The sequence below is a fragment of the Streptomyces decoyicus genome (assembly GCF_019880305.1).
GTDB classification, from domain to species: domain Bacteria; phylum Actinomycetota; class Actinomycetes; order Streptomycetales; family Streptomycetaceae; genus Streptomyces; species Streptomyces decoyicus.
Genome location: NZ_CP082301.1, coordinates 4,867,664 through 4,923,947, shown reverse-complemented (window position 1 = coordinate 4,923,947; position 56,284 = coordinate 4,867,664). Strand labels below are relative to the sequence as shown.

Annotated in this window: 53 protein-coding genes (1 of these 53 only partly in view); 18 read left to right on the top strand and 35 right to left on the bottom strand. The window is 71.4% G+C overall.

The window, feature by feature from the left end; genetic code table 11:
- The 7 genes from K7C20_RS21720 to K7C20_RS21690 form a co-directional block, all read right to left on the bottom strand.
- On the bottom strand, positions 1–273 hold the beginning of the coding sequence (locus K7C20_RS21720; RefSeq protein WP_167352551.1) for a DoxX family protein. The gene continues 1,368 nt to the left of window position 1, outside the view; the window shows 273 of its 1,641 coding nt (coding positions 1–273); it begins with the start codon at positions 271–273; the stop codon falls past the left edge of the window.
- A gap of 157 nt (positions 274–430) precedes the next feature.
- Complete coding sequence (gene rlmB / locus K7C20_RS21715; RefSeq protein WP_030080885.1) at positions 431–1,387, bottom strand: 23S rRNA (guanosine(2251)-2'-O)-methyltransferase RlmB; 957 nt, start codon at positions 1,385–1,387, stop codon at positions 431–433.
- Between the two features lie 128 nt (positions 1,388–1,515).
- The gene (gene cysS, locus K7C20_RS21710; protein WP_030080887.1) at positions 1,516–2,910 is read right to left on the bottom strand and encodes a cysteine--tRNA ligase; all 1,395 of its coding nucleotides are present in this window, start codon (positions 2,908–2,910) and stop codon (positions 1,516–1,518) included.
- A gap of 122 nt (positions 2,911–3,032) precedes the next feature.
- Positions 3,033–3,437, bottom strand: coding sequence for a PPOX class F420-dependent oxidoreductase (locus K7C20_RS21705; protein ID WP_030080889.1), 405 nt, complete (start codon positions 3,435–3,437; stop codon positions 3,033–3,035).
- Positions 3,438–3,569: 132 nt separating this feature from the next.
- Positions 3,570–4,103, bottom strand: coding sequence for a 2-C-methyl-D-erythritol 2,4-cyclodiphosphate synthase (gene ispF, locus K7C20_RS21700; RefSeq protein WP_078953593.1), 534 nt, complete (start codon positions 4,101–4,103; stop codon positions 3,570–3,572).
- A complete protein-coding gene (gene ispD, locus K7C20_RS21695; protein WP_030080893.1) occupies positions 4,090–4,836 on the bottom strand; it encodes a 2-C-methyl-D-erythritol 4-phosphate cytidylyltransferase in 747 nt (248 codons plus the stop codon). The genes ispF and ispD overlap by 14 nt, the downstream gene beginning before the upstream one ends.
- A gap of 356 nt (positions 4,837–5,192) precedes the next feature.
- Positions 5,193–5,675: a CarD family transcriptional regulator gene (locus K7C20_RS21690; RefSeq protein WP_003953493.1), complete on the bottom strand. Its 483-nt coding sequence runs from the start codon at positions 5,673–5,675 to the stop codon at positions 5,193–5,195.
- A gap of 853 nt (positions 5,676–6,528) precedes the next feature.
- Here K7C20_RS21690 and K7C20_RS21685 point away from each other — a divergent pair.
- Positions 6,529–7,152, top strand: a complete 624-nt coding sequence (locus K7C20_RS21685; RefSeq protein ID WP_030080895.1) for a hypothetical protein — start codon at positions 6,529–6,531, stop codon at positions 7,150–7,152.
- 180 nt (positions 7,153–7,332) lie between these two features.
- Here K7C20_RS21685 and K7C20_RS21680 read toward each other — a convergent pair whose 3' ends face one another.
- A complete protein-coding gene (locus tag K7C20_RS21680) occupies positions 7,333–8,013 on the bottom strand; it encodes a response regulator transcription factor (protein ID WP_006603892.1) in 681 nt (226 codons plus the stop codon).
- The gene (locus tag K7C20_RS21675; protein WP_030080897.1) at positions 8,010–9,278 is read right to left on the bottom strand and encodes a sensor histidine kinase; all 1,269 of its coding nucleotides are present in this window, start codon (positions 9,276–9,278) and stop codon (positions 8,010–8,012) included. Before K7C20_RS21675 ends, K7C20_RS21680 begins: the two co-directional genes overlap by 4 nt.
- 539 nt (positions 9,279–9,817) lie before the next feature.
- Between K7C20_RS21675 and phoU the strand changes: the two genes are divergently transcribed.
- Positions 9,818–10,495 (top strand): phosphate signaling complex protein PhoU, encoded by a 678-nt coding sequence (phoU, locus tag K7C20_RS21670; protein ID WP_030080899.1) that lies wholly within the window; start codon positions 9,818–9,820, stop codon positions 10,493–10,495.
- 416 nt (positions 10,496–10,911) lie between these two features.
- Here phoU and K7C20_RS21665 read toward each other — a convergent pair whose 3' ends face one another.
- Positions 10,912–11,160 carry an SCO4226 family nickel-binding protein gene (locus tag K7C20_RS21665; protein ID WP_053210365.1) on the bottom strand — a complete coding sequence of 83 codons (249 nt, stop codon included), beginning with the start codon at positions 11,158–11,160 and terminating at the stop codon, positions 10,912–10,914.
- A 182-nt stretch (positions 11,161–11,342) separates the two neighbouring features.
- The gene (locus K7C20_RS21660) at positions 11,343–12,104 is read right to left on the bottom strand and encodes a phosphoglyceromutase (RefSeq protein WP_030080902.1); all 762 of its coding nucleotides are present in this window, start codon (positions 12,102–12,104) and stop codon (positions 11,343–11,345) included.
- A 298-nt stretch (positions 12,105–12,402) separates the two neighbouring features.
- Between K7C20_RS21660 and K7C20_RS21655 the strand changes: the two genes are divergently transcribed.
- Positions 12,403–13,782, top strand: coding sequence for an MDR family MFS transporter (locus K7C20_RS21655; protein WP_030080904.1), 1,380 nt, complete (start codon positions 12,403–12,405; stop codon positions 13,780–13,782).
- A 132-nt stretch (positions 13,783–13,914) separates the two neighbouring features.
- On the opposite strand, the gene K7C20_RS21650 is transcribed toward K7C20_RS21655, so the two are convergent.
- The 4 genes from K7C20_RS21650 to mshA form a co-directional block, all read right to left on the bottom strand.
- Entirely contained in the window at positions 13,915–14,823 is a 909-nt protein-coding gene (locus K7C20_RS21650; RefSeq protein WP_078953591.1) for a class I SAM-dependent methyltransferase, read from the bottom strand.
- Positions 14,820–15,041: a hypothetical protein gene (locus K7C20_RS21645; protein ID WP_030080908.1), complete on the bottom strand. Its 222-nt coding sequence runs from the start codon at positions 15,039–15,041 to the stop codon at positions 14,820–14,822. The genes K7C20_RS21650 and K7C20_RS21645 overlap by 4 nt, the downstream gene beginning before the upstream one ends.
- Before the next feature lie 91 nt (positions 15,042–15,132).
- Entirely contained in the window at positions 15,133–15,684 is a 552-nt protein-coding gene (locus tag K7C20_RS21640) for a type III secretion system chaperone family protein (protein WP_030080910.1), read from the bottom strand.
- Complete coding sequence (gene mshA, locus K7C20_RS21635) at positions 15,677–17,047, bottom strand: D-inositol-3-phosphate glycosyltransferase (protein ID WP_053210364.1); 1,371 nt, start codon at positions 17,045–17,047, stop codon at positions 15,677–15,679. The genes K7C20_RS21640 and mshA overlap by 8 nt, the downstream gene beginning before the upstream one ends.
- Before the next feature lie 202 nt (positions 17,048–17,249).
- Between mshA and K7C20_RS21630 the strand changes: the two genes are divergently transcribed.
- Entirely contained in the window at positions 17,250–18,110 is an 861-nt protein-coding gene (locus tag K7C20_RS21630; RefSeq protein ID WP_053210363.1) for a class I SAM-dependent methyltransferase, read from the top strand.
- A 227-nt stretch (positions 18,111–18,337) separates the two neighbouring features.
- Here K7C20_RS21630 and K7C20_RS21625 read toward each other — a convergent pair whose 3' ends face one another.
- Positions 18,338–19,225, bottom strand: a complete 888-nt coding sequence (locus K7C20_RS21625; RefSeq protein WP_030080918.1) for a helix-turn-helix domain-containing protein — start codon at positions 19,223–19,225, stop codon at positions 18,338–18,340.
- 177 nt (positions 19,226–19,402) lie between these two features.
- Here K7C20_RS21625 and K7C20_RS21620 point away from each other — a divergent pair, with 177 nt between their 5' ends.
- A complete protein-coding gene (locus tag K7C20_RS21620; RefSeq protein WP_053210362.1) occupies positions 19,403–20,410 on the top strand; it encodes an aldo/keto reductase in 1,008 nt (335 codons plus the stop codon).
- Between the two features lie 241 nt (positions 20,411–20,651).
- On the opposite strand, the gene K7C20_RS21615 is transcribed toward K7C20_RS21620, so the two are convergent.
- The 7 genes from K7C20_RS21615 to K7C20_RS21585 form a co-directional block, all read right to left on the bottom strand.
- The gene (locus tag K7C20_RS21615) at positions 20,652–20,978 is read right to left on the bottom strand and encodes a histone-like nucleoid-structuring protein Lsr2 (RefSeq protein WP_030080924.1); all 327 of its coding nucleotides are present in this window, start codon (positions 20,976–20,978) and stop codon (positions 20,652–20,654) included.
- Between the two features lie 278 nt (positions 20,979–21,256).
- A complete protein-coding gene (gene rox / locus K7C20_RS21610; protein ID WP_030080926.1) occupies positions 21,257–22,732 on the bottom strand; it encodes a rifampin monooxygenase in 1,476 nt (491 codons plus the stop codon).
- A 284-nt stretch (positions 22,733–23,016) separates the two neighbouring features.
- On the bottom strand, positions 23,017–23,454 hold the full coding sequence (locus tag K7C20_RS21605; RefSeq protein ID WP_053210361.1) for an NUDIX hydrolase: 438 nt from the start codon (positions 23,452–23,454) through the stop codon (positions 23,017–23,019).
- Between the two features lie 141 nt (positions 23,455–23,595).
- Positions 23,596–24,918 (bottom strand): CHAD domain-containing protein, encoded by a 1,323-nt coding sequence (locus tag K7C20_RS21600; RefSeq protein WP_245171838.1) that lies wholly within the window; start codon positions 24,916–24,918, stop codon positions 23,596–23,598.
- Positions 24,902–27,184 (bottom strand): RNA degradosome polyphosphate kinase, encoded by a 2,283-nt coding sequence (locus tag K7C20_RS21595; protein WP_030080934.1) that lies wholly within the window; start codon positions 27,182–27,184, stop codon positions 24,902–24,904. The genes K7C20_RS21600 and K7C20_RS21595 overlap by 17 nt, the downstream gene beginning before the upstream one ends.
- Before the next feature lie 505 nt (positions 27,185–27,689).
- Positions 27,690–28,733, bottom strand: a complete 1,044-nt coding sequence (locus K7C20_RS21590; RefSeq protein WP_030080936.1) for an ABC transporter permease — start codon at positions 28,731–28,733, stop codon at positions 27,690–27,692.
- Positions 28,730–29,821, bottom strand: a complete 1,092-nt coding sequence (locus K7C20_RS21585; protein WP_078953599.1) for an ATP-binding cassette domain-containing protein — start codon at positions 29,819–29,821, stop codon at positions 28,730–28,732. The genes K7C20_RS21590 and K7C20_RS21585 overlap by 4 nt, the downstream gene beginning before the upstream one ends.
- A gap of 102 nt (positions 29,822–29,923) precedes the next feature.
- Here K7C20_RS21585 and K7C20_RS21580 point away from each other — a divergent pair, with 102 nt between their 5' ends.
- Positions 29,924–30,562, top strand: coding sequence for a GNAT family N-acetyltransferase (locus K7C20_RS21580; protein WP_078953590.1), 639 nt, complete (start codon positions 29,924–29,926; stop codon positions 30,560–30,562).
- 85 nt (positions 30,563–30,647) lie between these two features.
- Here the strand turns inward: K7C20_RS21580 and mshD are convergent, their stop codons facing one another.
- Positions 30,648–31,586 carry a mycothiol synthase gene (gene mshD / locus K7C20_RS21575; protein ID WP_030080942.1) on the bottom strand — a complete coding sequence of 313 codons (939 nt, stop codon included), beginning with the start codon at positions 31,584–31,586 and terminating at the stop codon, positions 30,648–30,650.
- A 154-nt stretch (positions 31,587–31,740) separates the two neighbouring features.
- Between mshD and K7C20_RS21570 the strand changes: the two genes are divergently transcribed.
- On the top strand, positions 31,741–33,558 hold the full coding sequence (locus tag K7C20_RS21570) for a bifunctional metallophosphatase/5'-nucleotidase (RefSeq protein ID WP_048829390.1): 1,818 nt from the start codon (positions 31,741–31,743) through the stop codon (positions 33,556–33,558).
- A gap of 196 nt (positions 33,559–33,754) precedes the next feature.
- Here the strand turns inward: K7C20_RS21570 and K7C20_RS21565 are convergent, their stop codons facing one another.
- The gene (locus K7C20_RS21565; RefSeq protein WP_030080946.1) at positions 33,755–34,360 is read right to left on the bottom strand and encodes a CGNR zinc finger domain-containing protein; all 606 of its coding nucleotides are present in this window, start codon (positions 34,358–34,360) and stop codon (positions 33,755–33,757) included.
- Positions 34,361–34,426: 66 nt separating this feature from the next.
- On the opposite strand from K7C20_RS21565, the gene K7C20_RS21560 reads away from it, so the two are divergent.
- Positions 34,427–35,260, top strand: a complete 834-nt coding sequence (locus K7C20_RS21560; protein WP_053210359.1) for an alpha/beta fold hydrolase — start codon at positions 34,427–34,429, stop codon at positions 35,258–35,260.
- A 136-nt stretch (positions 35,261–35,396) separates the two neighbouring features.
- Here the strand turns inward: K7C20_RS21560 and K7C20_RS21555 are convergent, their stop codons facing one another.
- Entirely contained in the window at positions 35,397–36,323 is a 927-nt protein-coding gene (locus tag K7C20_RS21555) for a phosphotransferase family protein (RefSeq protein WP_030080948.1), read from the bottom strand.
- A 188-nt stretch (positions 36,324–36,511) separates the two neighbouring features.
- Between K7C20_RS21555 and K7C20_RS21550 the strand changes: the two genes are divergently transcribed.
- Positions 36,512–37,129, top strand: coding sequence for a DUF3995 domain-containing protein (locus K7C20_RS21550; protein ID WP_150127339.1), 618 nt, complete (start codon positions 36,512–36,514; stop codon positions 37,127–37,129).
- On the opposite strand, the gene K7C20_RS21545 is transcribed toward K7C20_RS21550, so the two are convergent.
- Entirely contained in the window at positions 37,065–37,922 is an 858-nt protein-coding gene (locus tag K7C20_RS21545) for an SDR family oxidoreductase (protein WP_030080951.1), read from the bottom strand. The two genes, K7C20_RS21550 and K7C20_RS21545, sit on opposite strands and share 65 nt — an antisense overlap.
- 300 nt (positions 37,923–38,222) lie before the next feature.
- Here K7C20_RS21545 and K7C20_RS21540 point away from each other — a divergent pair, with 300 nt between their 5' ends.
- Positions 38,223–39,605, top strand: coding sequence for an LmeA family phospholipid-binding protein (locus tag K7C20_RS21540; RefSeq protein WP_030080953.1), 1,383 nt, complete (start codon positions 38,223–38,225; stop codon positions 39,603–39,605).
- Positions 39,606–39,660: 55 nt separating this feature from the next.
- Here the strand turns inward: K7C20_RS21540 and K7C20_RS21535 are convergent, their stop codons facing one another.
- The 7 genes from K7C20_RS21535 to K7C20_RS21505 form a co-directional block, all read right to left on the bottom strand.
- A complete protein-coding gene (locus K7C20_RS21535) occupies positions 39,661–41,151 on the bottom strand; it encodes a HAMP domain-containing sensor histidine kinase (protein ID WP_053210358.1) in 1,491 nt (496 codons plus the stop codon).
- The gene (locus tag K7C20_RS21530) at positions 41,148–41,885 is read right to left on the bottom strand and encodes a response regulator transcription factor (RefSeq protein WP_053210357.1); all 738 of its coding nucleotides are present in this window, start codon (positions 41,883–41,885) and stop codon (positions 41,148–41,150) included. Before K7C20_RS21530 ends, K7C20_RS21535 begins: the two co-directional genes overlap by 4 nt.
- Before the next feature lie 159 nt (positions 41,886–42,044).
- Entirely contained in the window at positions 42,045–43,130 is a 1,086-nt protein-coding gene (locus tag K7C20_RS21525) for a S1C family serine protease (RefSeq protein WP_030080959.1), read from the bottom strand.
- Between the two features lie 115 nt (positions 43,131–43,245).
- Entirely contained in the window at positions 43,246–44,271 is a 1,026-nt protein-coding gene (locus K7C20_RS21520) for a LacI family DNA-binding transcriptional regulator (protein ID WP_030992850.1), read from the bottom strand.
- A gap of 78 nt (positions 44,272–44,349) precedes the next feature.
- Positions 44,350–45,204: a response regulator transcription factor gene (locus K7C20_RS21515; RefSeq protein WP_053210355.1), complete on the bottom strand. Its 855-nt coding sequence runs from the start codon at positions 45,202–45,204 to the stop codon at positions 44,350–44,352.
- Positions 45,205–46,166: 962 nt separating this feature from the next.
- Positions 46,167–48,182, bottom strand: coding sequence for an ABC transporter ATP-binding protein (locus K7C20_RS21510; RefSeq protein ID WP_030085417.1), 2,016 nt, complete (start codon positions 48,180–48,182; stop codon positions 46,167–46,169).
- Positions 48,179–49,912, bottom strand: a complete 1,734-nt coding sequence (locus K7C20_RS21505; RefSeq protein WP_030085415.1) for an ABC transporter ATP-binding protein — start codon at positions 49,910–49,912, stop codon at positions 48,179–48,181. The genes K7C20_RS21510 and K7C20_RS21505 overlap by 4 nt, the downstream gene beginning before the upstream one ends.
- 204 nt (positions 49,913–50,116) lie before the next feature.
- Between K7C20_RS21505 and K7C20_RS21500 the strand changes: the two genes are divergently transcribed.
- From K7C20_RS21500 to K7C20_RS21475, 7 genes are all read left to right on the top strand, one after another.
- The gene (locus K7C20_RS21500; protein ID WP_030085413.1) at positions 50,117–50,362 is read left to right on the top strand and encodes a MoaD/ThiS family protein; all 246 of its coding nucleotides are present in this window, start codon (positions 50,117–50,119) and stop codon (positions 50,360–50,362) included.
- Positions 50,363–50,372: 10 nt separating this feature from the next.
- Positions 50,373–51,707 carry a hypothetical protein gene (locus K7C20_RS21495; protein ID WP_030085411.1) on the top strand — a complete coding sequence of 445 codons (1,335 nt, stop codon included), beginning with the start codon at positions 50,373–50,375 and terminating at the stop codon, positions 51,705–51,707.
- A gap of 190 nt (positions 51,708–51,897) precedes the next feature.
- Positions 51,898–52,599, top strand: coding sequence for an LmeA family phospholipid-binding protein (locus tag K7C20_RS21490; RefSeq protein ID WP_030085409.1), 702 nt, complete (start codon positions 51,898–51,900; stop codon positions 52,597–52,599).
- 227 nt (positions 52,600–52,826) lie between these two features.
- Positions 52,827–52,934, top strand: a complete 108-nt coding sequence (locus tag K7C20_RS39480) for a putative leader peptide (RefSeq protein ID WP_350252853.1) — start codon at positions 52,827–52,829, stop codon at positions 52,932–52,934.
- A 191-nt stretch (positions 52,935–53,125) separates the two neighbouring features.
- Complete coding sequence (locus K7C20_RS21485) at positions 53,126–53,971, top strand: sulfurtransferase (RefSeq protein ID WP_030085407.1); 846 nt, start codon at positions 53,126–53,128, stop codon at positions 53,969–53,971.
- A 38-nt stretch (positions 53,972–54,009) separates the two neighbouring features.
- A complete protein-coding gene (locus K7C20_RS21480) occupies positions 54,010–54,297 on the top strand; it encodes a DUF1416 domain-containing protein (RefSeq protein ID WP_030085405.1) in 288 nt (95 codons plus the stop codon).
- Positions 54,298–54,475: 178 nt separating this feature from the next.
- Positions 54,476–54,763, top strand: coding sequence for a DUF3099 domain-containing protein (locus tag K7C20_RS21475; protein ID WP_030085403.1), 288 nt, complete (start codon positions 54,476–54,478; stop codon positions 54,761–54,763).
- 56 nt (positions 54,764–54,819) lie between these two features.
- Here the strand turns inward: K7C20_RS21475 and K7C20_RS21470 are convergent, their stop codons facing one another.
- On the bottom strand, positions 54,820–55,185 hold the full coding sequence (locus K7C20_RS21470) for a DsrE family protein (RefSeq protein WP_030085401.1): 366 nt from the start codon (positions 55,183–55,185) through the stop codon (positions 54,820–54,822).
- Between the two features lie 310 nt (positions 55,186–55,495).
- Here K7C20_RS21470 and K7C20_RS21465 point away from each other — a divergent pair, with 310 nt between their 5' ends.
- Entirely contained in the window at positions 55,496–56,083 is a 588-nt protein-coding gene (locus tag K7C20_RS21465; protein WP_030085397.1) for a heme-binding beta-barrel domain-containing protein, read from the top strand.
- Positions 56,084–56,284: the final 201 nt, after the last annotated feature.

Here is a 56,284-nt window from a genome sequence, read left to right as displayed (position 1 = left end):
GGCCGTGCCGCCCGGTTCGGTGCGGCCGCTCCACACCACGGGCGCCCGGCGTCTGGCACCGGCGGACGAGCCCCGGATGACGGGGATGCGCGCGGTGTCGGCCATGGCGCCGCGCGCCGCGGGCGCGGCGAGCTGTACGCGGAAGCTGGCGTGGTTGACGATGACCTGCGCGGGATCGCACGGCACCTTGACCGAGCTCAGGCCCGGCTCGTCATCGAAACCCGGCGAGCGTCCCCCCGTAGGCGTGCGGGGTGTTCTGGTGTCCACGCTCATCTAACCGAGTGACTCGCGTATAGGACACTGCCTTGACCGGGTCGATCTGTCCGAGACCCGTCAAAAGATCACGGGATACCGGAAAGACGCACAGAGGGTCAGGTCTTGCCCCGGGGTGCGGCACAGGTGCGTACCGCCGGCCCCGGGGCACCCGGGCTCAGGCGCGGCGGCGCGCCGCTTCCCACAGGACGACACCGGCCGCGACACCGGCGTTCAGCGACTCCGCGCCGCCCGGCATCGGGATCCGCGCCCGCACGTCACAGGTCTCGCCGACCAGCCGCGACAGGCCCTTGCCCTCGCTGCCGACCACGATGACGACCGGGCCGTCCAGCGCCGCGACGTCCTGGAGCTCCATCTCGCCGTCCGCGGCCAGACCGACGACCGTCAGACCGGCCTTCTGGTACGACTCCAGGGTCCGGGTCAGGTTGGTGGCGCGCGCGACCGGCGTACGGGCCGCGGTGCCCGCCGAGGTCTTCCACGCACCGGCCGTCATACCGGCCGCCCGGCGCTCCGGCACGACCACGCCGTGGCCGCCGAAGGCACACACGGAGCGGACCACCGCGCCGAGGTTGCGCGGGTCGGTGACGCCGTCGAGCGCGACGATCAGCGGGTCGTCACCGTTGTCGAAGGCGGCCGCGGCCAGGTCCTCGGGGTGCGCGTAGTCGTACGGCGGGACCTGGAGGACCAGGCCCTGGTGGTTGAGACCGTTGGTCATCCGGTCCAGCTCGGGGCGCGGCGCCTCCATCAGGTTGATGTTGCCGCGCTCCGAGGCGAGCTGGAGCGCCTCGCGCACCCGCTCGTCGGTGTCGATGAACTGCTGGACGTAGAGGTTCGTCGCGGGCACGCCGTCGCGCAGCGCCTCGAAGACCGGGTTACGGCCGACGACGAGCTCGGCGGTGCCCTTCGCACCGCCGCGGCGGGGCGCGGGACGACGGGCCGCGGCGTGCTTCGCCTTGGCGTTGGCCACGCGGTTCTTGACATGTCCCTTGCGCTCGGAGGCGGGCGGGGTCGGCCCCTTGCCTTCCAGGCCCCGGCGCCGCTTACCGCCGCTGCCGACCTGCGCGCCCTTCTTGTTGGACGTGCGGCGGTTCCTGCGCTGGCTGTTGCCGGCCATGGGTCACCTGTTTCTTCACTGCTCTCGACGTCTCGCGACGTGGAGTGGGTACGTACGTATGGATTGAGTGTCGCCCGCGGCCACCGTGCGGGGCGAATCCGGGTGGCCGACGAGGCGTGGGGCCGAGGTCAGGACAGCGACCAGCGCGGGCCCGAGGGGGTGTCCTCGATGGCGAGTCCGGACTGCTGGAGCTGATCGCGGATGGCGTCGGCGGTGGCGTAGTCCTTGCGGGAGCGGGCGGCCTGGCGCTGTTCGAGGACGAGACGGACCAGCGAGTCCACGACGCCGTGGAGGTCATCGCCGCGGTCCGTGCCGCCGCCGGACCAGCGCTCTTCGAGCGGGTCCAGACCGAGCACCCCGAGCATCGCACGCAGCTCGGCCAGCCGGGCCACCGCCGCTTCCTTGTCGTCGGCGGTCAGCGCGGAATTGCCCTGGCGGACGGTGGTGTGCACGATCGCCAGCGCCTGCGGGACACCCAGATCGTCGTCCATCGCCTCGGCGAACGCCGGCGGCACCTCGGCCGCCGGCTCGACGACCCCGGCCTTCTCGACGACCCGCTGGACGAACCCCTCGATCCGCGCGAACGCGGACTCGGCCTCGCGCAGCGCGTCCTCGCTGTACTCGATCATGGAGCGGTAGTGCGGGGTGCCCAGGTAGTAGCGCAGCACGATCGGGCGCCAGCGCTGGACCATCTCCGAGACCAGCACGGAGTTGCCGAGCGACTTGGCCATCTTCTCGCCGCTCATGGTCACCCAGGCGTTGTGGGTCCAGTACGCGGCGAAGTCGTCGCCGTACGCCTTGGCCTGGGCGATCTCGTTCTCGTGGTGCGGGAAGATCAGGTCGATGCCGCCGCCGTGGATGTCGAACGCGGCACCCAGGTACTTGTGCGCCATCGCCGAGCACTCCAGATGCCAGCCGGGCCGGCCGCGGCCCCAGGGGGTCTCCCAGCTGGGCTCACCCTCCTTGGCCGCCTTCCACATGGCGAAGTCGCGCGGGTCCCGCTTGCCGGTCTCGCCCTCGCCGGACGGCTGGAGGAGGTTGTCCAACTCCTGGTTGGACAGCTGGAGATACTCCGGGAAGGACCGCACGTCGAAGTAGACGTTGCCGTCGGCGGCGTAGGCGTGACCGCGCTCGATCAGGCCGCGCATCATCTCGATCATCTCGGGGATGTGGCCGGTGGCACGCGGCTCGTAGGTGGGGCGCAGGCAGCCGAGGGTGTCGTAGGCCGTGTTGAAGGCGACCTCGTTCTCGTAACCGATCGACCACCAGGGGCGGCCCTGCTCGTCCGCCTTCTTGATGATCTTGTCGTCGATGTCCGTGACATTGCGCACGAACGTCACGTCGTAGCCGCGGTACTCGAACCAGCGGCGCATGATGTCGAAGTTCAGTCCCGACCTGATGTGCCCGATATGCGGGGCGGCCTGCACGGTCGCACCACACAGGTAGATCGAGACACAGCCCGGCGTGAGCGGGGTGAAATCGCGAATCTGCCGGGCGCTGGTGTCGTACAGGCGAATCGTCACGGAACCAGGGTAGTCGGAACGAGGCAGTGCCCCGCGACCCATGGGGCCACGGGGTGACGTATCCGTCATGGGAGTCCGATTCGCCGGAAGTGTCGGCGCTTCCAGAGCGGTCCGCGGACCCGTCAGATGCTGCCGACCACCTTGCGCGGGGTGATCCGGACGACCACCCGCTCGGAGTCGTCGGCCGCCGCGGGGTTGAAGTCCGCGTACGGCTTGCCGGTGTACTTCCGCGACAGCTCGTCGATGAGCTGCTCTCCGCCCTCGGTGGTGAGCGTGGCGGTGCCGCGGACCTCGGCATAGGTGTACGGGGCGTCGAAGGGCTGGGCGACGACCGTGACCCGCGGGTCACGGCGGAGGTTGGCTTCCTTGCGCCGGCCGACGGTCGTCGAGAACAGCAGGTCGTCGCCGTCCCGCTTCACCCAGACCGGGGAGACCTGGGGACTGCCGTCGGGCTGGATGGTCGCCACGGTCACGAAGACCGGAGTATCGAGGAGGTTCTTGAGGTCATCGGACAGGGTGGCAGTCACGAGAGATCCTTCCTGCGGGCCGTTCCGGGACACGGATACTCCGATCTTCCCCCCAACACCCGTACGGCGCCCGGCATTCCCGCCCCGTACGGGGGAATGCCGGGCGCCGCAACGGGACCACCGGGCGCCGGGTCAGGCCGTACGGAAGACGATCGCCGTGGCCACCGCGGCCAGACCCTCGGCGCGGCCCGTCAGACCCAGCCCGTCCGAGGTCGTCCCGGAGACCGAGACCGGCGCGCCGACGGCCGCCGACAGCGCCTTCTGGGCCTCGTCCCGCCGCTTGCCGACCTTCGGGCGTACGCCGATGACCTGCACCGCGACATTGCCGATGGTGAAGCCCTCGGCCCGTACGATCCGGGCGGCCTCGGCCAGCAGGGTCACTCCGGAGGCGCCGGACCACTCGGGGCGGCTGGTGCCGAAGTGGGCACCCAGGTCGCCGACGCCGGCCGCCGAGAACAGCGCGTCACAGGCGGCGTGCGCGGCCACATCGCCGTCGCTGTGACCGGCCAGGCCGTAGCCGTCGCTCTCCGTGGTGTCCCAGAGCAGACCCGCGCACCACAGCTCACGGCCCTGCTCGAAGGCGTGCACATCCGTGCCGATGCCGACGAGGGGGAGGAGAGGGGCGCCGGGAAGCGCGCCGGAAGGGGTCGGGTCAGACATAGCCATCGGTGGCCCTCCTGCGGGCGAGTACGGCCTCGGCCAGGACCAGGTCCAGCGGCCGGGTCACCTTGAACGCTTCCTCGTGGCCCGGGACGACCACGACCGGCGAACCGAGCCGTTCGACCAGCCCGGCATCATCGGTGGCGCCCTCGCCCTCGACGACGGTGTCATGCGCCTTGCGCAGGGTCGCCAGGTCGAAGCCCTGCGGGGTCTGTACGGCGCGCAGCAGGGCCCGCTCCGGGGTGCCGACCACCGGCTCCGGGGTGCCCTGGGGCTGCGGGTCGACCTGCTTGACGGTGTCGGCGAGCGGCAGCGCCGGGACGACGGCCGGCGCACCGGCGCGTACGGCCGCGACCACCGTGTCGACCGTGTCGACCGGGACCAGCGGGCGCGCGGCGTCATGCACCAGCACGACGTCGATGGTGTCCGGGAGCGCCGCCAGACCGAGCCGTACGGACTCCTGGCGGGTCTCGCCGCCGGGGACGACCTCGAGCTCGGTGCGTTCGGCGAGCGGGTGCTCGTGGAGCAGGCGGCTGACCTCGGCGGCGCCGTCGGGCGGGGCCACCACCACGATGAGGGAGACCGCGCGGGAGGCGGCCATCGCGCGGACGGCGTGCACCAGCATGGGGGTGCCGCCCAGCGTGCGCAGCGCCTTGGGGGTGCCGGGACCGAGCCGGACACCGCGGCCGGCGGCGGGGATCACCGCGGCGGTGCGGACCGGGCGGGAAGGATCTGACATCGATGACTCCGGAGTCCGGGGCAAGCCCGGAATTGACGCAGACAGGTTTGTTTCCTCGGGCGAGGTGGGTATGGCCTTGGGGGCACCCCCGGGCCGAAGGCCGGGGGGAGTGCCGGGCGCGCCGCCTTGACCGGACCCTTCCGTGACATCGGTCGAGGCAGCTGCCCGGTACCGGTACGCCACAGGGAATCGGCGGCCCTCGCCGCTCCCGGCGGGTCACACCCATAAGTCATGCCGTAGCAGCAGATATGCCGCAGCGCCCGGCAACAGACCGCTCCACAGGGGAACGGTCGTCACTCGGGCACCGCGGCATTGCTACGTCGTCGCTGCGCCGGATCTCGCCGGCGCACACGTCGTCAGGACGCGAGTACCTCGTCGAGCAGGGCCTCGGCCTTGTCCTCGTTGGTGTTCTCCGCGAGGGCGAGCTCGCTCACCAGAATCTGGCGCGCCTTCGCGAGCATCCTCTTCTCACCGGCGGACAGTCCGCGCTCACGCTCACGCCGCCACAGGTCGCGAACCACTTCGGCGACCTTGATCACGTCACCGGAAGCGAGCTTCTCGAGATTTGCCTTGTAACGACGGGACCAGTTCGTCGGCTCTTCGGCATACGGTGCACGAAGCACCTCGAAGACCCGGTCCAGCCCGTCCTGACCAACCACGTCGCGTACGCCGACGAACTCCGCATTGTCCGCTGGCACACGAACAGTCAAGTCGCCCTGGGCGACCTTCAGCACCAAGTAGGTCTTGTCCACGCCTTTGATCTGGCGAGTTTCGATGGCCTCGATCAGCGCGGCCCCGTGATGGGGATAGACCACGGTGTCGCCAACCTTGAACGTCATGTGACAGGTACCCCTTCCGTGGCTATCCATGCTAACACGGGAACGGACCGTTCTGAATGGCGTTTTCGCAGGTCAGGGCATATCTCGGGGCTTGACAACAGTGACCGGAACGTGCTGCGAAGGGCCTCGGGAGACGGGTATTCGCAGGTCGGAGGGGCTGCACGGGTGAGCGGAAACATGCCCGTGACGTAGCGGGAACGCGGTGATCGGCAGGCCGAACGTCCCGTTTTGCACGGATCCACATGAGCGAGTTCCGCTGCTCCGTTCGGCTGCTCGCGGGCCCCTCGGGACCGATTCTCGAATTGATCACGAGCCGGGGTCGCGAAGAGTGTGATCAATTCCGCGAGGCCTTCACATTCCCTGCGAATACTGCATTTCCCCGGGGGGAAACCCATCGTCCGCCACCCGAACGGCCGCTTGCCGAATATTCCCTCCCCTGTTCTCGAGGAACGTTCTCGGTGAGCGGTCCCGATGAAGAGGACGGTCCCGATGAACCCGTGTCCCGGACGTGTCGCGTGGTGTGCCGCGGCCGGCGTTCTCCGGGTAGTCCCCGGCCCGTACTCCGGGCCGGTTCCGGGCGGATCGTGAACTGCGGTCGGCTTTCCTTACGGGAACCCGCTTCCGGGGCCTGGGAACTTGTGCGCGGGCGGCCGCCGCGGGCACCTGATCGCGCCGGGGGCGGGTCGGGTGCGGCGGCGCGAGGACGGCTCGGTAACCTAGCGGCGCTGACACACCCTTGGGGCGGCTCCACGCACCCGTCGTCATGACGCGTACACAGTGCCGCCCCAGCCGCCCATCCGCGACCGGGCACGAACGTTCGGCCGCCGTAGCTCGTCAAGGAGATGCCGCCGCCGTGAGCCGCAGCCTTCGACGCGGCGTCCTCGCCGCCACCGTCCTTTCGCTCTCGATCGCCACGCTGTCCGCGTGCGGGGCGGGGAACGACGCCCAGACGCTGCAGGTCAAGCCGGACAACGCCGCGACCTCCGTCGGCGACATCAAGATCCAGAACGTCTCCGTCATCACCCAGCCCGAGCTGAACGCCAAGGGCCCGGCCGTGGTGGCCGCGACGGTGTTCAACAACGGCGCCAAGGCCCAGAAGCTGACCACGATCTCCGTCGACGGCACCGGCCAGTCGGCCAAGCTCTCGCCCGCCGGCGGTGGCTCGGGCCCGATCTCCGTGCCGGCCGGCGGCTCCGTCGTGATCGGCGGCAAGGGCAACGCCTCGGCTGTCCTGGCCAGCGGCCGCGAGGCCGTCAAGGACGGGAACATGCAGCCGCTGACGTTCGCCTTCAGCTCCACCGGCAAGGTGAAGATGGACGCCGCCGTGATCCCGGCGAAGAGCTACTTCGAGGGCTACGGCCCGTCGCAGCTGCCCCAGCCGTCCGGCTCGGCGTCCCCGTCCGGCTCCGGCAAGCCGTCCGATTCGGCGAGCCCCTCCGGCTCCGCCAAGCCCGGGTCGGCGCACAGCGGTCACTGACCCGCACTGACGGCGGCAGCCCGCCGTCACACAGGCAAGCCTCAGGGGCGCCCGTCCGGTCCGGACGGGCGCCCCTGAGGCTTGTTCCCGCGGCGCGCGGGGCGGGGCACCGCTGACTGCGGCGGGCTCACTGCCGGGTGCCGGGGAGCCCACCGCCCAGGTGCGGGTGCCTATCGCTCTTTACGGCTCGAACTTGTAGCCCAGGCCGCGGACCGTGACGAGGTAGCGCGGGGCGCCCGGGTCGGGCTCGATCTTGGCGCGCAGCCGCTTGACGTGCACGTCGAGGGTCTTGGTGTCGCCCACGTAGTCGGCGCCCCAGACCCGGTCGATGAGCTGCATACGGGTCAGCACACGGCCGGCGTTGCGCAGCAGCATCTCCAGGAGGTCGAACTCCTTGAGGGGGAGGTCGACCTTGCCGCCGGAGACCGTGACGACATGGCGGTCCACGTCCATCCGGACCGGGCCGGCCTCCAGGGCCTGCGGGGTGACCTCCTCCGGCTCGCCGCGGCGGCGGAGCACCGCGCGGATGCGGGCGACCAGTTCACGGGAGGAGAAGGGCTTGGTGACATAGTCATCGGCCCCTATTTCCAGGCCGACGACCTTGTCGATCTCGCTGTCCTTGGCGGTCACCATGATGACCGGGACATTGGAGCGGCCACGCAGCTGGCGGCAGACCTCCGTACCGGGCAGGCCCGGCAGCATCAGGTCCAGCAGGACGAGGTCGGCGCCGTTGCGCTCGAACTCGTCCAGTCCGTCGGGGCCCGTAGCCGCGATGGCGACCTCGAAACCCTCCTTGCGGAGCATGTACGACAGTGCGTCGCTGAACGATTCCTCGTCCTCGACGACAAGCACTCGGGTCACGGAAGGACCTCCGGGGCTGGGTGAGCTGGGAGCGGATCGTTGAAGGTCTCGTACGGGCGGTCCTCGTCGTCGAGGCCCTCCGCGGACGGGTCGGCGGGCCGTTCGCGGTCGCGTACGGCTCCGGCTTCCGGGAGACGCAGGGTGAAGGTGGAGCCCTGTCCCTCAGCGCTCCACACCGTGACCTCCCCGCCATGCGAGGCGGCCACGTGCTTGACGATGGCGAGGCCGAGACCGGTCCCGCCGGTGGCGCGCGAGCGCGCCGGGTCCACACGGTAGAACCGCTCGAAGACGCGGTCCCGGTCCTTTTCGGATATCCCGATGCCCTGGTCGGTCACCGCGATCTCGATCAGGTCGCCGCCGGGCGCGGAGACACGGCGCCCGGCGATCCCGACGCGGGTGCGTGCCGGGGAGTAGTTGACGGCGTTCTCGACGAGGTTGCCCAGGGCCGCGGCGAGCTGGCCGCGATTTCCCCATACGTGCAGGTCATCGGCCCCGCCGACGGCCATGGTGATCTGTTTCGTGCCGGCCTGCTGGCGGCAGCGGTCCATCGCCTCGGCGACCAGCTCGTCGACCCGGACCGGCTCGGCGTCCTCCAGCGGGTTGTCGTTCTGCACCCGGGAGAGGTCAATGAGCTCCTGGACGAGGTTGGTCAGACGGGTGGCCTCGTTCTGCATCCGGCCGGCGAAGCGCTCGACGGCCTCGGGGTCGTCGCTGGCGTCCATCACGGCCTCGGAGAGCAGCGACAGGGCGCCGACGGGCGTCTTGAGCTCATGGCTGACGTTGGCCACGAAGTCGCGGCGGACGGCCTCTATGCGGCGGGCCTCCGTGAGGTCCTCGACCAGCAGCAGGACGAGCCGGGAGCCGAGCGGGGCGACCCGGGCGGAGACCGCGAGGGCCTCGCCGCGGCCGGTGCCGCGGCGCGGCAGATCCAGCTCGACCTGGCGTATCTCGCCGTCCCTGCGGGTGTCGCGGGCCATCTGCCTCATCGGCTCGACGGCGAGCTTGCCGCCGCGGACCAGCCCGAGGGCGTAGGCGGCGGAGCTGGCCTTGACGACGGAGTCGGCCTCGTCGAGGACCACGGCGGAGGAGCGGAGCACCGACAGCACGGTGTCGACCCCGGGGGGCAGCACGGCGTCCGTGTGCAGCGAGGTGCGGGTGGGTTTGGCCTGGTCGCGCTCGCTCCAGCGGAACGCCAGCATGGCGAAGACACCGGTGCAGAGCCCGGCGATCGCAGCCACTGCGGCGACGGCCGCGTCCACGTTCATGACTCCAGGTTATGCGCCGGATCGGACACTTCCCCAGCCATGCGGGGCTCTGCCCGAACACCCGTCGCCCAGAGTTCACCGTGGCGTCCACGCCGGTTCACTCCGGAGGCGGGTGCGGAGCGTGCGGCTGCCCGGCGGGTGTCCCTAGGGAAACCGGCGCTCGCGCCCCGCCGCTGTGGCGCTCGGCCAGGTGAACCGCGGGGCGGCCCTCGGGGCCGTGGACGCGTCGCCCAGAGTTCACCTTCACGTCGGTACCGGTTCACCCGCGGTGGCACCGCAGGTCGCGCGGTGCCCGCAGGGTGATGGTGCGGGTGGCGAACCGGTTCCGCACCGAAGCGCGGCCGGACACCCTGAGCGACCGCGGGGCGACGGCCTCCGGAGCACCGGCACCACGGAGTACCGGCTCCGAGGAGCACCGCCCCTCAGGAGCACGGGCCGCGCGGGCACCGGCCGTGAGAGCGTGGGCACAGGTCACCCTGCACCCCGTTCCACCTCCCACCCCACGCCCCACCACCACATCGAAGCGAGAGAAGGTCAAGATGCGGGACGCGTACCACGAGGAGCTGGATTCGATCGGCGAGGGCCTGGTCGAGATGGCCCGGCTCGTCGGCTCCGCGATCGGGCGCGCCACCACGGCGATACTCGACGCGGACCTCAAGCTGGCCGAGAACGTCATCGCCGCCGACGAGAAGGTCGACGACCTCCAGCGCGATCTGGAGGCCCGCGCGATCGCCCTGCTGGCGCGGCAGCAGCCGGTCGCCACCGATCTGCGGATCGTCGTCACCTCGCTGCGGATGAGCGCCGACCTGGAGCGCTCCGGCGACCTGGCCCAGCATGTGGCCAAGCTGGCCCGGCTGCGCTTCCCGGAGACGGCCGTGCCGCGCGATCTGCACGCCACCATCCTGGAGATGGGGCAGCTGGCGCAGCGCCTGATGGCCAAGGCCGCCGAGGTCATCATCACCAAGGACGTCGATCTCGCGCTCCAGCTGGAGCAGGACGACGACGCGATGGACACCATGCACCGCACGCTGTTCCAGCACCTGATGGACGACCGCTGGAAGCACGGCATCGAGACGGCCGTGGACGTGACGCTGCTGGGCCGCTACTACGAGCGCTTCGCGGACCACGCGGTCTCCGTCGCGAAGCGGGTCGTCTACCTCGTGACCGGCGAGCACGCCGACGAGCTGGCCCCGCCGACGGCCGTGGAAGGCGCATAGCCGAAGCGGCGGGGGAGGGCGCAAGTCCGCCCCGTGAAGCGCCGTGCGCCGTTGACGTGTGCCTCCACGCGCCGTTGACGCGCCTCGACCCCCGGGCTTGCAATGGGCACCAGGTGACCCCTAGGAGGCAATGCATGGCACCCATGGCGGACTCCCCCGTTACCGCGCCCCACGTCGCTCCGCAGCCACCGCACTCCCTGCGCGCCGGCTGCGCCTGCGGCCCCGGCTGTAGCTGCGGCTGCCAGTCGGGCGGATCGTGCCAGTGCGGCGGCGGCTGCTAGCGACCGTCACGGCACGGCGCCCCTACGGCACAGCGCCACCGCGGCCCCGACCGGTTGAGCTTCCGGTCGGGGCCGCTGCCGTGTTCCGGGTTGCCCGGCCCCCTGCTTACGGGCCGGCCCTGTCGCGGGACCGGGTCACAGGCTGAGCGACAGCGGATGGATCTCGTCCGCTTTATGGCCGGTGCGCTCGTGGATGCGCTGGACGGCGCCCGCCGAGGGCGCTTCCGACAGACAGAACACATCGCCGGATTCGGTGTCGGCCCAGGCGCGTTCGAAGGTCACGCCTTCCTCGCTCTGGATGGCGAGGTCGGCCTGGTGCGCCGCGTTGAACTGGTCGGGCGTAAGGTCCTTCATGCCGTGATGGATGTCCATGAACTTGGGCATCACGCTCATCCTTCCGGTTGCAGACGAATGCGGCCCCTCTTCCATGCTGCATCTCCGGGCGCAGGCCGCATCCACAGACGCGGCCCGCCGCTGCCGACGCGGTCCACCGCCACGGCGCACCACCACGCAAAGGCCCCCGCCGGCGGCGAAAGCCGCGGACGGGGGCCGTGCGGTGCGGGGTGTTACTTCTTCTTCCCCTGGTTCTTCACTGCCTCGATGGCGGCCTTGGCGGCCTCCGGGTCGAGGTAGGTGCCGCCGCGCTTGACCGGGCGGAAGTCGGCGTCCAGCTCGTAGGCGAGCGGGATGCCGGTGGGGATGTTCAGGCCGGCGATGTCCTCGTCGGAGACGCCGTCGAGGTGCTTGACCAGGGCGCGCAGGCTGTTGCCGTGGGCGGCGACCAGGACCGTCTTGCCGGCGGTGAGGTCCGGGACGATGCCGTCGTACCAGTACGGGAGCATGCGGTGGACGACGTCCTTGAGGCACTCGGTCCGCGGGCGCAGCTCCGGCGGGATCGACGCGTAGCGCGGGTCGTGGGCCTGGGAGAACTCGGAGTCGTCGTCGAGCGGGGGCGGCGGGGTGTCGTACGAGCGGCGCCAGAGCATGAACTGCTCCTCGCCGAACTCGGCCAGCGTCTGCGCCTTGTCCTTGCCCTGGAGCGCACCGTAGTGGCGCTCGTTCAGCCGCCAGCTGCGGTGGACCGGGATCCAGTGCCGGTCGGCGGACTCCAGGGCCAGCTGCGCGGTGCGGATGGCGCGCTTCTGGAGGGAGGTGTGCACTACGTCGGGGAGCAGGCCGGCGTCCTTGAGCAGCTCTCCGCCGCGGACTGCCTCCTTCTCGCCCTTCTCGTTGAGATTGACGTCCACCCAGCCGGTGAACAGGTTCTTCGCGTTCCACTCGCTCTCGCCGTGGCGGAGGAGGATCAGCTTGTACGGTGCGTCGGCCATGGCGTCGAGCGTAATCCAAGTCCGCGCAGCGCCTTGCGCGGGTCCAGGACCTGGGCGTCCCGGTGCCGATTGACGCTTCGCGTCAAATGAGTGGCGGCGGGAACCGTCCCGTATGTAGGTTGCGCTAGACGCTTGCACCACTTACAGATCCGCACTACGCACCCACCGCTCACGCGCTGCCGCTCCCGGCCGCCCGCCGTACCAGCCGCTTCACGCTCCGCCGCGCTCGCCGCCTCGCTCTCCGCGTCCCTGCCACGCACCGCACCGCACCACATCGCCACTCCACGGGGGAAATGTCATGTCCGCATCCACAATCGGCCCCTCCGGGCCGGGCCGTCTCCGGCGCGCCGCCAGGGAGAGCGTCTCCGGGCTCCCCCGGCAGTTCTGGTGGCTGTGGACCAGCACCTTGATCAACCGGCTGGGGGCGTTCGTCGCCACCTTCCTCGCCCTCTATCTGACCGTCGAACGCGGCTACTCGGCCTCGTACGCGGGCCTGGTCGGTGCGCTCTACGGCCTCGGTGGAGTGATCTCGTCCGTGGGCGCCGGGGTGCTCACCGACCGGCTCGGCCGCCGGCCCACCATGCTGATCGCCCAGCTGTCGACGGCAGCGTCCGTGGCGCTGCTCGGCTTCATGGAGAGCCCGGTCGCCATCGCGGCGGTGGCGGGCGTGGTCGGCATGGCGACCAACGCCTCCCGCCCCGCCGTGCAGGCGATGATGGCGGACATCGTCGCCCCCGAGGACCGGGTCCGCGCCTTCTCCCTCAACTACTGGGCGATCAACCTCGGCTTCGCCGTCTCGTCCACCGCCGCCGGACTCATCGCCCAGCACGGCTACTTGGTCCTCTTCCTGGGCGAGGCGACGCTCGTCCTCGGCTGCGCGCTGATCGTGTTCTGGAAGCTCCCCGAATCGCGCCCCACCGCGAGCACGCCGGCCGGCCAGGACGACGCCGGCGCGGCCCCCGCCCCCGTCTCCATGCTGACCGTCCTGCGCGACGGCCGCTACATGACCGTGGTCGGCCTCAACCTGCTGCTCGCCCTGCTCTTCCAGCAGGCGTATGTCTCGATGCCCGTGTCGATGGGTCAGGACGGCTTCTCCAGCGCCGACTTCGGCCTGGTCATCGCGGTCAACGGCGTCCTCGTCGTACTGCTCCAGATCCCCGTGACGCGCTTCATCGAACACCGCAGCCCGGCGATGCTCCTCATCGGCTCGGCCCTGCTCGCCGGTTACGGCTTCGGGCTCACCGCGCTGGCGGGCTCGGTCGCCATGTACGCGGTCGCCGTCGCCGTCTGGACCCTCGGCGAGATCATCAACTCCCCTACCCAGATGGGCCTGGTGGTGCGGCTCTCCCCGCTGCACGGCCGGGGCCGCTACCAGGGCATGTACTCCCTGTCCTGGTCCATCGCCTCCCTGGCCGCCCCGTTGCTCGGCGGCACGGTGATCGACCACTACGGCGCCGATGCGCTGTGGACCGGCTGCGCGGTGATCGGCACGGTGGCCGCTCTGGGCTACGGCCTGCTGCTGCGGAGCCTGCCGGAGCGGGCCGGAGCCGGAGCGGTGGCCGGCTCCCCCACGGACACGACGCCGGCTTCGGCCATGGCTTCGGCACCGACGGAGGCCGGTGAAGTCGGCGGGATGGGTGAGGCTGCGGGTGGCCGGTGGGGCGGAACAGGCGGGTAGTCAGCACAGGACGGGCGAGTACCCGGTAGGCCGGAAAGACGGGCAGTCAGCACAGGACGGGCGGGTGCCCGGCCGGGTCGGTCCGGCCGGGCACCCGCCCGTCGTCATGGCGTTCGGGCCTGCGCGAAACGCTCAGACCGCGGTGCCGAAGTGCACGGTCTTCGCGGTCAGGAGGAAGAGGTCGGGGCGCCGGTCGACGCCCGCCGGGTCGGCCGGGTCGAGGAGCCGGTCCAGGGTCGTCAGGTCCTCGTCGTCCAGGAGGTCGGCGAGCGTCTCGCGGCAGCGCTCCAGGGACCGCCGGGCCATGAGCCGTACGGGCTGCTCGGGGCCGTCGGCCTGCGGCGCGGGGTGGTCCACGAGGAAGGTCTTGCTCCGTACGCCGGTGAGCCCCGCGGCCCGGAGCATGCCGGACCAGCTCTCGACCACCGGCACCGCTCCGGGCAGCTCGGCCCGCATCCGGCTGAAGCGGTCGGCCATCGCCACGTCGAGCCGTTCCTGTAGGCCGGGGCGCCCGAAGCCCAGGTCGCGCGGCAGCCACCGGGGCGGCAGACCGCCCTCGACGACGGCCAGCACACCGCCGGGGGCGAGCAGCCCGGCCAGCTGGTCCAGCGCACCCTGCTGGTCGCCCACGTGGTGCACGACCTGCGCGGTCCACACCAGGTCCGCCGGGCCCAGGCCGGCGAGCCCGGCCGGGAACTCGGCCACCCGGGTCCGCAGTTGGACGCCGAGCCGCTCGGCCCGTTCCCCGGCGCGGGCCAGCAGCTCCGGTGTGCCGTCCACCGCCGTGACCTCGGCTTCGGGGAAGACCGATGCCATCCGGCAGGCCGCGACGCCCGGCCCGCTGCCGATGTCCAGGATGCGGCGCGGGGCCAGGTCGCCGAGCTCCGCCAGGGCCTGGCGTACGTAGGGGCTGTGGGTCTCACCCTCCAGTTCCAGCAGGTCGGCCATCGCGGCCCAGTCGAAGTCGTCGTCGTGGCCGTGGTTGTGGGGGTGGCCGTGACCGTGGGAGTGGTCGTCGTGCCGGGCTTGTGTCGTGGTCATCGCATCTGCTCCAGCCGTTCGATCGCCATCAGTACGTCGCGTCCCGTCGCGAGGAGTTCCGCCGGGGGTGTGCCGTCCCGGGAGAGACGTCCGTACACCTGCGGTGCGGGCGCGTTGCGCGGTGCGCCCGGGTCCGCCAACGGCACCCGGGTGCGGGCCCGCACCCGGACGGGCGCGGCGTTCGGCCCGCCGGTCCGGATGACCCATACGTCTTCCATGGGTGAGCACCTCCTGGCGCCGACCATGCGCTCAGGAGGAGGAAGGGAGCAAACTTTGTTGCCGTTTCCGCAACAAGCCCCGCCCGCGGGGCTACGCCTCCGGGCCGCCGTCCCGCGTCAGATGCGTGAACGCGTCCAGGTTGCGGGTGGATTCGCCGCGGGAGACCCGCCAGGCGTACTCCTTGCGGATGGCGGTGGCGAAGCCCATTTCCAGCAGGGTGTTGAAACTGCCGTCGGCGTTCTCCAGCACCGTGCCGAGGATGCGGTCGAGTTCGTCGGGGGTGACGGCGGCCAGCGGGAGCTTGCCCACGAGGTAGATGTCACCGAGCTTGTCGATCGCGTAACTGACGCCGTAGAGACGGGTGTTGCGTTCGAGCAGCCAGCGGTGCACGGCCTCGTGGTTCTCGTCGGGGTGGCGGACGACGAAGGCGTTGATGGAGAGGGAGTGCCTGCCGACGATGAGCGAGCAGGTCGTGGAGAGCTTGCGGGTTCCGGGGAGCTTGATGACGTAGGTGCCGTCGGAGGGCGACTCCCATTCGAGCTCGGCGTCGGCCAGGGTCCGCTCGATCACGGTCCGCGCCGTCACCACCGCCTCGGCCGTGGCGCTGCCCACCACACCGTTCGTCTTTCGCTCGTCACCCATGGAGGGATCGTAGGTGACGGCGGTGTTCCTGCATGGCGGCGGTGTAGACGTCGCCCGTGGCCGTGGCGGCGGTGTCCCAGCCGAAGGACTGGGCGTGGCGGGCGGCGTCGGTGCCCATACGGGCGGGCAGGGCCGGGTCCGCGACGAAGCGGCCGAGTGCGCGGGCGTAGTCGGCCGGGTCGTGGCCGGCGACGAGGAAACCGCTGACGCCGTCGCGTACGGCCACCGGCAGACCGCCGACCGCGGCCGCGACGACCGGGGTGCCACAGGCCTGCGCCTCGATGGCGACCAGTCCGAAGGATTCGCTGTACGAGGGCATGACCAGCACGGATGCGGCGCGGTACCAGTCGGCGAGCTGTTCCTGGCCGACCGGCGGGCGGAACTGCACCAGGTCGGCGATGCCGAGCCGGGCGGCCAGCTTCTGGAGCCCCTCGGGCTTGGCCAGGCCGCTGCCGCTGGGCCCGCCGACCACGGGCACGACCAGGCGCGAGCGCAGCGAGGGGTCCTCGGTCACCAGGGCGGCGGCGGCGCGCAGCAGGATGTCGGGAGCCTTCAGCGGCTGTATACGGCCGGCGAAGAGCGGAATGATCGCGTCCTGCGGCAGGCCGAGGCGGGCGCGGGCGGCGGCCCGGCTCTCGGCGACCTCGCCGCCGGTGGGCCGGAAGCGGTCGAGGTTGACGCCGGGGTGCACCACGGCGACCTTGCCGGGCTCGGCCTCGTAATGCCGGACGAGTTCGCCCGCCTCCTCGGCGGTGTTGGCTATCAGACGGTCCGCGGCGCGGACGATCTGTGTCTCGCCGATCACCCGGGCGGCGGGCTCGGGGGTGTCGCCGACGGCCAGCGCGGCGTTCTTGACCTTGGCCATGGTGTGCATCGCATGCACCAGCGGGACGCCCCAGCGCTCGGCGGCCAGCCAGCCGACATGGCCGGAGAGCCAGTAGTGGGAGTGCACCAGGTCGTAATAGCCGGGGCGGTGGCCGGCCCAGGCCTGCATCACGCCATGGGTGAAGGCGCACAGCTGGGCGGGCAGCTCCTCCTTGGCCAGGCCCTCGTACGGGCCGGCATCCACATGCCGGACGAGGACCCCAGGGGCGAGCTCGACGGCGGGCGGGAGGGTGCCGGTGGTGGCGCGGGTGAAGATCTCCACCTCGATGTTGATCGAGGCGAGCTTCTTGGCCAGCTCGACGATGTAGACGTTCATGCCGCCGGCGTCGCCCGTACCGGGCTGATGCAGCGGGGAGGTGTGAACGCTGAGCATGGCCACCCGGCGGGGACGGCGCGGGCTGCCGGGCAGGCGCAGGCGGCCCTGGCCCGCGAACTGGCCGTGGGGCCGACTGCGGAGCCGGGACACGTATTGGCTCACGTCGAGCTACCTCCTAGGCGAGGCGGGCGGCACGCCTCCGACCCCCTGCAACAACACACCCCGGCCATCCATTTCCGTCCGGCACGCTCCGGCCGTACTTTGCCAAAGCGTGACCAAGCGTGGCCCGAGTACCGAGACGGGCAACCGCGGCGGGCGACCGCGGCGGGCGGGCTTCCCGTGTCCACCCCATACCCTCGATGGCATGGTCCGCCGCCCCACGGTCTCCGCCGCCGCCCTGATACCCCCGCCGTCCCGGCCCGTCGGCACCGCCACCCGCGGGACCACCAACCCCAACCGGCTGCGCCGCATGGACCGCTGGATAGCGGCCGAACACGGCGCCGAGCTGCGCCGCGCCGCCGACCCCGTGGCGGTCGACCTCGGCTACGGCGCCGCGCCCTGGACCGCGGTGGAGCTGCTGGGCCGGCTGCGTACGGTACGCCCGGACGCCCGGGTCGTCGGCATAGAGATAGATCCGGCGCGGGTCGAGGCCGCCCGGCCGTACGAACGGCCGGGGCTGGACTTCCTCCACGGCGGCTTCGAGGTGCCGCTGCCGGGGCAGCGCAAGCGGGCACCGGTCCTCATCCGGGCGGCGAATGTGCTGCGCCAGTACGACGAGGACGAGGTGGCCGCCGTGTGGCGGCGGCTGTGCGCACGGCTGGCGCCCGGCGGGCTGCTGATAGAGGGCACCTGCGACGAGATCGGGCGGCGGCACGTCTGGGTGGCGCTGGGCCCCGAAGGGCCGCGCACGGTCACCTTCGCCGCCCGGCTCGGCTCCCTCCAGACACCCTCCGACCTGGCGGAACGCCTCCCGAAGGCGCTGATCCACCGCAATGTGCCGGGCGAGCCGGTCCATGCCTTCCTGCGGGACTTCGACCGCGCCTGGGCCACCGCCGCCCCGCTCGGCGCCCTCGGTGCCCGCCAGCGGTGGCGCGCCGCCGTACAGGCACTGGCCACGGACTGGCCGCTGACCGGCGACCCGCGGCGCCGGCGCCAGGGGGAGGTCACGGTGCGGTGGGAGGCGCTGGCTCCTCGGGGCAGCGCGGTGGCAAGCGCCCGTCCGTAGGGGCGGGCGCATCTCCCCAGGGGCGGGCACATCTCCACAGGGGCGGGCGCATCTCCCCAGGGGCGGGCACATCTCCACAGGGGCGGGCGCATCTCCCCAGGGGCGGGCGCATCTCCCCAGGGGTGGGCGTATCTCCACAGGGGCGGGCACATCCCTCTTCTACGCGGTCGGCACCGGTTCCTACGCGGTGCGGTCGGCACCGGTTCCCACGCGGTCGGCACCGGTTCCTACGCGGTCAGCACCGGGTGCCCGAGTGCCCCCAGCTCCCGCAGCCGCCGCTCCGTCTGCGACCCGCGCTCGGCGGTGTACGTCACCAGCACCTGGTCCGGGTCGGTGCTCAGGCGGAAGCTCTCGAAAGTGACGAAGAGCTCGCCGACGTGCGGATGCACGAGGCGCTTGGCGCCGCGCAGGCACTCGTGCACCGACTGCGTCTCCCAGATCCGCCGGAAGTCCCGGCTGTGCAGGAGGAGTTCGTTGACCACCTCACAGACCCGCGGGTCCTCGGGGTGGCGGCCGCTCTCGGCGCGCAGATTGCCGACCACCTCCACGGCCTTCGCCTCCCAGTCCGGGTGCAGGTCGCGCGCCGCCGGGTCGAGGAAGACCAGCAGCGCGGTGTTCCGGCGGTCCGGGGCGAGCGCCGGCAGGTCGAAGGCGACCCGGCCGCCGAGCGCGTTCCAGGCCAGGATGTCCAGGCCGCGGCCGAGGACTATGGCCGGGACGGTGGTCTCCATCGCGTCCAGGAGCTGCTGGATCTCGGGGCGTACGGTCTGCCGGGGACGGGCGCACGGGCCGCGGTCCGACCCCGGGGCGGCAACGCACTCCGCCGTACGGCGCCGGGGGACGGCGATATTGCGCAGATACGTCGCTTCGCCGCCGGACAGCCGCAGCGCCCGCGCGATCGCGTCCAGGACGGAGTCGGAGATGGCGGGCGCACGGCCCTGTTCGATCCGGGTGTAGTAGTCGACGCTGATGCCGGCGAGCTGGGCGACCTCCTCGCGCCGCAGCCCGCGCACCCGGCGGCGGCCGAGCCCGCCGGGCAGGCCGAGGTCCGCCGGGTCGAGCGCCGCCCGGCGCGCCTTGAGGAACGAACTGATCTCGATTTCGGCGTGCAGCATCGGTCCAGTATGCGACGCACGGCCGGTCGGGTGGTTCCGCCGGACCCAGGCTGTGACGGGCCTGGTCCGCTCCCCGTACGGACCGCAAGGTGGTGCACATAAGGCTCAGGGGCGCCCCGGAGGCCGCTCCGGCACGCCCCGGGGACGGCCCCTGAGAACTCACATAAGGAGCAGCTCATGCAGCGCAGGATCCTCGGCGGTACCGGCATCTCGGTCAGCGAGTACGCGCTCGGCGCGATGATGCTCGGCGCCTGGGGCAACACCGATCACGACGACTGTGTACGGATCGTGCACCGTGCGCTGGACGCGGGCATCAACTTCGTGGACACCGCGGACGTGTACGCCGCGGGCGAGTCCGAGGAGATCGTCGGCAAGGCGCTCAAGGGGCGCCGCGAGGACGTCGTGCTGGCCACGAAGTTCTTCAACCCGATGGGGACGGACGCCAACCACGGCGGGAACTCACGGCGTTGGATCATCCGCGCCGTGGAGGACAGCCTGCGCCGGCTGGGCACCGACCACCTCGACCTCTACCAGGTGCACCGCCCCGACCCGGCCACCGACATCGACGAGACGCTCTCCGCGCTCTCCGACCTCGTACGGTCCGGCAAGGTACGGGCGATCGGCACCTCCACCTTCCCCGCCGAGCAGCTCGTCGAGGCGCAGTGGACCGCCGAGCGCCGCGGCCACGTCCGCTTCCGCACCGAGCAGCCGCCGTACTCGATGCTGGCGCGCGGGGCGGAGCGCGCGGTGCTGCCGACCGCGCAGCGCTACGGCATGGGCGTGCTGACCTGGGGCCCGCTCAGCGCCGGCTGGCTCTCCGGCCGCGATCTCTCGGCCAGTTCGCGCGCGGGGCTGGAGAGCCAGAAGTTCGATCTGTCGGTGCCGGAGAACGCCCGTAAGGCGGAGGCCGTCGCCGCGCTCTCGAAGCTCGCGGCGGAAGCGGGTCTGGCACTGCCGCATCTGGCGACCGCCTTCGTACGGTCCCACCCGGCGGTCACCTCCGTGATCATCGGCCCGCGGACCCTCGACCAGCTCGACAGCATGCTGGAGGGCTCCGAGGTGACGCTCGGCGCGGACGTCCTGGACCGGATCGACGCGATCGTCCCGCCGGGCATCGACCTCAACCCGGCCGACAGCTACTACGCGCCGCCGGCCCTCGCGGACGCGTCCCTGCGGCGCCGCTGAAGCACGAGCGGGGACTGCCCGGGGGCACGGGGCGGCCCGGCCGCCTCTCCCCCTCCCCGCAATGCGCCGCAGCCGGGCGGTGTCCGGCTAATCCACGGAAATGAATGCCTTCTTGATTGTCCTTTTCCCTTGCCCGGAACGCCGGGCAGCCACTGCCCCTGTGGACAGCCCACCCCCGCCGGAACCGGACACAAAGAAGCCCCTCACACGTGGTGAGGGGCTTCCGGTTTATGCAAAAAATTCACTTGGCCTTTTGGTACGCCTCACGAATCTCGGCGGGCACCCGCCCGCGGTCACTGACGTTGTACCCGCTCGACTTGGCCCAGGCCCGGATCGCGGCGGTGTCCTCATTACCGGCGGCTGCCGCCTTACGCGGCTTACGGCCCTTCCCGGTCTTGCGGCCGGCCTTCAAGAACGGCCCAACGGCTTCCAGCAGCTGGTCGTAACTGTCCGGACTCAAATCGATCTCGTAAGTCACACCGTCAAGAGAAAGAGTGTGCGTAGCGGCCTCGGTGGACTCTTCGCCCGTGAGGTCGTCCGTGTAGATGGTGATTACCTTCTGTGCCATGCAGGCAGTGTAAACCCCTGAAATTAGCAAGCCGGCCCTTTCCCCGGCCTGCTGGTGCGACGAACTGGTTGACGGGAAAAATCCTCCGGTCCGGGCTTCGTTGCGGCAGGTGGTACTTCAAGGGACCAGCGCAGAAACAGGGCGGAACTCGCGGGGGACATGGCCCATTTGAGGAGACATGGTCACGATTCCCGATCGCCCGTCAGCGTCGTATCGTGGCCGGTGCGGCGAGCGGCGGAGCCGGTGACCGCGGAGGCTCTCGGCTCACCACCGCGCGCTCAGCCGGCGGCAGCGCCGAACCACGTGGGCAGCTGGTCGAGCAGGCTCTGCTGGTCTTCACCGACCCACGCCACATGGCCGTCCGGTCGCAGCAGCACCGCGGGCACGTCCAGTTCCTCGCTGACGTCGACGACGTGGTCGACCCGGTCCGCCCAGCCCGCCACCGAGAGCCGGCCGGTCTGGTCGAGCAGCAGTCCGCGGCCGCCGTGCATCAGCTCGTAGAGGCGCCCCCGCTTCAGCCCCACGTCCCGCATCCGGCGGCCGAGCAGTTCATGGCCCTCGCCGAAGTCGTAGCGGACCCCGATCGCGATGATCTTCTCCGTCAGATGCCGGTTCACGTCCTCGAAGTCCATCAGCTCCGCCACCAGCCGGCGCACCGACCGGGCACCCGCGTCGGTGGACATCAGCACCATCTGCGCACGGGTGTTGTCCAGCACGTCGGCGGCCACCGGGTGCCGTTCGTGGTGATAGCTGTCCAGCAGCCCCTCCGGTGCCCAGCCGTTGACCGCGGCGGCGAGCTTCCAGCCGAGGTTGAACGCGTCCTGGATCCCGAGGTTGAGCCCCTGCCCGCCGGTCGGCGGGTGGATGTGCGCCGCGTCGCCGGCCAGCAGCACCCGGTCGACCCGGTAGCGCTCGGCCTGCCGGGTGGCGTCGCCGAAGCGGGAGAGCCGGCGCGGCGAGTGCACACCGAAGTCGGTGCCGGCGAACGCCCGCAGCTGTTGCTTGAACTCCTCGAGGGTCGGCGGGACCGTGCGGTCCTCGGCCACCCCCTCGGCGGGCACGACGACGCGGTACACCCCGTCGTCCCCCATGGGCCCGGCACCGAACCGGAACTGGGTCTTGCGGACTTCGGCCATCACGCCGGCCAGCGTCTCCGGCGGCACGGCCACCTCCATCTCGCCCAGCAGCGTGTCGACCCTGCTGGGCTCACCGGGGAAACCGACGCCGAGCAGCTTGCGCACCGTGCTGCGGCCGCCGTCGCAGCCGACGAGGTAGCGCGAGCGCAGCTGCGTGCCTCCCCCTGCCCCGGCGGCTACGCCCCCATTGCCGGGCGTGCCCCCACTCGCCAGCTCGACGGTCACCCCGTGGTCGTCCTGGCTCAGCGCGACCAGTTCGCAGCCGCGCCGGATCTCGACGCCGGCTTCGAGGGCGTGCTCGGTCAACAGGCGATCGGTGGTGGGCTGCGGGATACCGAGGACGTACGGATGGGCGGTGTCCAGCCGCTCCGGCGACGGCTTGGCGATGGCGGCGAAGAAACCACCGGCCGGGTACTGCTTGCCGAGCGCGAGGAACCGCTCCAGCAGACCGCGCTGGTCCATCACCTCGATGCTGCGCGCGTGCAGGCCGAGCGCGCGGACATATGTGGTCGGCTCCGTCTCCTTCTCCAGCACGACCACGTGCACACCGTGCAGCCGCAACTCGCAGGCCAGCATCAATCCGGTCGGTCCCCCGCCGGCAATGATCACGTCGATCATCGAATCCCCCGCCTCACCGCGTCGCATTCTTCGAAGCCGACTCCGCCGGTGCTGGCTTCGGCCGGTGATTCTGCGGCACGACGGGGGTCTTGTCGCAAGCCCCCCGGTGAGCTATACGTTTAAAGTGGCGAGGAGTGGGTGTACTTCTTCTTTTCTTCGCGAGGCACTCCGCGAGGCACTCCGCGAGGCACTTTGCGAGGCACTTTGCGAGGCACTTTCCGAGCCCCTTCGCGAGCCCGAAGTCCTGGCGCATCGCGCCGCACCGGCTCTCCCCCGCACCTGCGTCACCCTCGCAGTCCCTCCCCGGTGGCGTGGAAGGCACTGAGCAGTGCGTCGACCAGCTCCTTGTCCCGCTCCTGTGTGAGGTATCCGCGTGCAGCGGCAGGGGGGAGCCACAGCAACCGGTCGACCTCGTCATTCGGCTCGAACGAGCCGCCGGTGGCTTCGGCCGCCCAGTAGCGGACCTCCTTGGGGCGGTCGTCGACCAGGTACCGGAGCGTTGCCAACTCCGGGCCGAGCTCGCAGGTCATGCCGGTCTCTTCGAGCGTTTCCCGCACCGCCGCACGCCGGGGGTCCTCCCCGCGCTTCAGCTTGCCCTTGGGGTGGGACCAGTCTCCCCACTTCGGGCGTCTGATCAGGGCAAGTTCGATGCCGTCGCCTGACGATGACCGGCGCCACAGGACACATCCCGCCGCGCGAATCGGCTTCTGAGACACCGTCACATCATCACCTCCTCCCGGTCAGCCGTGCCGTTCGCCGTTCCGGTCCCCCAGCGTCTTCCTCGCTCCTCACTCCTTACTCCTCGGTTCTCGGACCTCGGCCCTTTCCGGTCTTCGGTCCGTCCTCGGGTCTTCCGTCCGTGCTCAGCTCTTGCGCTCCGGCGTCCGCGGCAGCCATACCCGGCCGAAGGCGAACCGGGCCGCCTCCACCTCGTGCCGCTGGTCGGCGTGCAACACCCCCAGGGCGTACGCCGTGGCCGGGGCGATCCGCGGGGTGCGGGCCGCCGCGGCGGCGGCCGCGGCGGCCTCCGCGGCGTCGCGGTGCCACTCCAGCGCCCGTCCGGCCTCCGCCAGGCGGGTGTCGGCGTACTCCGGCGCGAGCACCTCCCGGGCGTAACGGCTCAGCCGCACCAGCATCCGGACCTGGTGCCAGGGCGCGTCCTGGCGCTGGTCGGCGGAGAGCGCCGCGGCGTGGTACGGGTAGCCCCCACGGGACAGCGGCAGTGCGGCGACCGCCTCGGCGAGCCGTCGGTGTGCCTGCTCGGCGAGTGGCGGCAGCGCCTCACCGGCCGAGCGCTCGGCGGTCGTACGGGCCAGCGGCGCCTCGGAGGCGAGCACCGCCACGGAGTCGGCGACGGCGTGGAAGCGGGAGGAGCCCAGGGCCTGCAACGCGGCGGAGTGGGCGCGGGTGCGGGCGAGGGTGAGCTGGCGGTCCAGCAGCGCTCCGGCCCGCGCGGCACCGGCCGCAAGCGCGCCGTCGTCCGGTTCGGCGGCGGGAGTCGACGAGGCGGTGGTGGACGCTCCGGCAGTGGAGCCGGCCGGTCCGGTGGCGGAGCTCGTGCCCGTACGGTCGCCCCGTTTGCCGCGGTCCGGCCGGCCCTGGCGGTCGGACCGGTCGGGGCGCTCGCCGCGGCCCGTCATTCGCTGAAGTGCCGCCATGAGCCGCTCGCGGCGGGCGGCGCAGGCCTGTTCGCGGGCGAGGGTGCCGGACAACCAGCCCAGTTCGGAACGGAGTTGGTCGGCCCAGGCCTCCTCGGTCAGCGGGCGGAAGGTGTACAGGGTGGCGCTGATCCGGCGGGCGGCGCGGCGCAGCTGCCAGGCAGCCTCCCCGGCGCCCTCCGCGTCGGAACCGCTCTCCCGGTGCAGGCGCAGGCTGCGCAGAAAGTCCGCGGACTGCTGGTGCAGATAACCGGCGAGCACCTCCTCGGCCGTGCGGGCGGCGAGGAAGGTGCTGATGTCGCCGCCGGGGCCGGTGCCGTCGTCGCCGGCGGAGCCGTGCGTCATAAGCGGCCGGTGCACGGCGCCGTCCCGTCCGCAGGAGGCGTCGTCCGGCCCGTGGGTGCCGTCGTCGCCTCCGTACGGGCCGTCCACCACCGCGGAACGGGCTCCGGGCGCTGCGCCGAAGTCGTATCCGGTTCCGATGAGACCTGCCGGCCCTCCGGTCGGCTGGTCATGTCGCTGGGCCACGCCGGCGCCTCCGGGCGTCGATGAGCATTTCCTGAATGTTGCGCAGCGGCGCGCCGTCCGCGTCCACCGCCTGCCGGGTCCAGTCGCCGTCCGGGCCCAGGTGCCAGGAGGACGTGGAGCCGGACATCCCCGTCTCCAGCATCCGGTTCAGGGAGGCGCGGTGCGCCGGGTCGGCGACCCGCACCAGTGCCTCGATCCGGCGGTCCAGGTTCCGGTGCATCATGTCGGCGCTGCCCAGCCATACTTCGGGCTCGCCGCCGTTGCCGAAGATGAAGACCCGGGAGTGCTCCAGGAAGCGGCCGAGGATGCTGCGGACGCGGATGTTCTCGCTCAGGCCGGGGACGCCCGGGCGCAGCGCACAGATTCCGCGTACCAGGACATCGACCGGCACGCCGGCCTGGGAGGCGCGGTAGAGCGAGTCGATGACGGCCTCGTCGACCATCGAGTTGACCTTGATGCGGACGTAGGCGGGACGGCCCGCCCGCTGGGTCGCGATCTCCTTCTCGATGCGCTGCACCAGGCCGTCCCGCAGGGACTTGGGGGCGACCAGGAGACGGCGGTAGGTCTCCCGGCGTGAGTAGCCGGAGAGCCGGTTGAAGAGATCGGAGAGGTCGGCGCCGACCTGCGGGTCGGCGGTGAGCAGGCCGAGGTCCTCGTAGAGCCGGGCCGTCTTGGGGTGGTAATTGCCGGTCCCCACATGGGAGTAGCGGCGCAGCATCTCGCCTTCCTGGCGGACGACGAGGGAGAGCTTGCAGTGTGTCTTGAGGCCGACCAGGCCGTAGACGACATGGCAGCCGGCCTCCTCCAGCTTGCGCGCCCACTTGATGTTGGCCTGTTCGTCGAAGCGGGCCTTGATCTCGACGAGGACGAGCACCTGCTTGCCGGATTCCGCGGCGTCTATCAGCGCGTCCACGATCGGCGAGTCGCCGGAGGTGCGGTAGAGCGTCTGCTTGATCGCGAGCACGTCCGGGTCGGCGGCGGCCTGCTCCAGGAACGCCTGGACGGAGGTGGAGAAGGAGTCGTAGGGGTGGTGGAGGAGGACGTCGCGGTTGCGCAGGGCGGCGAAGATGTCCGGCGCGGACGCCGACTCCACCTCGGCGAGGTCACGGTGGGTGCCGGCGACGAACTTGGGGTACTTGAGCTCGGGCCGGTCCAGCGCTCCTATGCCGAAGAGGCCGGTCAGGTCCAGCGGGCCGGGCAGCGGATAGACCTCGGCGTCGGAGATCTTCAGCTCCTGGACGAGCAGGTCGAGCACGGCCGGGTCGATGGACTCCTCGACCTCCAGGCGCACGGGGGGCCCGAAGCGCCGCCGCATCAGCTCCTTCTCCAGGGCCTGGAGGAGGTTCTCCGCGTCGTCCTCCTCGACCTCCAGGTCCTCGTTGCGGGTGACCCGGAACATGTGGTGCGCGCGCACCTCCATGCCCGGGAACAGCTCCTCCAGGTGGGCGGCGATGACGTCCTCGATGGGGACGTAGCGCTGCGGGGAGGCTTCCAGGAAGCGGGAGAGCAGCGGCGGCACCTTGACCCGCGCGAAGTGGTCATGCCCGCTGACCGGGTTGCGTACGACGACGGCCAGGTTCAGCGAGAGGCCGGAGATGTACGGGAAGGGGTGCGCGGGGTCCACCGCCAGGGGCGTCAGCACCGGGAAGATCTGCTGGCGGAAGAGGGTGAACAGGCGGGCCTGCTCCTTCTCGGTCAGCTCGGGCCAGCGGATCAGGTGGATGCCGTGGTCGGCGAGCTCGGGGGCGATGTCCTGCTGGAAGCAGGCGGCATGCCGCGCCATGAGTTCGCGCGAACGGGTCCAGATCAGGTCCAGCACCTCGCGGGGCTGGAGTCCGGACGCGGAGCGGGTGGCGACGCCGGTGGCTATCCGTCGCTTGAGTCCGGCCACCCGGACCATGAAGAACTCGTCCAGGTTGCTGGCGAAAATCGCAAGGAAGTTCGCCCGTTCGAGGAGGGGGGTGGCCGGGTCCTCGGCGAGTTCGAGCACGCGCTCGTTGAAGGCCAGCCAGCTGCGCTCGCGGTCCAGGAACCGGTCGCCGGGCAGCTCCTCGCCGTCGGCGCCCACCACGCCCTCGTCCTCGTACGCATCGGGATCGGCGTCCAGGTCGGGCTCCAGTCCGGGCACCGTGCCCCGGACCGCCTGCGGGCGGTGCGCGGCGATGGAGCCCACGGAAGGCTGCGCCGAGGGGGCCGCGGCCCGCGGGGGCTGCGGGGTCGGCGTCTCGGGCTGGGCCTGTGCCTCAGCGCTGGGCTGCTGGTTCATGACCTTATTCTTCCGCGTCCTGGGGGTTCCAGGCGCGTCAGGAGGTGGCGGCGGCGCGAGATGGAGCCTCGGGTGGGGGACGTTCGGCACAGCGGGCTGCATTCACCGATGCTCGCAAGCGACGTTGAATCGCCGGTAAAGCGGACATGGCGGCCAGGCAAGCGGGGGGCTGCTCCCAGGTGTTTTCCGGGGCGGCCGGAGGCTGTTGCCGGGGGCCGGTGGCCGCGCCCCGGGGCCGGGAGGGCTCCTGGGGCGGTGCGGTCCGGAGCCGGTGCCGGGTGCCGCCGCCGGGGCGCGTCTCTCTGTGCTTCCCCCAGGACAGCCGTTGTCACACGCATGGTGTCTCCCGGGATGCGGAGCGCCGTGGCCCCGTAGCCCGGGAGGCATGCGGGGGCCGCCGCGGCAGCCCCCGATTCCCGTCTTTGCGGCCCGGTCCGACCGTCGGCCGGATCGGGCCGCCCGTTTCGGCCGGGCCGCCCGTTGCGTTTCGGCCGGGCATCCCGTTTCAGCCGTGCCGGCGCCGCATCACCCGGAAGGCGATCACCGTCAGCACCGCCGCCACCGCCAGCACGATCCCGGCTTCGATCCACGCCAGCGGCCAGTGCTGCGACACCGGGTGGTGCTCCATGTACTGGCCGGCCACATCGTTCTGCCGCAGACAGGTCTCGTAGCTGGGGGCGGGGTCGCACGGGGCGTCGGACAGCCGGGCGCCGGACCGGGTGTAGTTGCCCTGGCCCACCATCCACGCGTCGTCCGGCAGCTGGGCCGGCCGGCCGTTCGGGAACTCGGTCGTCACGGCCGGCAGCAGGTACGGCCTGAGCTGGGACAGCGCAACCTGCACCACCACCACAGCGGCGAGCGTGACGCCCATCGACAGCACCGTGCGGCGCAGCAGCAGACCTGCCAGTACGCCGACCGCCAGGGCCAGCAGGGAGTAGGCGACCGGCACCGGGCCGAGCGAGTGGAAGCCGAGGGTCGAGTACCAGTAGAAGCCGGAGACCTCGTCGCCGGCGACCTGCCAGAGCCAGCTGAAGGCCAGCGAGAGCCCCGTGGTGGCGGTGAGGACGATCAGCGCGGGCAGGCCGGTCTTCGCCGCCAGCCAGCGCAGCGGGCCGACCGACTGGGTCAGTACGAGCTTGTCGGTGCCGGCCTCCAGCTCGCGGGCGATCAGCGGGGCGCCGAGGAACAGCCCGATGAGTGCGGGCAGCAGCACCAGGCCCACTTCGATGAGCCGCAGGGGCGAGCCGTAGGTGTTGCGGAACTCGGTGACCGCCTCCTGGGCGTCGGCACAGCGCGGGACGAGGGAGATCTGCGAACAGCCGGCGATGTGGTGGGCGTCGATGAACCCGGCCATCTGGCCGCGCAGCACCGCGCAGAAGACCGCGCCGGCGACCGCCGCGGCCAGCAGCACGCCGAAGACCAGGCGGTGCTGGCGCCACACCAGCCACACGAGCCCGCCCAGCGGCGCACGACCGCCCGCCTGGCGGGTGCCGCCCGGATCGCCCGCTGTGCCGCGCCCGTTCGTGCCGGGGTCTGCCGTGGTGGTCATGCTGCCGCTCCCTTGCCGCTGTGGTGGTCGTACCGTGTGCCCGCCGCGCCGCCCGGCGGGCTTTTCCAGCCGCCCGTACGGCCGCTCGGGCCGGGCGGTCCGTTGCGCGGCATACCGGGGATCCCCGGCTTGTTGCCGGGCCGGCGGCGCCACCGCGCCGAGACCGGCTCCGCGCTCGGCGCTATCAGTGCGGGCGCGTCGGGCGCGCGCAGATAAGCGAGCAGAAGTTCCTCCAGGGACGGTTCCACGGTCTCCCAGGGGCCGGCGGCGACCGCGCCCTGGCGCCGTACGACGGCGGTGAAGTGCCGCCCTGACGTCTGTGTCTCGATGACCGTGTGTGCCGCGACCGCGGGCGGCAGCGCCCCGTCCCGGTGCGCCCCCAGCACCAGGGCGTGCGCCCCGATGACGTCATCGATCTCGCCCGCGAGCCGCACCCGGCCGCCGCCCAGCACCAGCAGGTAGTCACAGACCCCGTCCAGCTCGGCGAGCAGGTCCGAGGACAGCACGACGGTGGTGCCGTGCTCGGCGGCCTGGGCCAGCAGCAGTGCCGCGACCCGGTGCCGTACGAGCGGATCGAGGCCGGCCAGCGGCTCGTCCAGCAGCAGGAGTTCGGGGCTCTTGGCGAAGGCCAGGGCGAGCCCGAGGAGGGTGCGCTGCCCGCCGGAGAGGGCGCCGACGCGGGCGTCGAGGGGCATCCGGCCCTCCTGGACGACGCGCTCGGCACACCGCCCGTTCCAGCGGCCGGGGTTGAGCTCGCGGCCCAGCCGCAGCGTCTCGGCGACCGTCAGCCGCGGGTAGAGCGGCTTGCCCTGGGTGAGGTGGGCGACCCGGGCCCGGCCCGCGGCGGTGGCGGGGGCCACGCCGCCGACCCGTACGGTCCCCTCACTGGGGCGGACCAGGCCACAAGCCAGCGAGAACAGGGTGCTCTTCCCGGCGCCGCCGGGCCCGACCAGCGCACAGATACGGCCGGCCGGCAGCCGGAAGGTGCAGTCGCGCAGGGCCCAGCGGCGGCGGTAGCGCCTGCCGAGGCCGATCGCCTCGACGGCGGTGCGCCCCGAGGCCCGGCCGGTCACCTCTTCCGTGGCCATCGACCGCATCACCCGTCCCCCTAAGCCATTCCACTAATTAAGTAGTGAAAGGGTGGGGGAAATGGGCTGCACCTGTCAACCTCCGCTGCCTACGCTTCCGCTGTGCCCCCTTCCTCCGCACCCCTGACGCCGCCGCTGCCGTACACCCCCGGCTACCCGATACGCACCGAACGCCTGGATCTGCGCCCCGTCCGCCACGACGACTTCGCCGCGATCCACGCCTACCAGCGCCGCCCCGAGGTCTGCCGCTACCTCTACTGGGGCCCCTTCGACGAGGCCGGTTCGCGGGCCTCCGTCGACGCCAAGACCGCCCGCACCACGCTGCGCGAGTCCGGCGACGTCCTCCAGCTCGCCGTCGTCGTCCGCGAGAGCGGCACCCTGGTCGGCGACGTCACCTTCTTCTGGAAGAGCCGGGCCCACCGCCAGGGCGGCATCGGCTACGTCTTCCACCCGGACCACGCCGGTCACGGCTACGCCACCGAGGCGAGCCGGGCGCTGCTGAAACTGGGCTTCGAGGAGCTGCACCTCCACCGCATCCAGGCCGAGTTGGACGGGCGCAACACCGCCTCGGCCCGGGTGCTCGAACGGCTGGGGATGCGCCGGGAGGGCCATCTGCGGGAGAACGAGTTCCTCGACGGGGAGTGGAGCGACGAGGTCGTCTACGCGATGCTGGCGCGCGAGTGGCGGGCGCAGCAGGAGGAGCAGCGGCAACAGCCGGACGAGCGCGCCCGGCAGCAATGACGAACGGGGCGGGCCCTCGTGGGCCCGCCCCGCGGCGACCGTCTTCCGTCCCGCTCACGCCTCCGAGCGGTACATCAGATCCCGCTCACGTCTCCGAGCGGTACATCAGATCCGTCTCGTGCGTGGCGAACCCCATCCGCTCGTACACGCTCACCGCCGCCGCGTTGTCCGCGTCGACGTACAGCATCGCCGTCGGCAGCCCCTGACCGGCCAGATGCCGCAGTCCGACCGACGTCAGTGCCTTGCCCAGACCGCCGCCCTGGGCGCCGGGACGCACCCCGAGCACATAGACCTCACCGAGGCCCTCGTCGGCGTGCACCTTGGTCCAGTGGAAGCCGACCAGCCGCCCGTCCTTCTCCGCCAGGAAGAAGCCCTTCGGGTCGAACCACCCCTCGGCCTTGCGGTCGTCCAGATCGCGCTGGATCAGCGAACCCTGCTCCGGGTGGTGCGCGAAGGCCTCCGCGTTCACCTCCAGCCAGGCCGCGTCATCGGTGCCGGGCTGGAAGGTCCGTACCGACACGCCCTCGGGCAGCACCGGCTCCGGCAGCTCCAGATCCGTCAGCGAGCGCCGCATCTGCCGCAGCTCCCGGAACATCGTCAGCCCCAGGGTCTGGGCGAGGTGCCGGGCGGCCGGATGCCCGCCGTGCGCCCAGACCCGCAGCCGGCGCCCGGACTGCTCCAGCAGCTCGCCGCCCAGCGCCCGGCCGTGCCCGCGGCCGCGGTGCCCCGGGTGCACCACCAGCTCGGCGGCCGGTGCCTCCACCGGGTCGGTGTCCTCCAGTTGCCCGTACGCGACCAGCTCCTCGGCCTCGTCGCCGTGCGAGTACACCAGCACATGGCGCACGCCCGCGCGTACGCCTCCGCGCAGCTGAAGCCGCCCCTGCTCGGACACGGCGGGCTGCCCGTCCGTACGCGCGGCCCGCTCGATCAGCTCGAGGACGGCTCCGGCCTCTTCCGGCGCGAGCTCGTCGACCACCTGGATCCTGCGGCCGGCCCGGCCCATCTCCTGTGCAGCGTCAGTCATGTGTGAAGCGTACGACCCTGCCGGGTTCCCGGCGGGGCACCACCCGCGGCTCCTCGTCCTCCCGGCAACCAGCTCGTAACCCGGAGACCCCTGTTGCGCTACGCGCGTCGACAATAAGCTGCCGTCCGCTCAGGACCATCCAGGAGGGGAACACATGCCAGCGACACCGCAACGGCGCCGCACCGTACGAAGATTGACGATCGGCGCCGCCGTACTGGCCGCCGCCGGGCTCACCGCCACCGCCCTGCCGGCCGGTGCCGACACCGGCCACGCCGCCCGCGCCGCCCGCGCCGGCCGCACCGTCGATGTGCAGCTGCTCTCCTTCAACGACTTCCACGGCAATCTCGAACCGCCACAGGGCTCCTCCGGCACGGTCGAGGAGAGCCGGCCGGACGGCAGCAAGAAGAGCGTGGCGGCGGGCGGGGCCGAGTACCTCGCGCAGTCCCTGCGGACGGCCCGCAAGGGCCACCCCTACTCGGTCACCGCCGCGGCCGGCGACCTGGTCGGTGCCAGCCCCCTGCTCTCCGGTCTGTTCCACGACGAGCCGACCATCGAGGCGATGAACAAGCTGGGCCTCGACGTCACCTCCGTCGGCAACCACGAATTCGACGAGGGCCGGGCCGAATTGACCCGCCTCCAGAAGGGCGGCTGTCACCCGAAGGACGGCTGCTACGAGAAGGGCAGGAAGTTCCGCGGCGCGGGCTTCCCGTACCTGACCGCCAATGTCACGGACGAGAAGTCCGGCAAGCCGCTGCTCAAGCCGTACACCGTCTGGAAGCACAAGGGTGTCAAGATCGGCTTCATCGGGGTGACGCTGGAGGGCACCCCGGACATCGTCAACGCCGACGGCGTCAAGGGCCTGAAGTTCCACGACGAGGTCGAGACGATCAACAAGTACGCCAAGGTGCTGAACAAGCAGGGCGTGAAGTCGATCGTCGCCCTCATCCACGAAGGCGGTCTGCCCGCCTCCACCTCGTACAACTACGACTGCGACAGCCCCGGCCCCGGCGACGGCATCTCCGGGCCGATCACCGACATCGCCAAGCACGTCACGCCGAAGGTCGACGCGCTGGTCACCGGCCACACCCACCAGGCCTACAGCTGCACCGTCCCGGACCCGTCCGGCAGGCCGCGCACCGTCACCTCCGCCGCGTCCTACGGCAAGCTCTACACCGACACCACGCTGACCTACGACCGCCGCACCCGCGACATCGTGCGGACCACGGTCAAGGCGCCCCACGCGGCCAACCACGTCGTCGACCGCACCCAGCCCAAGGCCGCGGACATGACGTCGCTGATCGCCCGCTGGAACAAGCTCGCCGCGCCGGTCGCGGGCCGCCCCGTCGGCCATATCTCCGCCGACATCGCGGGCCGCGGCGCAGCGGCCCCCGAGTCACCGCTCGGCGACGTCATCTCCGACGCCCAGCTGGAAGCCACCAAGGCGGACGGCAAGGGCGGCGCCCAGCTCGCCCTGATGAACCCCGGCGGGGTGCGCTCCGACCTCGCCTTCAAGGCGTCCGGCTCGGAGGGCGACGGGGTGGTGACCTACGGCGAGGCGTTCACGGTCCAGCCCTTCACCAACATGCTGAACGTCGTCGACCTCACCGGCTCCCAGCTGCTGGCCGGGCTCCAGCAGCAGGTCAGCGGCTCCAACGAGGCCTCCCCGAAGATCCTCCAGGTCTCCGAGGGCCTGACCTACACCCTCGACATGACCAAGTCGGGCGCCGCGCGCGTCGTCAAGGACTCGGTGAAGCTGGACGGGGCCGCCCTCGACCCGGCCAAGACCTACCGCGTCGCGATGAACGAGTTCCTGGCCGGCGGCGGTGACGGCTTCGCCGCCTTCAAGGACGGCAGGAACAAGTACGTCGGCCCCTCCGACCTGGACGCCTTCACCGGCTACCTGACGGCACACTCCTCGGCGGACAAGCCCCTCACCCCGCCGAAGGCGGACCGCATCACGGTCGTGAAGTAGGCAGCGGCCCCCCACTCGGGGCCTCCCGACGGCGCCGGGCACCGCCTCGGCTCCCTCGTACACCGCGTCCCCGCTCCGGCCTTGCGCCGGAGCGGGGACGTCTTCGTCGGTGGGCCGCCCGCGGTCTTTCGTGATCACACCAGGGCAGTGGGGCGACGCACTCACAGGGCGACGTAGTCCTGCGCATGACCGGCCGTCAAGGAGACACGCTCCGGGTGGTGTCCGCGCTGTTGCGGGCGCGCCGGGCGCGGTGGTTGGCGACGTTGCGCCGGTTGCCGCACACCTCGGGCATGCAGTAGCGACGCTTGCCGGCCTTGCTGGTGTCGACGAACATGCCCTGGCATCCGTCGGCAGTGCAGTGCCGGAAGCGGCCATGGCTCAGGGTGCGCAACGCCCCCAGCAGCCCGACACCCATGAGGACGGCCAACTCGTCGGCGAGCGAGGCCTCCGGCCGTGCCGCGACGCACCACTGCCATCGGCCTTCGCCGTCACGGAACAGGGAGGGGCCGAGACCCGCGCGGGCGACCAGTCCGGCGGCGGCGTCCACGACGTCCTCTTCGGCGGGCGTCTCCAGGAGGGCGCGGATCTCCTGCCGCAGCGCTCGCACCTGATCGAGATCGTCCTGCGTCGGTCCGCGCCCGTCGGCCAACGCGTCCGGGTGCAGACCGTGCTCCGCCAGAAACGTGGTCAGGGCGGCCGGGTCGGCCAGCACTTCGCCGGCGCTGCGCACGCTGGGGGAGGTGTTGACGAGGTCGGTTGCGACCCCCGCCCCCAACGCGTAATCGGAAAAATCAAATTTCACGCCTTACTCCATGCTAGGGTAACCGGACAAAGTCAATTTTACCCCTTAGCTAGGGAGTGGGTTGCCGTGCTCGCGCAGACTGCTGCGACGTGGAAGCTGGACCAGCGCGTCAGTGTCTCGGGAGGCGAGGCCGCCACCGGCGTCTTCGGCCAAGGCCCCCCGGTCGTCCTCGTTCACGGCACGCCGGCCTCGTCCTACCTGTGGCGGGGCGTGGTCCCCCTCCTCGCCCGCGACCACACCGTGCACGTATGGGACCTGCTCGGCTTCGGCGGCTCCCGCACGGCCCCGGGCACCACCCCCTCGATCGCCCGGCAGGCCCGCACCCTGGCGGAGCTGACCGAGCACTGGGGCCTGGCGGAGCCCACCCTGGTCGGCCACGACATCGGCGGCGGGATCGTGGCACGGGCCCATCTCGTCGAGCGGGTACCCGTCCGCCGGCTGGTACTGCTGAACGCCGCCCTCCTGGGTCCTTGGAACACCCCGTTCACGGAGCACCAGCAGCGTCACTCGGACGTCTACCGCACCATGCCGGCCGACATCTTCGGCGACCTCATCGCCGCCCGCTTCCGCACCGCCACCCACCACCCGATGACCCAGGAGACGGCCGACGGCTATCTCGCCCCGTGGGCAGGCCGCGACGGACAGCAGCGCTGGCTCGACCAGGTCACCGCCGTCAGCCACGAGGACACCCGCGAAGCCGTGGCCCGCCTCGGCGAGATCACCGTTCCCACCCTGGTCCTGTGGGGTGAACAGGACGAGTGGCTCGACCCCGCCACCAGCGACCGCATCGCCGCCGCCATCCCCGGCGCCGTCCAGGAGACCCTCCCCGGAGCGGGCCACTTCGCTCCCGAGGACGACCCCCGGGGCACCGCGAAGGCGCTGCTGCGCTTCTTCACCTGAAGCGCGTTGCGGATGCCGTGGGTTGCGGAGGAAGCGCGTTGCGGATGACGCGGGGTGCGGATGACGCGGGGTGCGGAAAAGGTGCCGGCGGGCAGTTCAGGGCCGGTTGCCTCTGACGGCCCGCGCCGCACCGCCCTCACTCCGCCCCGAACCACGTCTCCGCGAGGGACGGGAGGGTCGGCTCGGGCGGGGCGGGCAGCTCGCTCAGGTACCAGGGCAGATTGCTGTAGACGTGCAGCAGCGCGAGGGCGAGGAGTTCGCCGGGGGCGAAGGACTCCCCGTAGGCGCGGAAGATGCGCGACAGCAGACGGGGATCGCCCCGGGAGACGAAGAGGCCGGCCGCGACGAAGTCATAGGCGCGATGCCCGATCATGGCGGGTTCGAAGTCGAGGAGTCCCGTCAGCCGCCAGTCGTCCGAGGGGTCGACGGTCAGATGCTGCCGCATGAACTCGGTGTGCAGCAGGACGCCGGGCGGCCCGGCGGGCAGCGCCACCGACGCGAGGAATTCGGGGATCTGTTCCCGCCAGGGTTCGGGCAGGTCATGGGCGCGCTGCCGGTCGGCCGCCGTGCTGCGCTGCCGGTCGGTGAAGGCTCCCCAGTCGCCGGGGCCGAGCACATCGGCGAGCGGTGCCGGGTCCAGGGCGTGCAGGGCTGCGAGGGTCTCACCGGCCTCGGTGGCGATCCGGTCCTGGTCGGCCGCGGGGATGCGGGGCCAGGCGGCGGCCAGGTCCGTGCCGCGCAGCCGGGACATCAGCACATAGCGCCAGCCGTTCTCGCACCCACCGGCGTCGTGGACATAGGGGGTGGGGACGGGGAGGCGCCCCTGGAGGTGGGCGAGCACCCGCGCCTCGACGATCCCGTCGTCGGCAGCGGCGGCGGGGAAGAGCTTGAGGACGTAGCGGTCCCCGACGGCGTAGACGGGCTGGGACCCCGTGGGGAAGCGGGAAAGGGGGCCCGCGCGGACGCCGAGCCGGGCGCACAGGGCGGCGGCGCCGGGCCGCATCACCTCTTCGTCGGGGACGATCGCGTCCCATTCTTCGTCCGTGTCCACACGAGGCAGCATGCGCGGACGGTAAGGCGGCGAACGGGGAGGCGGCAAAGGCTTTTCCGACGCGACGACAAAGGGCTCTGCGGCGCGACACCGGGGCATCAGGGCTCCGTCCAGAGGGAGTTGGGGATCCGCCGTACGGGGGAAGGAGCCGCACCCGGAGGAGGACGCCGCTCGACCGCGGCGCTCGTAGCGTGCGGGACATGACTTCTCTGCGGAGCAAGGCTTCGGTGGCACCTGCGGCTTCGGCGCGGCACCTGCGCCGGCGGACGGCGTTCTGGGCGTATGCGGCCTTCGGCTGGCTGACCGTCTCGTTTCTATGGCATCTGTGGATGGGCATCGACTACCGGTCGGCGATGGGCGGGCAGGACAGCGTCCCCGTATGGGGATTCCTCGCGTACGACGGGCTGATCACCGCGATGTCCGCGGTCGGCGCGGTCCTCTCACTGGCGACCGTCCGGCCGTGGGGCCGCCGCCTACCCCCGTGGGCGGTGACCCTCCCACTCTGGTTCGGGGCGGTCCTGCTGGTGGTACGAGGAGTGCCGGGCCTCGTGGAAAACCTCACCATGGTCACCGGGCTCACCCCGTACGGCCTGCTGGGGTTGGCGGAGCGGCCGGCCGACCTCTCGTCCGGGGAGTTCTGGACGGGCATGGCGATCAATGCGTATTTCTTCGTGGGCGCGGTGGTGCTGCTGCCGCTGGCCGTGCTCCATCAAAGGAGCCTGCGGGCCGCCGGGGCACCGGCGGCCCGCCCGTTCAGGAGAAGTCGGCGGCGTGGTCCTGCGCCCACCGGGCGAACGTCCGGCCCGGCCGGCCGGTGACCCGCTCGACGGCGTCCGAGACGGGGAAGGGCGGCGCGTCGACCGTCCGGCCGAACATCCGGACGAGTTCCAGCGCGGCCTCCTTGGTCAGATGCCGCCCGGTCATCGCCTCGGCCGCTTCCTCCTCGGAGATCCGCTCGACCCGGGTCTCGCGCCCGGTAGCCCGCCCGATCTCGGCGACCTGCTGCGCAACGGTCATCCGCTCGGGGCCGGTGACGACATACGCCTTGCCCAGGTGCGCGCCGCTGCGGTCGAGCAGGGCGACGGCCGCGACATCGGCGAGGTCGGCCTCATGGACGGGGACGCCCTGGGCGCCCGGGTGCGCCTCGCGCACCACGCCCGACGCACGGATCGACGGGGCCCAGGCAAGGGCGTTGGTGGCGTAGTTGCCGCCGCGGACGAAGGTCCACTCCAGGCCGGAGTCGCGCACCGCGCGCTCCAGACCGGCGTGCAGCCGGGCGATGAAGTTGTCCTCGTCGGCCGGGGTATCGGTCACCGCCATCGAGGAGTTGAGCACGACCCGGCGCACACCGGCCTTGACGGCGGCGTCGAGCAGCGCCGCCGCGGCCCGGTCGCCGCCGGCCGCCAGGTTGAGGAACAGCGCCTCCGCGCCGGCCAGCAGCGGGCCGAGGTCGTCCGTGCCGGTGAGGTCGGCGCGGACCGTCTCGGCCTCGGCCGGCAGGCCGGCGCGCGCCGGATCGCGGCTCAGTGCGCGTACCGCGGCGCCTTCCGTGAGGAGCCGGCCGACAAGACTGCGGCCGATATTGCCGGTTGCGCCGGTTACCACGATCATGGAACGGCCTTCGTGAGACTTCATGGGATGACTACCGTCTTCCGTTTGTCGGTCGAGTGAGCGGAATGAGCGGAAGGAAATGAGTAAGTGCGGTAAGTAAGGCGGAGAGTGCGGACAGATATCAACAGACCCCAACAAGGTGCGCACTGCCGCTCAGGTCACCAAGAGAGGTGACGGTAGTTCAGGTCGCCCCACAAGCGCGGCAATTTTTTATCAAGTCCGGCGGGACAAGCTTCGCGTATCCGACTTACTGGTAGTGCAACTTGCATTCGAGGGTCCCGCCCGTGGTGGGATGGACGGATGCGAACCCCCACGCGCATATCGTCGCCGCCGCCCTCGCCCGCCGCCCGGCACCACTCCGCCGACGCCGCGACGGGCGCCGCGAACGACCCCACCGGGGACACCAGAAAGCTCGACACGGTCAATCCCTACGCCGACCTGGCAGCCCTCGCCGACCCCGAGCCGGAGCCCGAACCCGGCCCGGCAGCCGACGCGTTCGACGCCGCCGGCGCTCCCCGCCGCCGCACCTACCTCAACGAGCGCGACGACAGCGACGACCCGCTGGGCCTCGGCCTGCGCTCGGACGACGACACGGACGGCCCGGCCTGGAAGCCGCCGAACCACCGCCGCAAGAAGCGCGGGATCAGCCGCTTCGCCGCCATGTCGATCACCGTGAAGCTGCTGGTCGCCGTCCTCGTCGGGACGTCGTTCCTCGCGCTCTTCGACCGGTTCGCGGTGCTCTACGCGCAGAACAAGACCGCGGAAAAGGTGAAGGATGCCCTGCATCTGAACGCCACTCCCGAGGTCGACATCGCGGGATTCCCCTTCCTCACCCAGGTCATGGGCAAGCACGTCGACCAGGTGAAGGTGACGATTCCCGACCTGGCCGCCGACCGGGTTTCCCTGGCGAAATTCGAGGCCACCGCCAACGACGTCCGTATCGACGGCGATCTGCCCACCTCCATCAAGGGCGCCACGATCGGCACCATGCACGGCAGCGTGCTGCTCGCCTTCGACGACATGAATCGTGAGCTGGGCGCCTCGCAGGTGAAATTCAGCGAAATGGGCCCCAACGCGGTCCGTGCGGTCGGTCAACTGCCGATCGTCGGCCATGAATTGCGGGTACGGGCCGAGGCGCGCATTCAGCGGGCCGGTGACCGCGGCATCTCCACCGACATCAGCCGGATGCGCCTGGACATCGGCGACATCGCCGTCTACCGCCCCGGCACCGGCAAGGAAGAGGGCCTGCGGCTGACCCGCAAGACCGCCGCCGAGCTCAGCCACCAGGCCGCCAAGGTCAAGGCGATGCTGGGCGTCCCGGCGATCGCGGACCGGATCGGCATCCCCAAGGCGTACATCCAGGACGCGCTGCGCAACGAGCAGAAGCTGCACGAGCTGACCGGGTCGCCGCGCTTCATCCAGAAGCTGATGAAGGTCAATCTCGTCGATGTGGTGGCGGACCACCCCTGGCTGCTTCAGAAGGTCGGTATCGACCCGAAGATCCTCGGCGCGCTGACCGGGCTCACCAAGCCGCAGCTCGCGGACCGGCTGTCGCTGTCCTTCCAGCTCCCCAAGGCGCCCGGGGACGTCCGGCTACGGCACATCTCCGTCGAGCGGGACGGCATCCGCGCCGACCTCTCGGGGTCGAATCTGCCGTTCGGGGACGCCGCGAAGAAGAAGTAGGAACACCGCAGGACCGCAGGAGCGGCGGCGTGCGTGGGGCACGCCGCCGCTCCTGCTATCCCGGCCCCTGAGGCGGTTCCTGGGACCGCGGCGGCTCCGGCAACCCGGGCGGCGGTGTCGCGGCGCCCGGCAGCGTCAAGACCGCCTCCGTGCCGCCGACGTCCGCGGACCGCAGCCGCACGGCGCCGCCCGCCTGCTCCGCCGTACGCGCCACGATCGACAGCCCCAGGCCACTGCCCGGCAGGCTGCGGGCGGACGGGGAGCGCCAGAACCGCTCGAAGACATGCGGCAGTTCGTCCTGCGGAATACCGGGGCCGTGATCGCGCACGGTCAGCTCGCCGCCGGCCAGCCGGACCTCGACGGTGCCGCCGGGCGGGCTGAACTTCACCGCGTTGTCCAGCAGGTTCACCACCGCCCGCTCCAGCGCGGCGGGCTCGGCCCGTACGTACCAGGGGGCGAGGTCCGCCGCGATGGTCAGCGACGGGCCGCGCAGCCGGGCCCGCTCCAGCGCCGATCCGACGATCTCGTGCAGCGCCACCACTTCGACGGCACTCTGCCCCGGCTCCGAAGGCCGCGACAGCACCTGGAGATCGCCGATCAGCGCCGCCAGCTCCCCCATCTGCGCCTTCACCGACGCCAGCAGCGCCACCTTGTCGGCGGACGGGATCGGCCGGCCGGACTGCTCGCTGCGCACCAGCAGATCGATGTTGGTACGCAGCGAGGTAAGCGGCGTACGCAGCTCATGGCCCGCATCCGCGATCAGCTGCTGCTGGAGGTCGCGGGAGGCCGCCAGCGCCGCGGTCATGGAGTTGAAGGAGCGGGAGAGCCGGGCGATCTCGTCCTCGCCGTCGACCGGGATGCGGATGGTGAGGTCCTGGGTGCGGGCGACGTGTTCGACGGCGTCGGTGAGCCGGTCGACGGGCTTCAGACCCGCACGGGCCACCCACAGGCCGGCCGTCGCCGCACCGAGCACCCCGACCCCGGCGACGATCAGCAGCACCAGCGCGAGCTGGTCGAGCGGCTGGGTGACCTGGTCCATGGGCACCGCCACGGAGATGGCGAGCCGTTTGCCCTGGGCGTCGGTGAGCGGGCCGTCGTACTGCTTGGTCCACACCCGCATCTCGGCCCCGCCCTCGGCCTTCGTGGTGTGCACCGTGCTCTCCAGCCGCCCCTCGGCCACCGCCGTGTCCAGGCGCTGCGCGGGGATGGGCGCCTTCTCCGGCGAGGTGCAGACATAACCGCCCGCCGACACCAGCTGGATGGTGTACGGCGTGGGCTGGAAGCGCACCCCGTCGTCCGGGTTGGCGCAGTAGGCGCTGAGCGCCTGGACGTAGCTGGGGTTCACCTCGACGCGGCTGAGCTGCGCGTCGAGCTGCTCGGTGAGCCGGTCGCGGGTGATCAGCCAGCAGGCGGCGGCCGAGAGGGCCACCGCGATGGCGACCGCCACGGCCGTGAGCATTGCCAGCCGGGAGCGCAGCGGCAGCTGCCGGAAGCGGTCCATCGGGCTCGGCCGCCGGTCGTGACGCAGGGTCTCGGCCGTGCTCATTCCGCACCGCCCTCCGCCCGCAGGACGTAGCCGACCCCCCGCACGGTGTGCACCAGCCGCGGCTCGCCGCCCGCTTCCGTCTTGCGGCGCAGATACATCACGTACACATCGAGGGAGTTGGAGGTGGGCTCGAAGTCGAAGCCCCATACGGCCTTCAGGATCTGCTCACGGGTGAGGACCTGCCGCGGATGGGCGAGGAACATCTCCAGCAGGGTGAACTCCGTACGGGTCAGCTCGACCTGCCGGCTGCCCCGGGTCACCTCACGGGTCGCCAGGTCCATCCGCAGATCGGCGAAGCTCAGCGTCTCGCCCTCCTCGGGCGGAGCGCCGGCCGCCGCCGCGTACGAGCTGCGGCGCAGCAGCGCACGGATCCGGGCGAGCAGTTCGTCCAGCTCGAAGGGCTTGACGAGGTAGTCGTCGGCACCGGCATCCAGACCCGTGACACGGTCGCCGACCGTGTCACGGGCGGTGAGCATCAAGATCGGCACCCGCACCCCGCTCGCCCGCAGCCTGCGGGCGGCGGTCAGCCCGTCCATACGGGGCATCAGGACGTCCAGCACGATCAGTTCGGGGTCGTAGGACGCGACCTTCTCGACCGCGTCCAGACCGTCGACCGCCTGCTCGGTCCCGTACCCCTCGAAGACCAGCGAACGCTGCAGGGCCTCCCGCACCGCGGGCTCGTCGTCGACGATCAGGATGCGGGCGGGATGGTCACCGTGCTCGGCGGGGCTCATGCGTGACTACCTCGGGTGGGATACGGAACGGCTGGCCTTCAGCCTTGCACGACGCGGGGCGCTCCGAGAGGGGTAACGCGACGGGGGCTCCGGACGACGTCCGGCAGGTCCGTCCCGGAGCGTCTCGTGCCGGGGGTGACGGGGGTGACGGGTGGGAGGTCAGACGCCGCTGTTGCTGCCACCGTCCCCGCCGCCGCGCAGCGAGTCGAGGTCGGCCTTGACGGTGTTGATCGGGATGGCGAAGCCGAGGCCGACGCTGCCGGCCGTGCTGCTCGATGCCGAACTCGGCGAGTACATCGCGGAGTTGATGCCGATGATCTGCCCCTGCATATTGATCAGGGCGCCGCCCGAGTTGCCGGGGTTGAGCGAGGCGTCGGTCTGGATGGCCTTGTACGAGGTCTTCGACGAGCCGGTGTCGCCGTTGTACTCGTTGCCGCCGAACTCGAACGGCCAGCCGTCCCGGCCGCCCTGCCCCCCGTCCTGCCCCTGTCCCTGCTCCTTGGGGACGGTGACATCCCGGTTGAGGGCGGAGACGATGCCGCTGGTCACGGACCCGGTGAGCCCCTCGGGAGAGCCGATCGCCACCACCTGGTCGCCGACCGAGGTCTTGTCGGAGTCGCCGAGCGAGGCCGCGGTCAGGCCCTTGGCGCCACGCACCTTGATCAGCGCCAGGTCCTTGCCGGGGTCGGTGCCGTTGACCTCGGCCGTCTTCCGGCTGCCGTCGCTGAAGGTCACGGTCACCGTGTTCGCGCCGGCCACCACATGGTTGTTGGTGACGATCTCGCCGTCGCCGGTGATGACGACACCGGAGCCGGTGGACTCGCCCCTGCCGGTCTGCGCCTTGATCTCCACGATCGCCGGGCTGACCGCCTTGGCCACCCCCGAGACACCGCTGCCGCCGGTCTTGCCCGCGTTGACGAGCGGGGTGGAGGGGCCGTTCTGCGCCGACTGGGTGGTGGCGCCGGCGATCAGTGCCGCGCTGCCCCCGCCGATGAGACCGGAGGCGAGGGCCACCGCCGCGATCAGCGCGACCGGCCGGCGGGCCCGGCGCCGCGGCTGGGGCGCCTGCGACCCGGGTGCGTACGGAGGCGGCGGAGGCGGCGGGAACGCCCGCTCCCCGACGCCCGGGGCGCTCTGCGCGGCCCCGCCCGCCTCGTGGCCGTAAGGGTGGCCGTGGTCGTTGCCGTATGCGTACGGCCGGTCCTGGGGCAACTCATCGCCGCTTCGGCGGTAGCTCTCGGTCATGGTGATGACTCTGCCGCCGGTCCATGAGAACGGCCTGAGAGTGTCCTGAGAGACCCGACAGAAGCGAATATGCCCGGAATAAAGACGTCCGGATCAGCGGTGCGGCCCGGCTCCCTCAGCCGCCACAGCCGCAGGAGCGCCGCACCACCAGCCGCGACGGGAACTGCCGCAGCCGCTCCCGCCGGGAGCCCACCACCCGCAGCCCGTCGTCCAGCACCAGGTCCACCGCCGCCCGCGCCATCGCCTGGCGGTCCGAGGCGACCGTGGTCAGCGGCGGATCGGTCAGCCCGGCTTCCTTCACGTCGTCAAAGCCGGCGACCGCCAGCTCACCGGGCACATCGATGCGCAGCTCGCGGGCGGCCCGCAGCACCCCGATCGCCTGGTCGTCCGTCGCGCACATGATGGCCGGCGGCCGGTCCGGCCCCGCCAGCAGCTTCAGCGCGACCTGATAGGCGTCGTAGCGGTTGTACGGCGCCTGGAAGTAGCGCCCGTCCGTGGGCTTCCCGGACTCCAGCATGGCCCGCCGCCAGCCCTCGACGTGGTCGGTGACCGGGTCGCCGGACTTCGGGGTCTCCTCCGTGCCGCCGAGGAAGGCGACATAGGGATGGCCGTGCTCCAGCAGATGCCGCGTCGCCAGCTGCGCACCCCAGATGTCGTCCGTCATCACGGCCACATCGTCGATGGCGTCCGGGCGCCGGTGCAGCAGCACCACACGCGCGTCCCACGCGTCGATCTCTGCGGCGGCATGCTCACTGGGCCCCTGGCTGATCAGGATCAGCCCGGACACCCGCATCCCGAGGAACGCGCGCAGGTAGTGCACCTCGCGCTCGTCCAGATAGTTCGCATTGCCGACCAGGACCATCTTCCCGCGCTCGGCGGCGGCCTGTTCGACGGCGTGCGCCATCTCCGCGAAGAACGGCTGCCGGGTGTCCGGCACGATCAGGCCTATGAGGTCGGTACGGCGGGACGCCATCGCCTGCGCGACACGGTCCGGCCGGTAGCCGAGCTCCTTGATGGCGGCGAGCACCCGCTCGCGCGTGGCCGGGGCGACCGGCCGTGGTCCGTTGTTGATGACGTAACTGACAACGGCGGTGGAAGTACCCGCCAGTCTTGCCACATCATCCCGCGTCACCTTGGCCACGCGCGGCAGTCTACGCGGGTGGTGCAAGGGCGTGTGCGGCAGTTCTCCGCGGGTTCACGGGCCTGCCGCACCGCCCTGCTACCTCCGGCCGGCCCGTACCCCGTGCGAGTCCGCGTCCCCGGTGACCGCCTTCCCGGAGCCGTCACCGCTCTCGGGCGCCCGGCGCTCGGCCGGCGCCACGTCCGGCGAGGACTTCGCCGCCTTCGCCGCGTCCTCCTTCGCCTTGGCCTCCTTGGCCTTGGCCTCCGCCGCCCGCTCCACCTTCTCCGGCGTCACGAAGCGGTAGCCGACGTTACGGACCGTGCCGATCAGCGACTCGTGCTCGGGCCCGAGCTTCGCCCGCAGCCGCCGGACGTGCACATCGACCGTCCGCGTACCGCCGAAGTAGTCATAGCCCCACACCTCCTGGAGGAGCTGGGCGCGGGTGAAGACCCGGCCCGGGTGCTGCGCCAGGTACTTCAGCAGCTCGAACTCCTTGAAGGTCAGGTCCAGGACCCGCCCCTTCAGCTTCGCGCTGTAGGTCGCCTCGTCCACCGAGAGATCACCGTTGCGGATCTCCATCGGGCTGTCGTCGGTCGTGATCTGCTGGCGGCCCATCGCCAGCCGCAGCCGCGCCTCGACCTCGGCGGGCCCCGCGGTGTCCAGCAGGACGTCGTCGATGCCCCAGTCCGCGGTGACGGCGGCGAGTCCGCCCTCCGTCACAACCAGGACCAGCGGACAGCCGGGGCCCGTGGACCGCAGCAGCTGGCACAGCGACCGTACGTGCGGAAGGTCGCGGCGGCCGTCGATCAGTATGACGTCGGCCCCCGGGGTGTCGATGAGGGCCGGGCCCTCGGCTGGAGCCACCCGCACGCTGTGCAGCAGCAGGCCGAGCGCCGGGAGCACCTCCGTGGACGGCTGGAGTGCATTGGTCAACAGCAGAAGGGAACTCACTTCCGACCACCTGCCCGGTTCTCGGGGTGTTCCATCCTCTGCTGCGTGCGGTCCTGCCTGCTTCGCTCGCCCATGACGTCTGGTTCCTCCTCGGTCCCTGCGACGGGGCTCCCGGCCTCGGCCGGGGGAGTCTGCGGCACTGCTTCGTACGGTCCTCACAGCCGCGGCTCGCGTGGCTGAAAGCACAAAAGGACCCGGGGGCAACGCTGCCCGGATCCTTCATGCCCAGCAGAATAGCTCAGATGCTCCCCGGACCCGAGGCCGATTCGGCAGCTTCTTGTGTTCCGTCGATCACTTCGAGTGGCCATCGGTGCGCATGTTGACCGCCGACGGGGTGGGGACCGAGGCCGGCCCCCACCCCTCGCAAGCCCCCATTTGAAGCGGCTGACGTCACCTCCGGCCACACCTCGGGCAGCGCCCTCGCAGGCGGCTCCAGCGGCACTCCGGAAATCCCTGCATTTTCCTTCGCGCTTTCCCACGATGTGGACGGATGTGGTCTACCTACGTTGTCGGCTTTCCCGCCGTTCCGCTGCGCTTTGCCTTGCGCCCCACGTCTTCGGCTGTCCCGCCGTGGGGTTTCCCGCCGTTGCGCCTGCGGCGGGCCGGGGTCGCTGCGCGGGCTGTCGGGTGCGGTGCCGCTCCTCCGGACTTCGTCCTGCGGCGCGACCCCTCCCGTAGGGGGTGGAAAAAACCTTGGTCGGAGTGCCGGTTGGTGGTCCGGCGCACCTGGTGGATCCCATGGAAACGCCCACGTCGGTGGCCCGCCCCCACCCACTTTCACTTTCTCCACTCACGGGAGGGGACGGGCCGGAGGGGCCTGGTGTGTGGACGTAAAGCGAAGCAGTCCACACACCAGGCCCCGGAGGTCCGTCACCGCACCCGCAGCCCCGCGCAGCGGACCCGGCCCGCCGCAGGCGCAACGGCGAACAACCACCGCGGCGGGAAAGCCGACAACGTGGGAATCAACCGGTCTCCGAGACCGGCTCCGCAAACTGCGCCGCATAAAGCCGCGCATACGCGCCGCCCGCGGCCAACAGGGCGTCGTGGGAGCCCTGTTCGACGATCGCGCCGTTCTCCATCACCAGGATGATGTCCGCGTCGCGGATCGTGGAGAGCCGGTGGGCGATGACGAAGCTGGTGCGGCCGCTGCGGAGCTGGGCCATCGCGTGCTGGATGAGCACCTCGGTGCGGGTGTCGACCGAGCTGGTGGCCTCGTCCAGGACCAGGATCGCGGGCTCGGCGAGGAAGGCACGGGCGATGGTGATCAGCTGCTTCTCGCCGACCGAGACATTGCTGCCCTCGTCGTCGAGCACCGTTTCGTAGCCGTCCGGGAGGGTGCGTACGAAGCGGTCGACGTGGGTGGCCCTGGCGGCCGCCACGATCTTGTCCATGGAGATGCCCGCGGGGGCTCCGTAGGCGATGTTCTCCGCGATCGTGCCGCCGAAGAGCCAGGTGTCCTGGAGGACCATGCCGATGTGGGAGCGCAGGTCCTCGCGCGACATCTCGGCGATGTCGGTGCCGTCGAGGGTGATCCGGCCGCCGCGCACCTCGTAGAAGCGCATCAGGAGGTTGACGAGCGTGGTCTTGCCGGCGCCCGTCGGGCCGACGATCGCCACCGTCTGTCCGGGGTGGACGGCCAGCGACAGATCCTCGATGAGCGGCTTGTCGGCCGCGTAGCGGAAGGAGACGTCCTCGAACGCGACCCGGCCCTCGACACGGCCGGGCCGGGCGGGCCGTTCGGCGTCGGGCTCCTGCTCCGTGGCGTCGAGGAGTTCGAAGACCCGCTCGGCGGAGGCGACGCCGGACTGCACGAGGTTGGCCATCGACGCGACCTGGGTCAGCGGCTGGCTGAACTGCCGGGAGTACTGGATGAAGGCCTGGACGTCGCCGATGGAGAGCGCCCCGGAGGCGACCCGCAGCCCGCCGACGACGGCCACCAGCACGTAGTTGAGGTTGCCGATGAACATCATCGCGGGCTGGATGATCCCGGAGATGAACTGGGCCTTGAACCCGGCGGCGTAGAGGGCTTCGTTCTGTTCGCGGAACAGCTCGGCGGACTCCCGCTGGCGGCCGAAGACCTTCACCAGGCTGTGGCCGGTGTACATCTCCTCGATGTGCGCATTGAGCTTGCCGGTGGTCTTCCACTGCTGGACGAACTGCGGCTGGGCCCGCTTGCCGACCTTGGTGGCGACGACGACGGAGACCGGGACCGTGATCAGGGCGACCAGTGCCAGCAGCGGGGAGATCCAGAACATCATCGCGAGCACGCCGACGATGGTCAGCAGCGAGGCGACGATCTGGCTGAGGGTCTGCTGGAGCGTCTGCTGGATGTTGTCGATGTCGTTGGTCGCCCGGGAGAGCACCTCACCGCGCTGCTGCTTGTCGAAGTAGCTCAGCGGCAGCCGTGCCAGCTTCTCCTCGACCTGCTCCCGCATCCGGAAGACGGTCCGCTGGACGACCCGGGTGGCGATCCTGGCCTGGACGAAGCCGAACAGCGAGGCCGCCACGTAGATCAGGGTGACCCAGAGCAGGACCGTGCCGACGGCGCCGAAGTCGATGCCGTGGCCGGGGACCACCGGCATCACGCCGATCATGTCGGCCAGCCCGCCCTGGCCGTGGGCGCGCAGCCGGTCCGCGGCCTGGGCCTTGGTGAGGCCGGCGGGCAGCTTGCGGCCGATGATGCCGGACATGATCAGGTCGGTGGCGTGGCCGAGGACCTTGGGGCCCACGACCGTGAGCGCCACGCTCAGAGTGCCCAGCACCAGCGCGACGGAGATGATGCCGCGCTCGGGCCGCATCCGGGCCAGGAGCCGTTTGCCGGAGCCCTTGAAGTCCATCGACTTCTCGGTGGGCTGGCCGCCCATCATCCGGGCAGGTCCGGCCGCCGGGGCCGGGCCCCGGGCCGGCGCCTTGGGGGTCTCGTCGGTGGCCTCCGGGGCCCCGGCACCTGGGGCCGCCCCCTTGCCCGCGGTGGTCACGCCGCCTCCTGCTCGGTGAGCTGGGAGAGCACGATCTCCCGGTAGGTCTCGTTGCCGGCCATCAGCTCGGCGTGGGTGCCGGTGCCGACGACCCGGCCCTCGTCCAGGACGACGATCCGGTCGGCGCCGCGGATCGTGGCGACCCGCTGGGCGACGATCACGACCGTGGCCCGGTCGGTCTCGCGGGCGAGTGCGGCGCGCAGCGCGGCGTCCGTCGCGTAGTCCAGGGCGGAGAAGGAGTCGTCGAAGAGGTAGATCTCGGGGCGGCGGACCAGGGCTCGGGCGATCGCCAGCCGCTGGCGCTGGCCGCCGGAGACATTGCCGCCGCCCTGGGCGATGGGGGCCTGGAGGCCGCCTTCCATCCGCTCGACGAAGTCCCGCGCCTGGGCGGTCTCCAGGGCGTGCCACAGCTCGTCGTCGGTGGCGTCCGGATTGCCGTAGCGCAGGTTGGTGGCGACGGTGCCGGAGAAGAGATAGGGCTTCTGCGGGACCAGGCCGATGGCCTTGGCCAGCGTCTCCTGGTCGAGGGTGCGGACGTCCTCGCCGTCCACCAGGACCGCGCCGCCGGTCGCGTCGAACAGCCGCGGGACGAGCCCGAGGAGGGTCGACTTGCCGGAGCCCGTGGAGCCGATGACGGCGGTGGTCTCCCCGGGGCGGGCGACCAGCGAGATGTCCTTGAGGACCGGCTGCTCGGCGCCCGGGAAGCGGAACTCGACGCCGCGCAGCTCCAGTTCGCCGTGCCGGCGGAGTTCGGTGACGGGGTTCCCGGGCGGGGTGACGCTGGAGTCGGTCGCCAGTACCTCCTGGATGCGCTCGGCGCAGACCTCGGCGCGCGGCAGCATCATCACCATGAACGTCGCCATCATGATCGACATCAGGATGTACATGAGGTAGCTGAGGAACGCCGTCAGTGCGCCGATCTGCATGGCGCCGCTGTCGATCCGCAGTCCGCCGAACCAGACGACGGCCACGCTGGAGACGTTCACGATCAGCATGACCAGCGGGAACATCATCGACATCAGCCGGCCGGCCCGCAGCGACACGTCGTAGAGACCGGTGTTGGCCCCGGCGAACCGCTCGCGCTCGTGCCGGTCGCGGACGAAGGCACGGATGACGCGGATGCCGGTGATCTGTTCGCGCAGCACCCGGTTGACGGTGTCGATGCGCTCCTGCACCCCGCGGAACAGCGGACGCATCCGGCGCACGATCAGTGAGACGAGCATCCCGAGGACCGGGACGATGACCAGGAGCAGGCCCGACAGCGGCACATCCTGGTTCAGCGCCATGATCACGCCGCCGACGCACATGATCGGTGCCGAGATCATCATCGTGAACGTCATCAGCACCAGCATCTGGACCTGCTGGACGTCGTTGGTCGTGCGGGTGATCAGCGAGGGCGCGCCGAACGTGCCCATCTCGCGGGCGGAGAAGGACTGCACCCGGTCGAAGACCGCGGCACGGATGTCCCGGCCGAGCGCCATGGCCGTACGGGCACCGAAGTAGACGGCCCCGATCGCGCAGACGATCTGGAGGAGCGTGACGGCGACCATGAAGCCGCCGACGCGGAGGATGTAGCCCGTGTCCCCCTTCACGACACCGTTGTCAATGATGTCGGCGTTGAGGGTGGGCAGGTAGAGGGTTGCCAGGGTCTGGATCAGCTGAAGCAGCACGATCAGGGATATCGAACGCCTATGGGGCCGCAGATGCGCCCGCGCGAGTCGGACCAACACCCCATGAGGGTAGGCGAACACTTGCCCTCGGCAATCGAATTTACGGAGTCCGCCCGGCACGGGCCGGGCCCTCCGCCGGATCGTGCCCGGAGCCGGATCACCCGCCGCGTACGCCATCATGGAGGCGGCAACGACGGGGTGCCGCCACCACGGGGCGCCCCCGACCGACACGACGAAGAGGCCGCCGTGACAACAACTGGCACCGTGCGCTACTGGGCCGCGGCCAAGGCCGCCGCCGGCACGGCTGAGGAGCCGTATGCGGCGGCGACGCTCGCCGAGGCGCTCGACGCGGCGCGCTCGGCGCATGCCGCCAACCCCGAGTTCGCGCGCGTCCTGCTGCGCTGCTCCTTCCTGGTGGACGGCGATCCGGTCGGCACCCGCGACCACGGGACGGTGGCGCTGGCCGAGGGCGGCACCGTCGAGGTCCTGCCGCCGTTCGCGGGAGGGTGAGCACACGACCATGAGCGACAACCAGCCGCAGCACCACAACCCCTACGAGCCGCACGATCCGTACGCCCGGCAGGACCCGTACGCCCAGCAGGCACCGCAGCCCGCGCAGCCGCCGTACGGCCAGGCACCGTACGAGCCACAGGCGCCGTACGGACAGCAGGCCTCGCACGGCCGGCAGACGCCGTACGGACAGCAGCCGTCCTACCCCCAGCAGGCCTACGACCCCTCTGCGCCGCAGCAGCCGAGGCCCGAGCAGCCCGGACGCGGCCGGCACGGGCGCGCCCCGTACGGAGGTGACCCGTACGGGCGCGGCCAGTACGGGTACGACGCGTACGGACAGCAGCAGCCACAGCATCCCCGGCAGCCGCAACAGCAACCGCAGCAGCCGCAGCGCCCGGTCTACGGGCAGGAGGGCCACGGCACCCCGCACCCCGCGGAGACCGCGCCGCTGCCCACCCAGCACCAGACCGCCCGCCCGGACGGCGAGCCGTACGCCCGCCAGCACCCCCAGCAGGCCAGGCCGGCGCCCGCCGCACCCGCACCGGCCGCCACGCCGTCGGTCTCCGCCGCGTCGGTCTCCTCCGCGCCGCTCGCGCCCAACCAGCGCGCCCGCGCCGAGGGCCGCTCGCCGATCATCCCGCCCGGGATCCAGCCGGCCGCGCTGACCGCCGGGCTCGCCCTGCTGCTGGCGCTGACCGCGCCGCTCGGCCGCCCGGTGCTCGCCGTGCCGGTGGCGCTGCTCCAGGCCGTCACGGCCGCCGGCTGGTTCCGGCTCAACGGCATGTGGCCGGCCCGCCAGGGCATCGCGCTCGCCTTCCTGGGCGGTCTGACCACCGATGTCGCGCTGCTGGCCACCGACCGCGAGAGCGCGCCCCTGGTCGGCATCGGCACGCTCGGGGTGTGGTGTCTGCTCGTCCTCGTCCTCCAGCTGCGCAATCGCAGCAGCGCCGACGAGCGGATGTACGCGCTGACCGCGGGCCTGACCTCGTCCGCGCTCGCGGTGCTCGCCGCCGGGCAGCTCGCGGCGTCCTCGCACGCGGTGGTGGTCGGCGCCGCCGCGGTCGCGGTGGCCACGCTCGCCCGTGCGCTGCCGCTGCCCGCGCCCGCCTCGATCGGCATCTCCCTGGTGGCGGCCGCGGGCGCCGGTATCGGAGCCGGCCAGCTGACCGGCCTCGGGGCGTCCGGCGCGCTGCTGGGCCTGGCGGCCGGCGGCTGCGCCCTCATCGGCCTGCGGGTGGCCAGCTACGACTACCCGTCCCGTTTCGTCCACATGACGGCCGGCGTGGCCCTGCCGCTGGCGCTGGCCGCGCCCGCGGTGTACGTCCTGGGGCGGACGCTGGGGTAGCCGCCGCAGGCCGATCCCCCGCAGGGCCGTGAGCGATACGGAGCGGCGGCCGCCGGAAGCGCACCTGGCTGCTTCCGGCGGCCGCCGCTCCCGTTTCGCGGACCACGTCGTCTAGGCTCCCCCGGAGCGCAGGCAGGGGGCCTGTACGGACGCGGCCGTGATCCGGCCCAGGTGTGGGGGAAGTGGTTCGATGCGTGCACTTCGCGTGCTGTTGATCGTCATCGTCATATTCGGCGGGCTGTTCGTGGCCGCCGACCGGGTGGCGGTGAATCTGGCCGAGGACATGGCCGCGGACAAGATCCGCAGCAGCCAGGGGCTCGGCAAGACCCCGGAGGTCGCCATCAAGGGCTTCCCGTTCCTGACCCAGGTCGCCGGCCGCAGCCTCCAGGAGGTGGACGCCGACCTCGGGGGCATCGAGGCCCGCGCCGAGGGACACGCGCTGCGCATCGACCAGCTGTCGGCACAGTTCCATGACGTCACGCTGAACAGCGACTACACCTCCATCGAGAGCGCCGCCACGGCCACCGGCAACGCCCGGCTCAACTACGCCGACCTGACCAAGGCGGCGGGCGGCGGCGTCAAGATCACCTACGCCGGGCAGAAGAACGGCCGCAGCCAGGTCAAGATCTCGCCGAACCTCCCGCTCCTCAGCTCGCTGGACGTGACCGGCTCCCTCACGATCGTGGGCGGCAACACCGTCCGGCTGCGCGCCGACGGGCTCCCCGCGATGTGCAAGGCGGTCCCGGGCTGCGAGAGCAAGGTGCGCGCCCAGACCGACCACGACTGGAAGCTGGACCAGTTGCCCGGCAACCTGAAGCTGGAGAAGGTCGTGACGATGCCCGACGGCATCTCGATCTCCGCCGCCGGCAAGAACGTCAAGCTCCCCGGCTGACCGGACGCCCGCGGCGGGCCGCCCCACCGGTCCGCCGTCCGATCCGCACCGCCGTCCAATTCCTGAGACGCCCGAGTCCGTACGCCAGACCCCCCACCGGCGTACCGGCGGCCGAGGACCGTGGATACCCGGCCGACGCCCGCGCCCATCCCACATCGCGGACAAACACGTCTCACCATCCGACACGCCGGTGACACGCCCCGCTCCGCGTCCCTACGATCGGTGGCATGCAGAGCTCATTGAGCGGTCTCCGTCCGCGGGGACGTGCGGTACTGACGAAGCGGCGGGCAGTAGACCTGTGCCGCGTCGCCGCCATGCTCTGTCGCCCTGTCTGACGGGCTTCCGCACCCTCCCCCAGCTCCCGCTGGAAGGTGCCCCCAGCCCCGGCCGGCCGCCGAAGCCGTGCCCTCACGCGTCCCGGCGCAGCGCCGCTCCGGAACCCCCGCCCGGAAGCCGCCGGCGCACACCCGTCGTACCCGCGTGCATCTCTGCCACTACCCCCGCAACTGCCCCGGAGGAGAAGAACATGAGCCGTAGCGACGTCCTCGTAGACGCCGACTGGGTCGAGGCCCACATCGACGACCCGAAGGTCGTGATCGTCGAGGTTGACGAGGACACCTCGGCCTACGACAAGAACCACATCAAGAACGCCGTCCGGATCGACTGGAAGCAGGACCTCCAGGACCCGGTCCGCCGTGACTTCGTCGACCAGGAGGGCTTCGAGAAGCTGCTCTCCGCCAAGGGCATCGGCAACGACGACACCGTCGTCCTCTACGGCGGCAACAACAACTGGTTCGCCTCCTACGCCTACTGGTACTTCAAGCTCTACGGCCACGGCAGCGTCAAGCTGCTCGACGGCGGCCGCAAGAAGTGGGAGCTGGACTCCCGCGACCTGGTCGACGGCTCCGAGGTCCCGCAGCGCCCGGCCACCGACTACAAGGCCAAGGCCCAGGACTCCTCCATCCGCGCCTTCCGGGACGACGTCGTCGCCGCGATCGACAACCTCAACCTGGTCGACGTGCGCTCCCCCGACGAGTTCAGCGGCAAGCTGCTCGCCCCGGCGCACCTCCCGCAGGAGCAGTCGCAGCGCCCCGGCCACGTGCCCAGCGCCCGCAACATCCCGTGGTCGAAGAACGCCAACGACGACGGCACCTTCAAGTCGGACGACGAGCTCAAGGCCCTCTACGAGGGTGAGTCCGTGGACCTGGCCAAGGACACCATCGCCTACTGCCGCATCGGTGAGCGCTCCGCGCTGACCTGGTTCGTCCTGCACGAGCTGCTCGGCCAGAGCAACGTCAAGAACTACGACGGCTCCTGGACCGAGTACGGCTCGCTGGTCGGCGTCCCGATCGAGCTCGGCGCCAACAAGTAAGCAAGCTTCTCCCCCGAACCCCTCAAGGAAGTACCCCTATGTGTGGAGCACAGGCAGGCGGCCCGGACGCCTCGACCATCAAGCCCGGTGAGACCACGATCCAGGGCAGCGTGACCCGCGACGGCGAGCCCGTCACCGGTTACGTCCGCCTCCTGGACAGCACCGGTGAATTCACCGCCGAGGTTCCCACCTCCGCGACCGGACAGTTCCGCTTCTACGCGGCCGAGGGCACCTGGACTCTGCGTGCGCTCGTCCCCGGCGGCACCGCCGACCGCACCGTCGTCGCCCAGCAGGGCGGCTTGGCGGAGGTTGCCATCGCTGTCTGACGGCGGACGTGGCCGCGCTCCGCAGTAGGGGCCTCGCCACGATGCAGACGGCCGGAGGGCCGCACCCCAGGGGTTTGGACGCCTTGGCCGGGGATGCGGCCCTCCGTGCCGTTCACGGCCCTGACGAGGTGTTCCCCGCCGACTTCTGTCCTGCCCCGCGCGGACTTACGGTGGATTCATGGACGCGCACCGCCGGTCGCCCGTACAGCGCCGCCATCGCAGGTACTTCGTCCTGATGGGCGTGTGCCTGGTGCTGTTCGTCCTGGCCTGGGGCGTGGTGCGGCTGTGGTCGGTGCCGGCCGCGGTGGGCATGTGCGTCGTCGCCATGGTCATTCCGCCCGTCGCGGCGATCATCGGCAACCGCCGGGAGCCCGGTGAGCGCTGGTGGGACGAGTCCGGCGACCCCGAGTCCGACCGCTGGTGGCGCGAGCTGGACGACCGGGGCGACGACAAGCACCCCCAGTAGGCGCGCCGGACGCCCGCAGGCCTCAGCGCACCACTGCCCTCAGTACACCGGAGCCCTCAGTACACCAGCGCCTGGACGTCGTCCGGCATGATCTCGCTGACGAACAGCTGGGAACCGGCGATCCCGGCCCCCTCGATCAGATCCTTCTGCTCGATGTCCCGCCGGGCCGCGCACTGGGTGCAGACGGTGATCGCGCCGCCACCGGCGCGGATCCCGTCGATCAGCTCCGGCAGGGGGGCCGCATGCGGCAGCTCGAAGTCCGCCGCCCGCCCCGGCAGCGCGAACCACACCGACTCCCCGGTCAGCCACAGCGACACCTCGACGCCGCTGGCCACCGCCACCGCCGCCACCGTGAACGCCTGCGAACACCGCTCGGGCGCATCCGCACCCGCCGTTACCTTGATCACGAGCTTCTTCGCCATGGGGCAAGAGTAGGCGCGGCGGACCTCACAGCGCCGTTGTCCCCGCCGCCGACTAGACTCTCAGGCGGTCCGTTACACCCTCACTCCGTTCAAGGAGCGCGCTCGTGCTTGAGGCATTCTTCACCACCCTGCTGGTTCTCGTCGGCGTCGCCGTGGTCGCGTTCGCCGGTCTGACCTGGAAGAAGCTCTACCAGGGCCAGCGCTGAGCCGTCGCTCCACCGGCTACGCCGGGTGGCGCAGCCCGCCAGCCTCATGGGAGCGTCTCGTGCGCCCCTGCCGAATCCCCTCCACATAGATCGCCTGAGCTCTCATGATCGAGATCCCGTCCGACCTGAACCCGGCCCTGGTGCCGCTCGCCTTCCTCCTCGGCAACTGGGAGGGCGCCGGCGTCGCCGAATTCCCGGGCACCGAGAAGTGCAACTTCGGGCAGGAGGTCAGCTTCACCCACGACGGCCGTGACTTCCTCGAGTACACCTCGCACAGCTGGGTGCTCGACGCCGAGGGCAAGAAGGTCCGCCCGCTGGAGAGCGAGAGCGGCTTCTGGCGTATCGACGCGGACCGCAAGGTCGAGATCGTGATGAGCCGCGACCAGGGCGTGGTGGAGGTCTGGTACGGCGAACTCGCCGACCAGAAGCCGCAGATCGACCTGGCCACCGACGCCATCGCGCGCACGGCCGCCTCCGGCCCGTACAGCGGCGGCAAGCGGCTCTACGGCTACGTCAACAGCGACCTGATGTGGGTCGGCGAGAAGGCCACCCCGGACGTGCCGCTGCGCCCCTACATGTCGGCGCATCTGAAGAAGGTCGCCGACCTCCAGGAGTGGGCGGAGAGCCTCCCGGACGACATGCCGGACGGCGTGTCCTTCTTCCGACCCGACGGGACGCCCTACAACCCGTAAGCACAACGGGAGAGCCCCGCTCTCCCCGCCAGCGCCCCGCGGGGGAAGCCGGTCGAAGTCCGGCGCTGACCCGCAACGGTAGGCGGAAGGTCTCCTTCCGCAAGCCCGACTGCCCGTGGTGCGCGACGCTTCCGCTCAACTCGCCGTGGACTGCGAGGGGACGCGCCGGACCAGCGCGGTCCCGGGCCCTCCTCGGTACGT

Bases quoted from the DNA above. Each gene is read 5' to 3' on its own strand.
- K7C20_RS21660 (WP_030080902.1), bottom strand. From the start codon at position 12,104: ATGGCCGACGCACCGTACAAGCTGATCCTCCTCCGCCACGGCGAGAGC.
- mshD (WP_030080942.1), bottom strand. From the start codon at position 31,586: ATGACTGACGCTGCACAGGAGATGGGCCGGGCCGGCCGCAGGATCCAG.
- K7C20_RS21665 (WP_053210365.1), bottom strand. From the start codon at position 11,160: ATGCCCAAGTTCATGGACATCCATCACGGCATGAAGGACCTTACGCCC.
- K7C20_RS21470 (WP_030085401.1), bottom strand. From the start codon at position 55,185: ATGGCGAAGAAGCTCGTGATCAAGGTAACGGCGGGTGCGGATGCGCCC.
- K7C20_RS21630 (WP_053210363.1), top strand. From the start codon at position 17,250: ATGGTCCGCCGCCCCACGGTCTCCGCCGCCGCCCTGATACCCCCGCCG.
- K7C20_RS21645 (WP_030080908.1), bottom strand. From the start codon at position 15,041: ATGGAAGACGTATGGGTCATCCGGACCGGCGGGCCGAACGCCGCGCCC.
- K7C20_RS21465 (WP_030085397.1), top strand. From the start codon at position 55,496: ATGATCGAGATCCCGTCCGACCTGAACCCGGCCCTGGTGCCGCTCGCC.
- K7C20_RS21555 (WP_030080948.1), bottom strand. From the start codon at position 36,323: ATGCTGCCTCGTGTGGACACGGACGAAGAATGGGACGCGATCGTCCCC.
- K7C20_RS21620 (WP_053210362.1), top strand. From the start codon at position 19,403: ATGCAGCGCAGGATCCTCGGCGGTACCGGCATCTCGGTCAGCGAGTAC.
- K7C20_RS21585 (WP_078953599.1), bottom strand. From the start codon at position 29,821: ATGGCCACGGAAGAGGTGACCGGCCGGGCCTCGGGGCGCACCGCCGTC.
- K7C20_RS21675 (WP_030080897.1), bottom strand. From the start codon at position 9,278: ATGAACGTGGACGCGGCCGTCGCCGCAGTGGCTGCGATCGCCGGGCTC.
- K7C20_RS21655 (WP_030080904.1), top strand. From the start codon at position 12,403: ATGTCCGCATCCACAATCGGCCCCTCCGGGCCGGGCCGTCTCCGGCGC.
- K7C20_RS21485 (WP_030085407.1), top strand. From the start codon at position 53,126: ATGAGCCGTAGCGACGTCCTCGTAGACGCCGACTGGGTCGAGGCCCAC.
- ispD (WP_030080893.1), bottom strand. From the start codon at position 4,836: ATGTCAGATCCTTCCCGCCCGGTCCGCACCGCCGCGGTGATCCCCGCC.
- K7C20_RS21650 (WP_078953591.1), bottom strand. From the start codon at position 14,823: ATGACCACGACACAAGCCCGGCACGACGACCACTCCCACGGTCACGGC.
- K7C20_RS21570 (WP_048829390.1), top strand. From the start codon at position 31,741: ATGCCAGCGACACCGCAACGGCGCCGCACCGTACGAAGATTGACGATC.
- K7C20_RS21550 (WP_150127339.1), top strand. From the start codon at position 36,512: ATGACTTCTCTGCGGAGCAAGGCTTCGGTGGCACCTGCGGCTTCGGCG.
- K7C20_RS21625 (WP_030080918.1), bottom strand. From the start codon at position 19,225: ATGCTGCACGCCGAAATCGAGATCAGTTCGTTCCTCAAGGCGCGCCGG.
- K7C20_RS21690 (WP_003953493.1), bottom strand. From the start codon at position 5,675: ATGACGTTCAAGGTTGGCGACACCGTGGTCTATCCCCATCACGGGGCC.
- K7C20_RS21490 (WP_030085409.1), top strand. From the start codon at position 51,898: ATGCGTGCACTTCGCGTGCTGTTGATCGTCATCGTCATATTCGGCGGG.
- K7C20_RS21545 (WP_030080951.1), bottom strand. From the start codon at position 37,922: ATGATCGTGGTAACCGGCGCAACCGGCAATATCGGCCGCAGTCTTGTC.
- phoU (WP_030080899.1), top strand. From the start codon at position 9,818: ATGCGGGACGCGTACCACGAGGAGCTGGATTCGATCGGCGAGGGCCTG.
- K7C20_RS21590 (WP_030080936.1), bottom strand. From the start codon at position 28,733: ATGACCACCACGGCAGACCCCGGCACGAACGGGCGCGGCACAGCGGGC.
- K7C20_RS21615 (WP_030080924.1), bottom strand. From the start codon at position 20,978: ATGGCACAGAAGGTAATCACCATCTACACGGACGACCTCACGGGCGAA.
- K7C20_RS21530 (WP_053210357.1), bottom strand. From the start codon at position 41,885: ATGAGCCCCGCCGAGCACGGTGACCATCCCGCCCGCATCCTGATCGTC.
- ispF (WP_078953593.1), bottom strand. From the start codon at position 4,103: ATGGCTATGTCTGACCCGACCCCTTCCGGCGCGCTTCCCGGCGCCCCT.
- K7C20_RS39480 (WP_350252853.1), top strand. From the start codon at position 52,827: ATGCAGAGCTCATTGAGCGGTCTCCGTCCGCGGGGACGTGCGGTACTG.
- K7C20_RS21540 (WP_030080953.1), top strand. From the start codon at position 38,223: ATGCGAACCCCCACGCGCATATCGTCGCCGCCGCCCTCGCCCGCCGCC.
- K7C20_RS21640 (WP_030080910.1), bottom strand. From the start codon at position 15,684: ATGGGTGACGAGCGAAAGACGAACGGTGTGGTGGGCAGCGCCACGGCC.
- rox (WP_030080926.1), bottom strand. From the start codon at position 22,732: ATGATCGACGTGATCATTGCCGGCGGGGGACCGACCGGATTGATGCTG.
- K7C20_RS21595 (WP_030080934.1), bottom strand. From the start codon at position 27,184: ATGAACCAGCAGCCCAGCGCTGAGGCACAGGCCCAGCCCGAGACGCCG.
- K7C20_RS21480 (WP_030085405.1), top strand. From the start codon at position 54,010: ATGTGTGGAGCACAGGCAGGCGGCCCGGACGCCTCGACCATCAAGCCC.
- K7C20_RS21475 (WP_030085403.1), top strand. From the start codon at position 54,476: ATGGACGCGCACCGCCGGTCGCCCGTACAGCGCCGCCATCGCAGGTAC.
- K7C20_RS21495 (WP_030085411.1), top strand. From the start codon at position 50,373: ATGAGCGACAACCAGCCGCAGCACCACAACCCCTACGAGCCGCACGAT.
- K7C20_RS21535 (WP_053210358.1), bottom strand. From the start codon at position 41,151: ATGAGCACGGCCGAGACCCTGCGTCACGACCGGCGGCCGAGCCCGATG.
- rlmB (WP_030080885.1), bottom strand. From the start codon at position 1,387: ATGGCCGGCAACAGCCAGCGCAGGAACCGCCGCACGTCCAACAAGAAG.
- K7C20_RS21525 (WP_030080959.1), bottom strand. From the start codon at position 43,130: ATGACCGAGAGCTACCGCCGAAGCGGCGATGAGTTGCCCCAGGACCGG.